At 46.8% G+C, this 57,671-nt stretch carries 50 protein-coding genes (2 of these 50 only partly in view); 28 read left to right on the top strand and 22 right to left on the bottom strand.

What is annotated here, in order from left to right; all coding sequences use genetic code 11:
- From MHB84_RS07445 to MHB84_RS07420, 6 genes are all read left to right on the top strand, one after another.
- Window positions 1–1,272 carry the 3' portion of a methyltransferase domain-containing protein gene (locus tag MHB84_RS07445; RefSeq protein WP_076290234.1) on the top strand. The gene continues 186 nt to the left of window position 1, outside the view, so 1,272 of the gene's 1,458 nt are visible here — the last part of the coding sequence; its start codon lies off the left edge, out of view; its stop codon occupies window positions 1,270–1,272.
- Window positions 1,269–3,947: a polynucleotide kinase-phosphatase gene (locus tag MHB84_RS07440; RefSeq protein WP_179087185.1), complete on the top strand. Its 2,679-nt coding sequence runs from the start codon at window positions 1,269–1,271 to the stop codon at window positions 3,945–3,947. Before MHB84_RS07445 ends, MHB84_RS07440 begins: the two co-directional genes overlap by 4 nt.
- A gap of 247 nt (window positions 3,948–4,194) precedes the next feature.
- Window positions 4,195–4,446, top strand: coding sequence for a hypothetical protein (locus MHB84_RS07435; protein ID WP_063567677.1), 252 nt, complete (start codon window positions 4,195–4,197; stop codon window positions 4,444–4,446).
- Between the two features lie 264 nt (window positions 4,447–4,710).
- Window positions 4,711–6,573 (top strand): S-layer homology domain-containing protein, encoded by a 1,863-nt coding sequence (locus MHB84_RS07430; protein ID WP_076290233.1) that lies wholly within the window; start codon window positions 4,711–4,713, stop codon window positions 6,571–6,573.
- Between the two features lie 19 nt (window positions 6,574–6,592).
- The gene (locus MHB84_RS07425; protein WP_076290232.1) at window positions 6,593–7,114 is read left to right on the top strand and encodes a hypothetical protein; all 522 of its coding nucleotides are present in this window, start codon (window positions 6,593–6,595) and stop codon (window positions 7,112–7,114) included.
- A gap of 86 nt (window positions 7,115–7,200) precedes the next feature.
- Window positions 7,201–7,722, top strand: coding sequence for a hypothetical protein (locus MHB84_RS07420; RefSeq protein WP_076290231.1), 522 nt, complete (start codon window positions 7,201–7,203; stop codon window positions 7,720–7,722).
- Window positions 7,723–7,818: 96 nt separating this feature from the next.
- Here MHB84_RS07420 and MHB84_RS07415 read toward each other — a convergent pair whose 3' ends face one another.
- Entirely contained in the window at window positions 7,819–8,739 is a 921-nt protein-coding gene (locus tag MHB84_RS07415) for an AEC family transporter (protein ID WP_063567676.1), read from the bottom strand.
- 121 nt (window positions 8,740–8,860) lie between these two features.
- On the opposite strand from MHB84_RS07415, the gene MHB84_RS07410 reads away from it, so the two are divergent.
- The 3 genes from MHB84_RS07410 to MHB84_RS07400 all read left to right on the top strand — a co-directional run bounded on the left by MHB84_RS07410 (window position 8,861) and on the right by MHB84_RS07400 (window position 11,724).
- On the top strand, window positions 8,861–9,376 hold the full coding sequence (locus MHB84_RS07410; RefSeq protein WP_072735185.1) for a mismatch-specific DNA-glycosylase: 516 nt from the start codon (window positions 8,861–8,863) through the stop codon (window positions 9,374–9,376).
- A 199-nt stretch (window positions 9,377–9,575) separates the two neighbouring features.
- Window positions 9,576–10,148, top strand: a complete 573-nt coding sequence (locus tag MHB84_RS07405) for an RNA polymerase sigma factor (RefSeq protein WP_076290230.1) — start codon at window positions 9,576–9,578, stop codon at window positions 10,146–10,148.
- Window positions 10,129–11,724: a DUF4179 domain-containing protein gene (locus tag MHB84_RS07400; protein ID WP_076290229.1), complete on the top strand. Its 1,596-nt coding sequence runs from the start codon at window positions 10,129–10,131 to the stop codon at window positions 11,722–11,724. Before MHB84_RS07405 ends, MHB84_RS07400 begins: the two co-directional genes overlap by 20 nt.
- Window positions 11,725–11,857: 133 nt before the next feature.
- On the opposite strand, the gene MHB84_RS07395 is transcribed toward MHB84_RS07400, so the two are convergent.
- Window positions 11,858–12,916: a LacI family DNA-binding transcriptional regulator gene (locus MHB84_RS07395; protein ID WP_076290228.1), complete on the bottom strand. Its 1,059-nt coding sequence runs from the start codon at window positions 12,914–12,916 to the stop codon at window positions 11,858–11,860.
- A gap of 247 nt (window positions 12,917–13,163) precedes the next feature.
- On the opposite strand from MHB84_RS07395, the gene MHB84_RS07390 reads away from it, so the two are divergent.
- Entirely contained in the window at window positions 13,164–14,483 is a 1,320-nt protein-coding gene (locus MHB84_RS07390; protein ID WP_076290227.1) for a glycoside hydrolase family 125 protein, read from the top strand.
- A 307-nt stretch (window positions 14,484–14,790) separates the two neighbouring features.
- On the opposite strand, the gene MHB84_RS07385 is transcribed toward MHB84_RS07390, so the two are convergent.
- Together MHB84_RS07385 and MHB84_RS07380 are read right to left on the bottom strand one after the other, a co-directional pair.
- A complete protein-coding gene (locus MHB84_RS07385) occupies window positions 14,791–15,846 on the bottom strand; it encodes a Gfo/Idh/MocA family protein (RefSeq protein WP_076290226.1) in 1,056 nt (351 codons plus the stop codon).
- A gap of 75 nt (window positions 15,847–15,921) precedes the next feature.
- Entirely contained in the window at window positions 15,922–16,809 is an 888-nt protein-coding gene (locus MHB84_RS07380; RefSeq protein WP_076290225.1) for a sugar phosphate isomerase/epimerase family protein, read from the bottom strand.
- Window positions 16,810–16,939: 130 nt separating this feature from the next.
- Between MHB84_RS07380 and MHB84_RS07375 the strand changes: the two genes are divergently transcribed.
- Window positions 16,940–17,827 carry a helix-turn-helix transcriptional regulator gene (locus MHB84_RS07375; protein WP_076290224.1) on the top strand — a complete coding sequence of 296 codons (888 nt, stop codon included), beginning with the start codon at window positions 16,940–16,942 and terminating at the stop codon, window positions 17,825–17,827.
- 125 nt (window positions 17,828–17,952) lie between these two features.
- On the opposite strand, the gene MHB84_RS07370 is transcribed toward MHB84_RS07375, so the two are convergent.
- Window positions 17,953–18,636: a serine/threonine protein kinase gene (locus MHB84_RS07370; protein ID WP_076290223.1), complete on the bottom strand. Its 684-nt coding sequence runs from the start codon at window positions 18,634–18,636 to the stop codon at window positions 17,953–17,955.
- A gap of 390 nt (window positions 18,637–19,026) precedes the next feature.
- Between MHB84_RS07370 and MHB84_RS07365 the strand changes: the two genes are divergently transcribed.
- On the top strand, window positions 19,027–19,944 hold the full coding sequence (locus MHB84_RS07365; protein WP_076290445.1) for a PD-(D/E)XK nuclease family protein: 918 nt from the start codon (window positions 19,027–19,029) through the stop codon (window positions 19,942–19,944).
- A 156-nt stretch (window positions 19,945–20,100) separates the two neighbouring features.
- On the opposite strand, the gene ald is transcribed toward MHB84_RS07365, so the two are convergent.
- Complete coding sequence (gene ald, locus MHB84_RS07360) at window positions 20,101–21,234, bottom strand: alanine dehydrogenase (protein WP_076290222.1); 1,134 nt, start codon at window positions 21,232–21,234, stop codon at window positions 20,101–20,103.
- A gap of 190 nt (window positions 21,235–21,424) precedes the next feature.
- Here ald and MHB84_RS07355 point away from each other — a divergent pair, with 190 nt between their 5' ends.
- Window positions 21,425–23,095 (top strand): PucR family transcriptional regulator, encoded by a 1,671-nt coding sequence (locus MHB84_RS07355; RefSeq protein WP_076290221.1) that lies wholly within the window; start codon window positions 21,425–21,427, stop codon window positions 23,093–23,095.
- Window positions 23,096–23,148: 53 nt separating this feature from the next.
- On the opposite strand, the gene MHB84_RS07350 is transcribed toward MHB84_RS07355, so the two are convergent.
- Complete coding sequence (locus tag MHB84_RS07350) at window positions 23,149–23,433, bottom strand: hypothetical protein (RefSeq protein WP_143764763.1); 285 nt, start codon at window positions 23,431–23,433, stop codon at window positions 23,149–23,151.
- Between the two features lie 308 nt (window positions 23,434–23,741).
- Between MHB84_RS07350 and MHB84_RS07345 the strand changes: the two genes are divergently transcribed.
- Entirely contained in the window at window positions 23,742–25,811 is a 2,070-nt protein-coding gene (locus MHB84_RS07345; RefSeq protein WP_076290220.1) for an nSTAND1 domain-containing NTPase, read from the top strand.
- Between the two features lie 197 nt (window positions 25,812–26,008).
- Here MHB84_RS07345 and MHB84_RS07340 read toward each other — a convergent pair whose 3' ends face one another.
- Window positions 26,009–27,955 carry an AraC family transcriptional regulator gene (locus tag MHB84_RS07340; RefSeq protein ID WP_341143020.1) on the bottom strand — a complete coding sequence of 649 codons (1,947 nt, stop codon included), beginning with the start codon at window positions 27,953–27,955 and terminating at the stop codon, window positions 26,009–26,011.
- A gap of 96 nt (window positions 27,956–28,051) precedes the next feature.
- The gene (locus MHB84_RS07335) at window positions 28,052–29,746 is read right to left on the bottom strand and encodes a sigma-54 interaction domain-containing protein (RefSeq protein WP_076290218.1); all 1,695 of its coding nucleotides are present in this window, start codon (window positions 29,744–29,746) and stop codon (window positions 28,052–28,054) included.
- 454 nt (window positions 29,747–30,200) lie between these two features.
- Between MHB84_RS07335 and MHB84_RS07330 the strand changes: the two genes are divergently transcribed.
- Window positions 30,201–31,442, top strand: a complete 1,242-nt coding sequence (locus tag MHB84_RS07330; RefSeq protein WP_179087184.1) for a BclA C-terminal domain-containing protein — start codon at window positions 30,201–30,203, stop codon at window positions 31,440–31,442.
- 166 nt (window positions 31,443–31,608) lie between these two features.
- Here the strand turns inward: MHB84_RS07330 and MHB84_RS07325 are convergent, their stop codons facing one another.
- Window positions 31,609–32,532, bottom strand: coding sequence for a proline dehydrogenase family protein (locus MHB84_RS07325; RefSeq protein WP_076290216.1), 924 nt, complete (start codon window positions 32,530–32,532; stop codon window positions 31,609–31,611).
- 244 nt (window positions 32,533–32,776) lie between these two features.
- On the opposite strand from MHB84_RS07325, the gene pruA reads away from it, so the two are divergent.
- Entirely contained in the window at window positions 32,777–34,324 is a 1,548-nt protein-coding gene (gene pruA / locus MHB84_RS07320) for an L-glutamate gamma-semialdehyde dehydrogenase (RefSeq protein ID WP_076290215.1), read from the top strand.
- A 122-nt stretch (window positions 34,325–34,446) separates the two neighbouring features.
- The gene (gene rpoN / locus MHB84_RS07315) at window positions 34,447–35,751 is read left to right on the top strand and encodes an RNA polymerase factor sigma-54 (protein WP_076290214.1); all 1,305 of its coding nucleotides are present in this window, start codon (window positions 34,447–34,449) and stop codon (window positions 35,749–35,751) included.
- 158 nt (window positions 35,752–35,909) lie between these two features.
- On the opposite strand, the gene MHB84_RS07310 is transcribed toward rpoN, so the two are convergent.
- Window positions 35,910–37,340 carry an aspartate ammonia-lyase gene (locus MHB84_RS07310; RefSeq protein WP_076290213.1) on the bottom strand — a complete coding sequence of 477 codons (1,431 nt, stop codon included), beginning with the start codon at window positions 37,338–37,340 and terminating at the stop codon, window positions 35,910–35,912.
- A gap of 324 nt (window positions 37,341–37,664) precedes the next feature.
- On the opposite strand from MHB84_RS07310, the gene MHB84_RS07305 reads away from it, so the two are divergent.
- From MHB84_RS07305 to MHB84_RS07295, 3 genes are all read left to right on the top strand, one after another.
- Window positions 37,665–38,942, top strand: a complete 1,278-nt coding sequence (locus tag MHB84_RS07305; protein WP_076290212.1) for a methyl-accepting chemotaxis protein — start codon at window positions 37,665–37,667, stop codon at window positions 38,940–38,942.
- A gap of 169 nt (window positions 38,943–39,111) precedes the next feature.
- A complete protein-coding gene (locus MHB84_RS07300) occupies window positions 39,112–39,957 on the top strand; it encodes a hypothetical protein (RefSeq protein WP_076290211.1) in 846 nt (281 codons plus the stop codon).
- A gap of 248 nt (window positions 39,958–40,205) precedes the next feature.
- A complete protein-coding gene (locus tag MHB84_RS07295; RefSeq protein ID WP_076290210.1) occupies window positions 40,206–40,919 on the top strand; it encodes a stalk domain-containing protein in 714 nt (237 codons plus the stop codon).
- 102 nt (window positions 40,920–41,021) lie between these two features.
- Here MHB84_RS07295 and MHB84_RS07290 read toward each other — a convergent pair whose 3' ends face one another.
- Window positions 41,022–41,996: a ring-cleaving dioxygenase gene (locus MHB84_RS07290; RefSeq protein WP_076290209.1), complete on the bottom strand. Its 975-nt coding sequence runs from the start codon at window positions 41,994–41,996 to the stop codon at window positions 41,022–41,024.
- 226 nt (window positions 41,997–42,222) lie between these two features.
- Between MHB84_RS07290 and MHB84_RS07285 the strand changes: the two genes are divergently transcribed.
- Window positions 42,223–42,984: a YwaF family protein gene (locus MHB84_RS07285; RefSeq protein WP_076290208.1), complete on the top strand. Its 762-nt coding sequence runs from the start codon at window positions 42,223–42,225 to the stop codon at window positions 42,982–42,984.
- Window positions 42,985–43,140: 156 nt separating this feature from the next.
- Here the strand turns inward: MHB84_RS07285 and MHB84_RS07280 are convergent, their stop codons facing one another.
- Both MHB84_RS07280 and MHB84_RS07275 read right to left on the bottom strand, forming a co-directional pair.
- Window positions 43,141–43,935 (bottom strand): SDR family oxidoreductase, encoded by a 795-nt coding sequence (locus tag MHB84_RS07280; RefSeq protein ID WP_076290207.1) that lies wholly within the window; start codon window positions 43,933–43,935, stop codon window positions 43,141–43,143.
- A 159-nt stretch (window positions 43,936–44,094) separates the two neighbouring features.
- Window positions 44,095–44,352, bottom strand: coding sequence for a YqkE family protein (locus tag MHB84_RS07275; protein WP_076290206.1), 258 nt, complete (start codon window positions 44,350–44,352; stop codon window positions 44,095–44,097).
- A 128-nt stretch (window positions 44,353–44,480) separates the two neighbouring features.
- Between MHB84_RS07275 and MHB84_RS07270 the strand changes: the two genes are divergently transcribed.
- Window positions 44,481–44,663, top strand: coding sequence for a hypothetical protein (locus tag MHB84_RS07270; protein WP_024632483.1), 183 nt, complete (start codon window positions 44,481–44,483; stop codon window positions 44,661–44,663).
- Between the two features lie 145 nt (window positions 44,664–44,808).
- Here the strand turns inward: MHB84_RS07270 and MHB84_RS07265 are convergent, their stop codons facing one another.
- A complete protein-coding gene (locus tag MHB84_RS07265; protein WP_076290205.1) occupies window positions 44,809–45,456 on the bottom strand; it encodes a peptidylprolyl isomerase in 648 nt (215 codons plus the stop codon).
- A 257-nt stretch (window positions 45,457–45,713) separates the two neighbouring features.
- Between MHB84_RS07265 and MHB84_RS07260 the strand changes: the two genes are divergently transcribed.
- Window positions 45,714–46,925, top strand: coding sequence for an MFS transporter (locus MHB84_RS07260; RefSeq protein WP_076290204.1), 1,212 nt, complete (start codon window positions 45,714–45,716; stop codon window positions 46,923–46,925).
- 182 nt (window positions 46,926–47,107) lie between these two features.
- Here the strand turns inward: MHB84_RS07260 and MHB84_RS07255 are convergent, their stop codons facing one another.
- From MHB84_RS07255 to MHB84_RS07245, 3 genes are all read right to left on the bottom strand, one after another.
- Window positions 47,108–47,317, bottom strand: coding sequence for a hypothetical protein (locus MHB84_RS07255; protein WP_076290203.1), 210 nt, complete (start codon window positions 47,315–47,317; stop codon window positions 47,108–47,110).
- Window positions 47,318–47,355: 38 nt separating this feature from the next.
- Window positions 47,356–47,724, bottom strand: coding sequence for a hypothetical protein (locus tag MHB84_RS07250; protein ID WP_076290202.1), 369 nt, complete (start codon window positions 47,722–47,724; stop codon window positions 47,356–47,358).
- 200 nt (window positions 47,725–47,924) lie between these two features.
- Window positions 47,925–48,086, bottom strand: a complete 162-nt coding sequence (locus tag MHB84_RS07245) for a hypothetical protein (RefSeq protein WP_017690239.1) — start codon at window positions 48,084–48,086, stop codon at window positions 47,925–47,927.
- A 144-nt stretch (window positions 48,087–48,230) separates the two neighbouring features.
- On the opposite strand from MHB84_RS07245, the gene MHB84_RS07240 reads away from it, so the two are divergent.
- Together MHB84_RS07240 and MHB84_RS07235 are read left to right on the top strand one after the other, a co-directional pair.
- The gene (locus MHB84_RS07240) at window positions 48,231–48,512 is read left to right on the top strand and encodes a hypothetical protein (protein WP_076290201.1); all 282 of its coding nucleotides are present in this window, start codon (window positions 48,231–48,233) and stop codon (window positions 48,510–48,512) included.
- Between the two features lie 164 nt (window positions 48,513–48,676).
- The gene (locus MHB84_RS07235) at window positions 48,677–50,578 is read left to right on the top strand and encodes a sensor histidine kinase (RefSeq protein WP_076290200.1); all 1,902 of its coding nucleotides are present in this window, start codon (window positions 48,677–48,679) and stop codon (window positions 50,576–50,578) included.
- Between the two features lie 77 nt (window positions 50,579–50,655).
- On the opposite strand, the gene MHB84_RS07230 is transcribed toward MHB84_RS07235, so the two are convergent.
- Both MHB84_RS07230 and MHB84_RS07225 read right to left on the bottom strand, forming a co-directional pair.
- Entirely contained in the window at window positions 50,656–50,916 is a 261-nt protein-coding gene (locus MHB84_RS07230) for an NHLP leader peptide family RiPP precursor (protein WP_240343015.1), read from the bottom strand.
- Between the two features lie 36 nt (window positions 50,917–50,952).
- Window positions 50,953–51,900: a hypothetical protein gene (locus MHB84_RS07225; protein ID WP_076290199.1), complete on the bottom strand. Its 948-nt coding sequence runs from the start codon at window positions 51,898–51,900 to the stop codon at window positions 50,953–50,955.
- 220 nt (window positions 51,901–52,120) lie between these two features.
- On the opposite strand from MHB84_RS07225, the gene MHB84_RS07220 reads away from it, so the two are divergent.
- Entirely contained in the window at window positions 52,121–52,852 is a 732-nt protein-coding gene (locus tag MHB84_RS07220) for a hypothetical protein (RefSeq protein ID WP_076290198.1), read from the top strand.
- Between the two features lie 51 nt (window positions 52,853–52,903).
- Here MHB84_RS07220 and MHB84_RS07215 read toward each other — a convergent pair whose 3' ends face one another.
- Complete coding sequence (locus tag MHB84_RS07215; RefSeq protein WP_076290197.1) at window positions 52,904–54,154, bottom strand: acyltransferase; 1,251 nt, start codon at window positions 54,152–54,154, stop codon at window positions 52,904–52,906.
- Window positions 54,155–54,315: 161 nt separating this feature from the next.
- Window positions 54,316–55,305, bottom strand: a complete 990-nt coding sequence (locus MHB84_RS07210; RefSeq protein WP_076290196.1) for an LCP family protein — start codon at window positions 55,303–55,305, stop codon at window positions 54,316–54,318.
- 184 nt (window positions 55,306–55,489) lie between these two features.
- Here MHB84_RS07210 and MHB84_RS07205 point away from each other — a divergent pair, with 184 nt between their 5' ends.
- Window positions 55,490–56,041, top strand: coding sequence for an undecaprenyl-diphosphatase (locus MHB84_RS07205; RefSeq protein WP_076290195.1), 552 nt, complete (start codon window positions 55,490–55,492; stop codon window positions 56,039–56,041).
- Between the two features lie 202 nt (window positions 56,042–56,243).
- Window positions 56,244–57,671 carry the 5' portion of a methyl-accepting chemotaxis protein gene (locus tag MHB84_RS07200; RefSeq protein ID WP_256716857.1) on the top strand. 309 nt of this gene lie beyond the right edge of the window, so only the first 1,428 of its 1,737 coding nucleotides appear in the window; its start codon is at window positions 56,244–56,246; its stop codon lies beyond the right edge, outside the window.

The following is a 57,671-nucleotide window of genomic DNA, read 5'->3' as shown; positions in this document are numbered from 1 at the left end:
AGAGGCACTCCGAACGGTTACGACATCACACAATATATTAATGACCGGGAATTTGTGACGAGCAGTCTGTTCTGCTCCTACATACGTCCTGCACTGGGGACGGCGCTGAATGGTAAACCGAAGGAAGACTATGTGCAATGGGTGGAGCATCCGTTCGATATGGAACTGTCATTTGGACCTGTTGCATCGGACCTCCCTGATCGGGTTGTGGAGGAACTATTCTCATCACTCGGCTACGCGGTTACCCTTGAGCGAGATGAGTTGTCTTATACGTTTGATCTGAAAAAGAAAAGCTCAATCCGTCGTATTAGGCTGCATGGACAGGTCACGGTGCAAAATGCACTGCGTCAGTTATTTCTGCTGATCCCAGTGTTGGACAACTACAAACATTATTTCATCAGTGAAGACGAGATTGATAAGATCAAACGTTATGGCGAAGGATGGCTGGAAAACCATCCGTTGAAAGAGCTTATTGTCCGACGTACACTGCGATTTTCTGAACTGATTCGGAAGTATGAGCTTCAGGAAGGGGCTTTGTCTGTTTCGGTTGAGCAGGCAGGTGAGTTGAATCAGATTTCGGATAAGGATATCAATGAGAGTGATGAGGGGATTCAAGATGGCTCCCCAGGTGAGGTTGAGCGATCTGAGTCACCAGTGAGATTAAATGAACTGCGTTATCGTGCAATCACGGAAGTGGTCACAGGTCTTCCAGTCAAACGACGTATTGTCGATATGGGAGCCGGGGAAGGCAAGCTTTCTGCCCGCTTAGCCTACATTTCGGGCGTGGAATCCATTCTGGCCGTTGAACCATCAGGTCAGTCACGGCTTCGGGCTATGGAGCGCTTTGCGAAGCTGGAAGATCGCAGTGGGGTCATTGCTATGCCAGAGCCTGTGATCGGTTCGCTCTTTTATTTTGATGAACAGATGCAAAATCAGGATGTCATGATCCTGTGTGAAGTGATAGAGCATATCGAAGCGTATCGCTTGAACGGAATTATGGATACCATTATGAATGATTATCGACCTGATGTGTTGCTGGTGACGACTCCGAACAAAGAGTTCAACGAAGTGTACGCGATGGAACAGGAGGACTTCCGTCACCATGATCATCGTTTCGAGTGGACTCGGGCGGAATTGGCTGAACGATGTGAGGAATGGGCACTTCAAGGGAATTATACTTTTGAAATACGGGGTATTGGTGATTACGCAGAGGAATACGGACAACCTACACAACTGGTCATTTTTGAGCGGAGAAAGGAGAATGGATCATGAAGAACAACAGGAAGCCTAATGAGATAGAAGATACAATCAGGTGCCAGGGCGATGAGGCGAATGCCTTGGATCGAATACAGCGTGAAATTCGCTTGCCGCATTCAGGCATCGTTGTTCTGGTGGGGCCTTCGAACAGTGGTAAAAGCACGTTGTTGGATCGTCTCATTTTAGAAGGTGTCATCCGAAGAACCGAAGCAGTCTCATCTGACCAATTCCGAATGTTAATTGGAGATGACGAGTATATAGATTGGAAACATCGGCCTCGTAGCGAAGCAGACGTAATCTATGCCGAGTATCACCAGGTATCTGCCAGGGCGTTTGAAGCGATGGAGGCGATACTCGCAACCCGCTGCCGTCTGAACAAGCTGACCTGGGTTGATGCCACCCATCTGTATCCAGAGGATCGTCAGCGTTTGATTCAAATCGCCAGAAAAGCTCATGTACCCGTGATTGCTGTCGTACTGGATATCCCTGAAAAAGAACTGCTCGAACGTGATGTTCAGCGAGAGTATCCGCGCGGACGTCAGAGGGTGAAACAACAGGTGCAGCAGTTTAAACGAACACTACGCTCCATCCGTGAAGATGGCTTCGACGCTAATTATGTTCTGAAACAGCCTGGTGAATTCTCGTTTATCCGTACATCCAACCCCCTTGTGATTGATATAGATACAGGTATCGACATCATTGGAGACATTCACGGCTGTTATGATGAAATGATGGAATTAATTCTGAAACTCGGATATGAGGATAAAGATGGAAGTGGTCTTTACTATCATCCGGAAGGACGGAAATTGGTTTCAGTTGGAGACGTAACCAGTCGGGGACCAGAATCGTTAAAATGTCTATTGTTCTGGCAGCGGCATTGTGCATCCGGACTGGCCTACATGATCGACAGCAATCATGGCTGGAAGATAGGACGTTATCTGGATGGTCGTGACGTGACGTTAAGTCATGGCGATGAACATGTGGAGGCTGAGCTTATTCAGTTGGAGCAGGAGCAGGGCCAAGAGACGGCACTGCAAGTACGAGAAGAACTAAGGACATTTCTACTTGATGCGCCATCGCATCTTATTTTTTCAAGAAATGGCGTGCGTCAGGTGGTTGTAGCACATGCAGGGATTCGGGATCACTTTATCGGGAAACAGTCCAAACGCATTCAGGATTATTGCCGCTATGGTGATGTGGAGGGAACGGATGAACACGGCAGACCGATTCGCAAGGATTGGTACGTAGATCACACTTCGGGTGAATGCATTGTCTGGGGACACGATCCGCATCCATATCCCATGATAGTGAATGATACGGTCAATATTGATCAAGGCGTTGTCTTTGGTGGTATGCTCACAGCGTGGCGGATGCCTGAACGCGAAGCAATTAGTGTTCCGGCAAAGCAGGATTACGCTGAAGATTTGGACAGTCCACTTAAACGTTGGGAACGGCGGAGATTTGCACCTCCGAACTTACGTAAATTCAAGGAAGGATTCACAGTGCAAACCGGGTCCCGGCTGGATGTATCCATTCATGCTGAGGTCGCGAAGGCGGCGATTGATACGTTTTCCCATTTTACCGTACCTTTGGAGGAACTAGTTTATATCCCACCTACGATGAGCCCACCACCAACAGCTTCTTCGGTAGAAGGGTATTTGGAACATCCACGGGATGCGTTCCAGTACTACCGATCTCAGGGTGTTACTCGGATGATAGCGGAGAAGAAACATATGGGAAGCCGTGCCATTATGCTCCTGTTCCGAGACGAACAAGTAGCGGAGAAGCGGGTGGGAAGATCAATGCTGGGGAACATTGTGACCCGGACAGGACGTTCCTTTTTTGACCGGACGATTGAGCAGAAGGTGTTATCAAGATTACATGCGGATTTGATCGCAGCGGATTATTTTGACCGTCATCAGACGGAGTTCGTATTACTCGATGCAGAGATTGTACCTTGGAATCTGAAAGCGCGGGAGCTGATCTCATCGCAGTATGCACATGTAGCGGAGGTCTCATTGATGGATCGGGAATTGGTGGTAACCAAATTGCGTGAAGCCGAGATGGCAGGCCGAGATGTGGGGGAGTGGTTGCAGGACAAAGAACGTAAGCTTGCCAATGCTAGAACATTCCGCGACGTATTTCAGAAATATTGCTGGGATGTAGAGGACATCGGAGATATTCGTATTGCGCCGTTTCATACCTTGGCACATAGCACCGGAGCGTTCTGGGATCAGACACATGAATGGCATATGGAGCAAAATCGTGAGTTCTCTCGGATGTCTACGATGATGATGGAAACAGAATATCGCGTAATTGCAGGTAGGGCAGATGAAGATGAGGTCATTCGTTGGTGGGATGAAATCACGGCAGAAGGACATGAAGGTATTGTCATCAAGCCGGAAACATTCCGTGCCTGGAACGGCAACAAAATGATCCAACCTGCGATTAAAGTACGAGGTCGTGCGTATTTGCACATCATTTATGGCATGGATTACCTTGCACCGGATAATTTGTCCCGGCTCAGCAAACGCAAAACGTCCAAAAAAGAGCGCCACGCTCTGATGGAAAGTGCCTTGGGCATGGAGGGGATCGAGCGTTTTGTGCGCATGGAGCCCGTGGAAAGGGTGCATGAATGTGTTCTCGGGACATTGGCTTTGGAGTCTGAACCGGTGGACCCACGTTTGTAACAGGATCGATGAAGCATGAGACTTCTGATTCCTTTAGATGCAAGGTAATTGGGCAGGTTTGGTATATCCAAGCCTGTTTTTGTTTATTTTTCGTCAAAATATTTCATTCAAGATAATTAAAATTAGGAGTTTTAACGTTAATATAAATAACTAAAGCCCTATATGTTTCCAATCCATTCTGGGTAATAATTAATAGTAAGCAAGTAGTCATTGGAATCTCACAACGTAACGATAGGGGGTAACCTGTATGGCGTCAATGATTCTGCTGGTGAAACAGACGGAAGACGATGAAAAGGTTATTTATCGATTCGGACCGAATGAGCGGAAGATGGGACTCATTGAAATGAATAAGGTCAAGGAAAGTGTGAAGGAACTGGAGCCTGTTCAGGTGGAGGGTGTCAGTCCGAGTTTTTATTTTAATCGGGCCGCGCAGCGACTGGTTCGATGTTTGTTCAGAGAAGGTGGCAAGTTCCCTGAACGGACGACATGTGAATCTTAGTAGTCAATTCAAATGAGTCATGGAGACTTAGCTCAAATTTTCTATCATATATTCATTAATAAAGAAGTCCAGGCACATCCGTTGAAGGGTGTATCTGGACTTCTTTTTGTATTCCATATCGAGATTAACTTGTTCAGAATCCGTTCAGAACGACCTGATATATTGATAAAACATGGATGGAAAATGTCTTGGTTCAACTTTCATTGTATATAGCACAACATTTCTAGGTCTCTAATTTACTATCGAAAAAGGAGAGAAAAATCTTTGAATAAATGGCTTTTACGCACAACGCTTGGTGTTTTCTTGTTAAGTCAATTTCATGCGACTGCTGTATCCGCGCAAGTTACCGAAAAACTTTTCTCGGATATAGATCAAGCCTCCAATTGGTCTCTGGCCTCAATCGCTTATCTGAACGAACTGGGCATTACCCAGGGCTATGATAACGGGACGTATCAACCGCGCAAAAAAATTACTCGTCAAGAGGTGGCTGAATTGCTTGTACGGGCTCTCCAGTTACCGGCCAATGAATCTACATCCGTGCTGCCTCCGGATGTTCGTGCAAGCAGTTGGTCTGCAAACAGCATCCAACGAGTTCAGAGCCAAGGACTGATGGGCAATCCAAATGAGCCGTTTCGGCCAACAGATCTGGTAACTCGGGAAGAGTTGTTGTCCATCTTTGTCCAAGCCACTGGAGCCCAAGGAAAAGGGACTGCCGTACTGTCGGATCGTGAAGTAAGTGATCCTGTCAGCAAGCAAAGCATTGAAACATCCATGGAAATCGGTTTGTTGCAGGGGGATGGTCAAAAGTTGGCTTTGGATAGACCAACGGAACGACAGGAAATCGCTGTCTTTTTGACTCGTTTGATTCAGGCACTTGAAGAACCGAAAACGAAGGAGATGGAACTCACCATTATTAATGAGAGTACTGTCCGTATAGGTGCTTTCAAATATCCGGTGACAGACGAGATTCAAAAACTGCTGACCACTGCCAACAAGCAGTTCCTCGAAGGGGCGACCTTGAAGGTCACGCTGACACCGGATTACAAGATTCAGAACATTGTGGATTTAACGGTGCCTGCTTCCAAAAAGAATCTTGTATTTGATGGTGGAGATCTGCATATTACGGGGAATTTGATCATTTTGGGTGATGAACTAACCATCAAAAACCTTTCAGTGGATGGACAGGTATTGACTAATGGGAATACCAAAACCTCGCTGGTTTTTGAGAATGCCAAGATCAAAGGAATGGAATTGAATGTGGCTACCAAGTTAACTTTGACAGGCACGACTTCCGTTGACTCATTAACTGTGGCACAAAAAGCGGTTAAGGATTCTGAGATTGTTCTCCAGCAAACTAGCGTAATCAACGATATTATTGTTCCGGACAAGCAGCTCGTCCCGAATTTGGTCAAGGATTACAGTGGGAATCAGGGCAAGATTCAGCTCATTAATGGGAAACCTCGAGACGTACAACCTACGGTTTCTACGGGTGGAACAACTACTGGCGGCAGTTCTGGGGGAAGTGTAAGTCCAACAGGACCAGTGGTTTCAACAATCGCCAAAATTCAGGAGGTTGCTGAGGCCTATCAGCTTCCGACGCAAGTGTCTGTCCGGATGCCTGATGGCAGTACCGTTATGAAAACAGTAATTTGGACTGCACCCAAAGACGTGCATATCACGAATAATGAAGTACTCATTAATGAACCAGGGATATATCTGTTCACAGGTCAGGTTGAAGGTATCTCCGAAAAATCTCAGTTGAAATTGGATGTTAGACTGCCATTGAAACTGCAGGTAGGGTCAGAAAATTCGGGGATTGTCGTAACCACGCCTGGTGTGAGCAAAACGGTATCCTTCACATCTCAGCCTGTTCCTGAAATAGCAACGACCGTTAATCACGCCAGTTACTTGCTTGAATGGACTGATGAAAACGGCTCTTCATCTGATGTAGAGCTGATCAGTACGCCAGGATATACATCATACGATGTCGGCAATGGCTGGCTTATTACGAAGTCCGATGATGCTGCCATTGTCAACAAGGAAACAATCTTGTTTGAGGTGAAATTCAATGCTCCGGGGACATACTCCGTGCAGATAAGTGCTGTGAAACATAAACATTTTGATTAAGAAAAAGGAGTGTTCTCTCATGTTGAAAATGAATAAATTAACAAAAGCTCTGTTATTATCCTCTGCCTTGCTCTTAGCGGCCAGCCCTACGTATGCAGCTTCCGGAAGACCGGTGTCCAATACGATTACGGCCAGTTTCAAGGTAAATCCTGTTGCTCCATCCTTTGTGCTAAAGTGGGTGGATAATGCGAACGCGGAATTGGAAACGCTGCCGTTGCAAACTGTGACTAGCGGAGAAAACAAGGATGTTAAGGTTCGTGCAACGACATCCAAGACCTATACAGATATCCAATTGTTGTTTACCATCACCCGTACAGACGGAACTGCAATTACTGCAAATGATGTGGAATTGAACGAATACGTAAACAATTCGCTTGGATCGCCAAGAACCGGAGAAGTTGGCGGTGATGGTAAACTGACTATTTATACAAGGTATTATCAAACAGTCACTTCACCAGTGCATGACTTCTTGTACAATCTGAAATTCAACAACACGGGTGAGTACGAGATCAGTGTAGTTGCTCTAAATTCACCAGCTTAAGTCAAGATTGTGAAAAGTCTGCAATAGCGGGAGAGAGCCGGGAGAATCCGGTTTTCCCCTTGGAGATAAAAAGGAGATCAATACCTATGAGAATCCCGAAATTTGTTAAGGCAGTACTTCTATCTACCGCATTGTTTACTATGGCGGCCCCAGCGTATGCCGACTATTCTTACACGCCTTTATCCAATAAAATTACAGCGACTTTCAAGGTGAATGCCCCGGCAGAACCTACCTATGTATTGAAATGGTTGGATTCAAGCAACCATGAATTGGAGACACTTCCGCTTCAAACCGTAAATAGCGGGGACAGCAAGGATCTCAAGCTTCGCGCAACCGTTAGCCAGGACTTTAAGAATATCCAATATTATTTTAAGATTACCAGAACAGACGGAACTTCCATCACCAAAAGTGATTTGGATTTGTCCCAGTATAGAGATAGTGGTGGTCTAACCGCATTAAGTAGTAGTGTGGATGGGGAGCTACTTTTAATTTATTCCAAAAACTTTAGTACTATAACGAGTCCAAGCATGGATTCGACATTCAAAATTACATTCAACTCGGCTGGGCAATATCAGATTAGTGTTGTTGCTGTTTCATCACCAATCTAATGAACCAAACAAGTCCATAACCCATATCATGGGTTATGGACTTGTTTTTTTGGGAAACGGAACATGAAGTGGAGAAGCGGGTTTGATTTGCCAGTATCAGAACGTCTTCGCAAACGAAATCAGTGCGGTAATCGTAATGATGTTAAGCAACGTCGAAATCAGAACCGTCTGGGCGGCAAAGTCTGGCTCGTTATCGTATTCCTCAGCCAGAATGGACGCATTGACTCCGGTAGGCATACCGGATGCGATAATAAGGGCTTGAGCGGCGATACCTTGCAAACCGAGCAGCAGTACAATCGAAATCCCGATGGCCGGGCCAATCAGCAAACGCAGAAATGTGCTAATATACACATCAAGACGATACAGGCGAATTGGATATTTTACAATTTGGGCACCGAGTGTCAAGAGTGCTACAGCGACCATACTTTGCTGCGCATAAGTCAGCGGCATGGACAGGAAAGTGGGCAATGGAATATTCCCCATATGAAACAAAATGCCGAGCAACAGTGCATAAGGAACGGGCATTTTTAGAAATCCAATGATCACCGCACGGTAATTGCCTTTGAGCTTGGCACCCTGAATGGACAGCACACCATAGGTAAACGTCAGTAATGCCTGTAAAGACATGACCAGTGCCTGGATGGAAGAGGCCAGCGGATCACCACGAAATACCAGGGAGTTAATGGGCAGACCATAATTGCCTGCATTGTCCAGCATGATGCTGTTGTTGAAGGCAGCCTTCATGCCTTTGTTCATGCGAAGCGAGCGTGCGAACACAGACCCCACAATATAGAGAATAAGTACATATAAGGCGTAAAAAAGCGTGACAGTTCCGAGCAATTCCCCCGACATATCGGAGTGGTACATGCTCATAAAGACGGCTGCGGGGGTAATACAATAGAAATTGATTTTGGCGAGGGTGTACAAGTCCAACTTGAACACCTTTTGCATCCAGGACCCGACGGCAATCAGGAGAAAGACGGGCAGGACGACTTCAAGCATGATGTCTGCAATCATCAGTTCAGCTTCCTTTTTCATGAAAATTTCAGTCCGATTTCGAAAATACTTCAACCATTATATCATTTTATACACAGATGAAAGATGTAAATGACTAAAAAAGATAAGGGGGCTTTTCATTATGATTCCAGATCATCTGGATTATGGTTTATCGATATTATTTATTGGATTCAATCCCAGCATCACGTCTGGAGAGACGGGTCATCATTATGCTTATAAAGGAAACCGTTTCTGGCGCATTCTTGAACGTTCCGGATTGACTCCTCGTTTATATGATGCACAAGAGGATGGAGAGTTGCTGAAGCTGGGGTACGGATTTACGAATATTGTTGCCCGGCCAACAAGAGGTATGGACGATATTACAAAGGAAGAATATGCAGAGGGACGGCAGATTTTACGGCAAAAGCTGGAGGAATACCGACCAGACATCGCCTGTTTTGTGGGGAAAGGGGTATACACCCAGTACAGTCAGCGTGCCAAAGCGGAATGGGGATTTCAGGACGACCCGGTCGTCAAGGAAATTCATGAATTTGTAGCCCCTTCATCCAGTGGGTTAGTGCGTATGTCGATGGACGAGATCGTAGCGATCTATTCCCAGCTTAGTGATTTTGTCTCAGAAAAAAGCAGAGAGGACTGAAAAACGAAGCAAAACTGAAACTCCACATGGCAGCAAGTGAAGCAGTAACAATGAACCTTCAATGGTTGCAGAGTTCGGCTATCCGGTTTACACCGGGTGGCGCGAATTCTTTTTTTTGGATAAAGTGAGAGGTTTCAGGAAGTGATTCCGTCTATATAGTACAGAACCATGCAAGGAAGCTGTAGAGAAGGGGGATTACATGACTCAACAGATACCAGAGGAGGAGCTCATTCAGCGTATTATGGCAGGGGACAAACAGCTATTTGCTGTGCTCGTGGATCGATATAAAAATAAAGTCTTCGGCATTTTACGCGGAATGGGTGCGAGTCATCAGGATGCACAGGATCTCGCTCAGGATACGTTTCTTCGGATGTACCGCTATCTTCCGACACGAAGGGAAGGAAGCAGTTTCTCATCTTGGGTATACACCATCGCTGTGAATCGGATGCGGGATTTTATGCGGCAACAGAAACCGGTCATGACCGCTGTTCATACAGTCTTGGAACAAACCAATGGTGAGACGCCAGAGAAACATGTGCTGCATAAGGAGATGCAGCGTGAAATATATCGCCAGATGGACCAACTGCCAGAGTCGTATCGGCTTGTGCTGCTGCTTAAATATACGAATGAGCTGAGCTACGAAGAGATTGCAGATATCACAGACATGAGCCCCGCACAAGTGCGTAATGCACTTTATCGAGGGAAGAAAACGTTGAAGAAACAAATGGAGCGCAAAGGAGGTTTATCGACGTATGAAGCCTATTCCAAATGATGAGGATCGATTGTGGGAACAGCATTTCTTTCGTGAGGAGCCGGATGCGGACCTTACACTTGAGGTGATGCGAAAACTGGAAGGCGTGTCCATGGAAAGCGCAGAGCACGGGGATCCATTTACGAAAAAGGCTTCCAAATCCCATTGGATGCGCCGTACTGGGATTGCAGCGGCGGCAGTTGTGATCCTTGTGGGAGGGGCATGGTTTGCTTTTGATCACACAGCAAAATCGACTCAATCCACGGTAAATGCCGTAAATAACCCGCCACTACCTAACATACCTGTTCCAGAAGAACTCAAGTATTCCTATTTTGCCGATGATTACAAACGCTTGAAGCCACTCGGTCTAGTGGTTAATCCGAATATCAACATTGAGGATCAGGGCTACACGCTTAAGATCAAAGATGTGTTGGTAGATCGCTCTCAAATCGTGATCACACTGAAACAAACAACACCTGATGGGCTAGGGCTTTTTGCAATATCTCCAGAGGCGGGGAGAATTCATATTACGGACGATCAGGGGCGACAGGTTGCAACTCTCGCGCGGGATACCAGAACAAGCGGTTCGGCAGCTGAACGATTGGTATACCAGTTGCATGATGATATCCCGGATCAGGTGATCGTGCGTGGAGAACTTGGGCATCTAAAAGTAGGAAGCTATTATAATTTTGAGACAAAATCATACGAAGATAAAAATGCTGTGATAGATTGGAGCTTTCAATTCAACATCGATATGACCAAAGCCAAATCACTGGCTGTTGAGGCTCCTATGAACAATACCTACACCACTCCTGAGGGTTTGAAACTGGACATGACACAGCTAGTACGTACGCCAAACGGGACCCGCCTTGACATGAACATCAGTCTGGATGATCAACTTCGTGCCAAAGTCGGAGAAGATTGGGCAGATGATATGGACCTGATGTATCACATCGAAATTCCTGAAACGAATGAGTATCGAATATTCAACGGGAGCAGACCAGATGCCCGTCAAGCCAAGTTCCGGTTCCGAGATTTGAGTGGATTAATGGATGGTGGTCCATTGAAGTTATCGGAGACATGGGACCCTGCTTTTGTTACGGTGGATGCGAAGAAGATTCGCTTTGTCCTGGAAGGATACACCATACCAGTGTGGGGAGAGAAGTCGGTGGAAGTGGATCTGGAAAAGATGCGTAAGGATGCTGAAATTTACACCTACGTACTGCAATTTGAACAATATGGAGATGAAATTTTATTTTCTGAATTCAATTTCAAACCGGTGTGGGAATCCTATGACAAAAACTACTCATTAGTCCTGGAGGGAAGAGGGACGTTCCGAAATGCTTTTAATGGCGATCGCTGGGTGGCTGTAGATCCGGAAGGAAAAGAGTATCCTGTTCAAGTAATCGGTTATCCAGACCAGCCTAATAATGACGGAGAATACGTTGCAGACAATCTGAAATTGGTCATCCGTGGTTTTTACAAAGAAGATGGAACAAAATTAACCTTAAAACGAACCGTAGTTAATCGTGAGTATCGAGACGTGAATTGGGAAGTAGATCTTCCATCGTATACCAGTCTGCCTTGGCAGAAATAAAGAAACGGAACGGAATAAGCTTGGAAGAATAACAAGATAGAGATAGAAGGGCCCAGCATAATAAAATGCTGAGCCTTTTTGATATTCAATAAAGTTAAGTCCTGCTGATGCTAAAGAAGTTGTGCACATTGAGTTACGCCGATTCCCGTGGAATAAGGGATGTGGATAACATGACCGTTTCCTTTGGTGTTCCCGGGCGTTCAATTCTGCGCTGTAACGCTTCGATCGCACGCTGACCGAGTTCCTCTTTGCACAGGTTGACTGTGGTCAGGGGCGGTGACGATGTGGCGGCGGCATGCACATTGTCGATACCGATGACAAGACAATCCCCAGGTGTGGAGAAACCCATTTCCTGCAACTTATTCATCCACTGCAAGGCGATATCATCATTTACGCCAATCCAGGCATCAGGCCGTTCGTCGGCGGGCATGTTTTTGATTGTGGCAGCCAATTGGTCAATCCATTCGCCGTTCTCATAAGGAATATTCCATTCTCTGAACGTGGTCAACCGACTGCTGTCTGCGTGGAAATGGTTCAAAGCCAGTTCGATGCCGATCTTCCGCTGTGCAAAGCTGGCAGCTCGGCCATCATCCGTAATCAGACCGATGCGGCGGCACTGCATCGACATTAAATATCTAGCCACAGTAATGCCTGCTTCCAGGTTATCATGGCTGATCGTATCGCAGTTCAATAGTGGCTCCTGATGATCCACGAGCACAATGGGGCGGCCTGTCTGGGTCAGTCGTTGCAGGACTGCATGGGGGAAAGCGCCCATGGCGATGACTCCTGCACAACGTTCCCAATCCAAGTGAGGAGCGATTGCCCGTTCTGGCGGCGTGTGTTCATCAGCGACTCCCAGAGAGGGAGATACAATGGCATGATGCCATCCTCTCTCATTACAGGCAGAGATCATGCCTGAGAGGACGCGCTGCCAGTAGTGGGGCTCACCCCGGTTGAGCTGATTCATGCAGATGAGAGCAAATGGGGGTTCGGATTGTTCTGTCTGGGTTGCAGTTGGAACAGTGCTGCTTCCTGGGGTGCTTTGGCGATATCCCAAGGCACGGGCTAATTCCAGCACACGGGCGCGAGTCGCTTCGCTGACACCTGTCTTGCCACTGAGTGCACGGGAGACGGCATATTTGGATAATCCAAGCTGGTCGGCCAGCGACTGGATAGATACTTTACGTGACATTTCATTACTCCTTCATATGTAAACAATTTGCATAAAACTAACGAGCCATTTCAATCTACAAGATATGATCCAATTTATTTTTTAATATACCATCCGTTATGAATTGACGATCATCTTCCGGCACAGTACACTTACAAATAATAATGTTATTATAATTTATCATAACGAAAATAACAATGCGACACAGATCATTGAATGAATCGATGCAAACAAATATGGAAACTTCAATTCAAAGGAGACGACATCCATGGAACAGTTCAGATTACCGAAAATCCCCATGCCGCATCTGGAATTACCGCAAGCTGTGCAGAACATTCTCACCGAGGCCGAGGAACGGCTGCAACATAGACCCAGATTGCTGGCACAGTTCCGTAACTGTTTTCCCAACACGTTGGAAACGACGACAAAGCTATTGGATGATGGGACAACCTTTGTTATTACAGGGGATATCCCGGCAATGTGGCTGCGTGATTCAGTGGAGCAGGTGATGCACTACGTTCCGCTGGCAAAGGAAGACGAACAGCTGCAGCGGATCATTGGCGGGCTGATCAAACGGCATACATTCTATGCGGACATCGATATCTATGCCAATGCGTTCAACGAAACGGCTAATGGATGGCATTGGGATGCGAATGATGAGACAGAGATGTCGCCTTGGGTGTGGGAACGCAAGTTTGAGCTGGATTCACTTTGTTTCTCTATGCGGCTCGCCTATGCGTATTGGCGTGAGACGGAATTGACGGATATATTTGACGAGCGTTTCAAGAGGGTGATGGAGAGCGTAGTACGTCTGTGGAAAACGGAGCAGCGTCATGGTGAACAGTCCCCATATCAATTCATGCGCCGGAATTGTCCAGCCCATGATACGCTCCGTAACGAAGGCTTGGGGATGCCGGTAAACTATACCGGGATGATCTGGTCCGGTTTCCGCCCCAGTGATGATGCATGTGATTTTCATTATAATATCCCGGCAAATATGTTTGCAGCGGTGACTTTGCGCCAAATGGGGGAGATTGCAAGGTGGGTATTTCGAGATGAGAAGCTTGTCAGTGAGATGGCTCATCTGGAAGAAGAAATACGACATGGTATTTCCTTATACGGTACTTACCGTCACCCCGAGTATGGGCAGATTTATGCCTATGAGACGGATGGTTACGGCAACTTTTGCCTAATGGATGATGCAGGTACCCCGGGACTTATGTCTATTCCTTATTTGGAGTATGCTTCCACCGAGGACATCGTGTACCAGAATACACGGAGCTTTATTTTGAGCAAGGAAAATCCGTTTTATTATGAAGGACAAGCAGCCAAAGGCATCGGCAGCCCTCATACTCCTCCCGGATACGTCTGGCATATGGCGCTGTCTATGCAGGGTTTGACCGCAGACAATGATAAGGAAATGCTGGACATGATAGATTTGCTGGAGAACACGGATGCAGGCACCGGCTACATGCATGAAGGGTTTCATTCGGATGATCCAAACACGTTCACAAGGCCCTGGTTTGCTTGGTCGAACAGCCTGTTCTCGCAGCTTGTGTACAAGGCAATGAAAAAAGGAATTCTATAAAATGATGTAAGTTCAAAAAAATAACTGCCTGCAAAGCAGTCGTTCCGGTTACGAATCGTTCTTTCTATCGCTGTTATCCCCGGATTTTTTGATTCCCTTTTTGTAAGGGGAAATCCGGTGATAAAGGCGAGCACTTCGTTTCTCCAGAATCGATTTCGTTCCCTGCACTGCGTTTGCTATTTGGCATGACATTTTTTCGGCTACATCATTTCTAGAATAGAAGAGTGAGTAGACAAAAAGCCCAAACTGCTAAAGATTCGCAGTTTGGGCTTGGTTTATGAGGAAGGATATGTGACTCACGGCTTCGCTATGTGGTTTTCAGCAGATCGGCGATGAACACCTTTTGACCTGTGCGGGCACTTTCGAGGGATGCAAGGACCATGGCCATACTGAACTGGTTATCACTGCAATCGGTCTCAGGCAGTCGCCCGGATTCCAGCGCTGCGAACATGTCTTCGAGGCAGCCGTGATGTCCTGTTTTCTCCATGACAGGCTGCTCTCCTTCGATCCGCTCACATGGTTGGAAAAAGGATGGTTTGCCTTCCGCATCCAGATGCTGTGCCGAGACAACTTCAGCATAAATGTCATCATGTCCATCCCAGATCGCGGTTCCTTTTTCGCCGGTTACACGCCAGGATGCTTCCCATGAAGTAGGCACACCTTCTGTGCACCAGGACCCGCGATAGTTAAACACGGAGCCATCGGACATTTCGAAGATGCATAGTGCCATCGCATTACCTTGATACCAGGAACCTGGAGGATTGAATTCGTGGCAGTACACCGAGACCGGATTGGCACCGAGAATATAACGTGCCTGGTCGAAGGTGTGGATCGCCATATCCAGCAGCAGTGGACTATCCATCAGGTCACGGAATCCTCCAAAATGAGGTCCCAGGAAGAAATCTGCCCCTGCAAAACCGACCTGGCCAATCGTTCCGTCGGAAATCAACTGCCGATAGGCGCGAATACGTGGATCGAAACGGCGATTTTGCATCACAGCCTGAATATTGCCTGTACGGCGTGCAGTCTGAACAATATCTTCACAATCAGAGAAGGATTCCGCCAGAGGTTTTTCGCCAAATACATGACATCCTTGCTGTAACGCCGTCATGGCAATGCCGTGATGGCTCGCTGGAATGGTGACATCAAATACGATATTGGCATCTGTTGCTCGAATGGCCTCACCGATATCCGTAAATGTGGGACAGGAGAGGCCGTGCCGTGCAGCGAGTGCAACGGCAGTCTGTTCATACAGATCAACAAGCCCCACAATTTCCGTGTCCGGCCTTTGCATGGCGTAATCAACCCAGGTGTTGGACATGGCCCCACAGCCTGCCACAACTACCCGATAAGGATGACTCATCCTATCATCTCCTTATACTTTTCATTTTCTATGTTTGTGCAATGGACATCATGCCACTCCATGTTAATCCCGTTTTTATACCGGATTGGGAATAAAATCTCCACCGCGACATTGTTTTAAATATTTTAGTGCGTGCACCTGTCCGGTCATTTCGAGTTCATCTTTGTAGACAGGATCATGCCAGCCTTCAATATCAATCGTTCCCTGATACCCGTTTTGGCGCAGAATTGTAATGATGTCGGACCAGTTGGTATCCCCGAAGCCGGGTGTACGGTGCCAGACGAATTCACGTGGGCCGTGCACGCCATATTCTTTGACGATGTCCCAGGCAATGGTGGCATCTTTGCCGTGCACATGGAACACTTTAGGCGCCCATTTGCGCAGCTGGGGAATTGGGTCAATCAGGCTGGACATTTGATGGCATGGCTCCCACTCCAATCCGATGTTTTCATCAGGAACTGCATCGAACATCATCTCCCAGGCCGTAGGATTATGCGCAATGTTCCAATCGCCTGTCTGCCATGTGCCGCCCATATCACAGTTTTCAAAAGCAATGCGTACACCCCGGTCTGCAGCCCGGCGTGCCAGTTCTCCAAACACTTCCTTGAACCGTGGGATGGATTGGTCAATCGGTTGATCGGTCAGTCGTCCGGTAAACCCGGAGACGATATCCGCTCCGAAGAGCTGGGCATGGTCAATCACCCGTTCCCAACTGGCCAGTGTATCGGCATTATCCCCGGCTCCGGTGAGCGGATTGCCAAAGACACTTACTGCAGAGATGACAATTCCTTGTTCGTCCACAATTTCACGGACACGTTTGGCTGTTTCGGCGAGGTCCAGATCACCAGTTGTTTGCCAGAAGGTCAGATTGAATGATTCGAAGCCATGTTTCATGATCTGTGGAATGACGCGGACTGCGTCGTGTCCACCCACAAGGGTGCCTATGCGTAACGGATTATTCATGGTTGAATTTCACTCCAATATTGGCTTATAGTACTTCGTGACACACTCATTATAGCCGGGCATCTGCTGCATGGCTCTATACAATCTTGTGCAATATTAGTCTGATCTTGTGGGGAAAGGAGGAGACAGCTTGCTGGACCTGAAAGCGCTTCACGAAAATACCCGCATTGACCATAAATCACATCCATTTCAGTTGTTCCAGAATCGTTGTTGGGGGATGAAAACGGAAGAATGTATTCTGTACTTGCACTGGCATGAACACTTTGAACTGATTTTTATGCGGAAGGGCAGTGCACTGTTTCATATCGACAGCAGGCCCTATGTAGCTCAAGCAGGTGAGGTCATTATCATTCCTGGAGGGGCGCTGCATGTCGGGTATGCTCTGGAGGAAGGGGATATCCACTATGATTCGGTTGTGCTCAACAGTGCGTTATTTCATGATTTTACCCATGACCCCGTTCACTTGAAATATGTTGCTCCCTATCTGGAAGGGAAGGTAAGGTTCCCGGTAAAACCGGCGGAGCACGACATAGCTTGCCAAGGCTATTACTCCCTGTTGGATGAAGCTATCGAGGAGATGGCCTCACAGCCGCTGGCCTATCAATTGGTTGTGAAATCCAAGTTGCATGCCCTTTTCACTCTGCTTGCCCGCACATTTATGCCACACCATCTCCCTGATAAAACAACGGGATCGTATTTTCCCAATCGGGAACGATTTAAGCTTTTGATTGAGCAGATTGAAGCGGAGCCAACAGGGAAAATGTCCGTGACCGAGGCTGCCGGGCAGGTAGGGCTGAACACATATCATTTTTGCAAAATGTTCAAAAAACTAACTGGACGCACCTTTGTGGAATATGTGAATGGGTGCCGAATGACGAGAGCTGAACAGTTGCTGCAGGAGAGCAGCCTTACCATTACCGAGATCGCTGCCCAGGTTGGCTGTGATAACGCCAACTATTTTACGAAGCTGTATAAACAATACAAAGGGATGACACCCTCGCAGGGGCGGTTAAAATAAGAAGGCCTTGCATCAACAGGGTACAAACAAAAATCCGGATCACCGCCAGAGATGCGCGAGTAATCCGGATTGTTTTATGAATATCAAATATCAGAACAAACATTTGATCTGTTTTATAAACATGCTTATTTCATGAATTTGGAGAATAATCGATTAGCTTTTTTGGAGAGGTCGTCCAATTTGATATTGGCCTGATCCAGTTGATTATATCCCCATTTGATCGTTTGCAGCATGCGTGGGGAGATGGGCGTACCTTTGATCCGTGGATAAATGTTGTGATAGGCCCAGACGAGATGCTCCCAGCGATTATCGTTACCGTCCTGAATATACTCCGAGACGTCGATGACTTTACCGCGTCCATTCTGGAGAATGACATTTTTCAGATGAATGTCCCGTGGATTCAGGCCACGGCTGCGTACTGCCTCACGCGCTTCGTCCACATCGAGCATGACCTGCTCAGGGACCGGGATTCCTTTTTCCAAACATTCGAGCAAGGTATCTCCCGCTTCAAAACTGATCACAAGAATATTTCGGCCGCTGCCGTAATAGGTAGGGAAATAGGGCAGGCCTTTGAGCTGCTCATATACCTGTTTTTCATTTTCAAGTTTGTCCAGGGCATGATCTGAGTACATCTTGAAGGCATACTGCGGCAATCCGTCATACGTAAATACCGCCGCATCCGTTCCTGTGCCAATACAATTCAGTCCTTCTACATGGCCAATGATGTTAACGAGCTCATTCCGGTCGCTTCCGATGACTTGGATTTGTTGTAATGCCTCTTCCGCCTGGAACCAATCCGGTCGATTCATGGGTGGTGCCTCCTTTTAGGATATGCCTGTACAATATTTTTTCATATAAGATCAACTCATGAGTTTTACACTCGGCAACTCCGCGTGCAGAATAATCTTTCAATCGCTGTTACCCCCAGATTTTTTCTGCCCTCTCCGTTTTAGTGTAATTCTAAGGTTCATCTTATATCAAAGCAAAATCCTGTACTCTATTTAGAATAGTATGCGTTCTGCTCTGTAATTTCATCTTTTGGTGATGTTACTATATAAACGTTACGCATTGAATCGGAAACGGTTGCGGATAGAAGAAAATTACGGAAGGGGTGCTTGCGACGTTTTTGCTCTTTCCTATATACTGTGAGCATTAAGGGATCTCATGCAGATCCGGCATACAGAAAGGCAGAATATCTTATGGCACAATACCCGCAGTGGTCTTATTCGCAGTCGCGGGCGAGTATGTTCGATGAGTGCCTGCGCAAATATTATTATCATTATTATGGAGCCCATAACGGCTGGAAGGCAGATTCGGCTGATGAGATGCAGGTACGTCTGTATCGATTGAAGCAGCTCAGTAATCTATACCTCGTATTCGGTGACCTCGCGCATCGGATGTGTGAATCGGCGGTTCGCAGCAGGGAAGAAGGCAAGGATAAACCTCGTGAGCACTTTCTGGAACTGACGATGCGCAAGCTGCTGAATCAGGCGTATGTGGAATCAATGGATCAAGATCAGTGGCGGCTCGATCCCAAGAACCGGGTGATGTTGTCTGAGATGTATTACGGGGATGACACGTTGAATGACCGGATTGCGACAATTAAAGAACGAGCCGCGGCCTGTGTCGGTAATTTGTACCAGACGCTCACGTGGAAGGACCTGTCCCGTGCAAGTACGGATATTTTGGAGATTGAGAAATGGGATACGATGATGCTGCACGATACGCGTGTGTATGTGAAGATGGACTTGTTATATCGTCGCAGCAACGGCAACATCGTCATTGTGGACTGGAAGACGGGCAAGGAGGATGACTTCTCGGATCAGCTGATGCTGTACGCATCCTATGTGAGGGAGCATTACCGGGTTCCACTGGAGCAGATTGAGCTGAGGGTGGAGTACCTGTTAACCGGAACACACCGAGAGTTTACGGCAACGGAAGAGGATATCCTAAAGGTGGAGGAGAACGTGGGGCGGTATATTGCGGAGATGCGCTCCTGTGTGGATGATGAGTATTACAACCGTCCCAAAGACGTTTCGTATTTCACGCCAATGCCTTCACGCCGTGCTTGCCGGGACTGTAATTTTCGTGAGGTGTGCAGCGAACGTGTAGTATAGAGCGCCACCCGAAGCATCTTCAGAACTCATTCCTATTTCATATGAAAATAAAATAAAACAAGAAGCGCCAGCCTGGACAGGATCTGCCCGGACTGACGCTTCTATTACGTTCCACAGGCCGGCGACAAGGCGCCAGGTGGAACGGTCATATCAAGATTACTGGACCGTGGCGGTATTCTCCAGCGCCTGTCCTGCGGGAACATAGGCATGCCCGAGATCCCGGGCAACCGCCTCATACGTGATATGTCCATTCAGCACGTTCACCGCGCTGCGAATGGACGAACTGCCGCGAATCGCGGCGGCTGCACCGTGGTTGGCCAGCTGCAGCGCATAAGGCATAGTGGCGTTGGTCAGCGCCACCGTAGACGTACGCGGCACCGCGCCTGGCATGTTCGCTACCGCGTAATGCACCACACCATGCTTCACATAGGTCGGTTCATCGTGGGTCGTGATATGATCAATGGTCTCCACAATTCCGCCCTGATCAATCGCCACATCCACAATGACCGAACCGGGTGCCATGGTGGTAACCATTTGCTCGCTGACTAGGGTTGGCGCTTTGGCGCCTGGAATCAGCACCGCACAGATCAGCAGGTCGGCAGCCGCAACAGCCGACGCAATATTGGATGGACTAGATACCAGCGTATGAATCTGATTACCAAAAATATCATCCAGCTGACGCAGACGATTCAGATTCAAATCGAGGATGGTCACATCCGCGCCCAGACCAATCGCGATTTTGGCGGCATTGGTGCCCACCGTGCCGCCACCAATAACAACGACCTTGCCACGGCTTACGCCGGGTACGCCGGATAACAGAATGCCTTTGCCACCTTCCGTTTTCTCCAGCAGCTGCGCTCCAATCTGAGCCGACATCCGTCCGGCAACTTCACTCATCGGGGTGAGCAGAGGCAGCGTCCCGTTAACTTCCAATGTCTCGTACGCAATGGCGGTCACCCGGCTTTCAATCAGTGCCTTTGCCAGTGCAGGTTCCGCTGCGAGGTGCAGGTAGGTGAAGAGAATCAAGCCAGGGCGAAAATAGGCGTATTCGCTGGCAAGGGGTTCTTTGACCTTGATGATCATTTCTGCCTCTGCCCACACAGTTGAAGCTGTATCCCGAAGCTCCGCTCCGGCCGATTGATATTCGTTGTCTGTGAATCCACTGCCCAATCCTGCGCCACGTTCGATCATGACTTGATGTCCGGCTCTGACAAAATCAGCAGCTCCTGCAGGGGTCATTGCTACACGATTTTCATTGTTTTTGATTTCTTTCGGAATTCCGATTCTCATCGCCATGCACCTCGTCCATTTAATGGTTGTTAGCTTATACTACAAGTTTATGACCTGGATCATCGTTTTGCACCTTACCTGATGTCTATGTTTTGAAGAATTGATTCAACATAATGTCGAGAAAAGACTATTCAGGACATTTGTCCATCGCTTATAATGTAAGAAAAAATGACACTATGAGGGATCGATATTGAGAAATGACCGCGTGTTTACGATAAAGGATATTCTGGCTCGCCCTGTCTTTGCCAAAGCCCGGCTTGCTGCGGGGAAAGAAGGAACATCACGTCAAGTTGGATGGGTTCATGTGCTGGAGATCACCAATGTTTCTCCCTTTGTAAGTCCCCATGATCTTATTTTATCCACTGGACTATGGCTTCAATCGGAAGAAGGGCGCGAAGAATATCTGCTCCAGTTAATCCGGAGCGAAGCGGCGGGGCTTTGCGTGGAGTTTGGTACGAGCATTCATGGCATTCCCGAAGAATTGATTGAACTGGCTGACAGGCATCAATTCCCACTTATCGTGTTTGAGCAACCGGTCCGTTTTGTTGAGATCACGCAAGATATTCACGCTTTGCTTATTAATCATCAGCACCAGCTGCTGAAGAGCCTGGAAACCTATTCCCGTCAGCTTCAGCAGCGAACATTACAGAGTACAGACATGTCGGCTGTGCTTAACCTTCTGCATGAATATGCGGCCAAGCCGGTTGTGTATATCTCGTCCATGGAACCGGGCAGTTTTGTGCCGGAGTTACCCTCCGAGACACAGCAAGCGATCTACACATGGTACGAACAGGAGGTTGAGCATCTGGATCTCAATGATTCAGACACGGAGTTATGGTTCCATCTGGATGAGGAACAGGTGTTACTGTGTCATCCGGTCGTATGTTTTGGGCAGGTTTTTTCTGCGGTAGGCATGGTTGTACATCCTTCAGCACCCGTTGAGTATCTTAAGTTGTTGCTCGATTATACAGCGAAGGCTGCGGCCGCACTGACTCTGCGCTCTCAGTTTCTGGAGGAGAAGATGGTACGCAACCAGAATGAGCTGATCCAGGATCTGATGAACGGTAACATTCTTCAAGAGGAGCAGGCGCAGACCCGAATGGGGCTCCGTCTGTTGGTGAAGGGACAGTACTGGTTTGCCGGCGGAGTTATTGAGATGGAGCACCGTCTGAAAGGCATCGGCCGTGAGCGAATGGAAACCAATCATCAGGATATTCTGGTGCTGCTGCGTTCCTTGCTCAAAAAGAACAATCTCGCCAGCCTCATCATGCTGAAAAATAATCAGGTATATGTATGCTGTGCCAAGGAAGAGAACAAGACATCTACACGAAATCAACTGGTAAAATCACTTGAAGGCATTATTGGTGATGTGAAGAGATTTGCGAGTCGCAACCTGAAGCAGGTTACGATCCATGCCGGATTTGGCAAGGTGCGTAACCGACTAACAGGATTGCCGGACAGTCTGCGGGAAGCGTACCAGGTCATCGAAGTTTCACGATCCGTGGATCGGCTGGAACATATTCATTTTTACGAACGTATGGGTATATATCAAATGCTTAAAGCATTGCCCCAATCGTTTTTGCAGCCTTTTGTAAATGATCATCTGGGCGTTCTGATTGACTATGATCGGACACATCATCTAAGGCTGGTGGAGACATTGGATGCCTTCCTGCAAAACTTCGGTTCCAAGCGGGATGCGGCTGCTCAATTGTTCATACATCGGCAAACCTTGTACAATAGATTGGAGAAGTTAGAAGAATTAATGGGACCTGATTTTATGGATCAGGAAAGAAGAATCTGCCTGGAGATGGCGTTGCTTGCTCATGCCATGATCGAGGAGGAACAGGGATTTCTGTCTTGATGAATCAGGCTGGTGACAGTCCAGACTGTGCATTATTGAAAAGCATGCACAGTCTAGCAATTTTTACTGATGCGACGAGCGTGTCGTAATGCTCTTGGTAATACAGAGTTGCCAGAAGCCGGACGGCGGCCACGGAACAGTTTGGGTTGGCCGGAGGAAGGTGCAAGGGATAACGAGGTGGGAGCGGCCAAGCGATATGGCGAAGAACTGCGCTCCGGAAGAGTCTCCGTCTCCATTTTTTTGGATGAAATAACGGTTTGACGCAACCATTCATCAAGTCGCTCACGGTTGATTCCTAGTTGTCCGCTCAGATTACAGATATCGAGGTTTTTTCTCACACAAATCCGCCTTTCCTGGAATATCGGGCTGTATAGGTTCTGAAAGGGAAGCATGAAGTTCGAAATGGGTGGATGCCCACTTGATTGGTGTGCTCGATTAGCGGAATGGCGAATTATGTTGAACATCCTCATGAAAGATGTATGTACCCTGTGTTAAACGTTTGCATACAGCTGTTTTGTATATTTACTATAATTTGGCTTTTATCTAGATTTTATCACTTCATATGTAACTGTGCGTCTCAATGTAGTCTCAATTTGTGAGAAAATACGGTTAAGGAAAGTACCAGTATCTAGTACGGAGGACACAGATGGAAAACAGTAGTGAGATTCAATACGATAGCCATTATGGTCATGGAAAACGTTTTGTGGGTCGAGCCAAGGAACTGATGGTATTGGACCGATGGCTCAACAATCCGGAAGCACCTTTAACCATTTTTTCGGTTACGGGCATGGGAGGAATCGGTAAATCATCCTTGCTGTCTGAGATGTTGTCCGTTGCTCGGAACCAGGGAGCGACCGCCATATGGATGGATGGCAGATCCTGCGGATCTACACCGTCGGTCTTTTTGGAGTATCTCTCCTCTACATTGGGACTAGAGAAAATGGGGAGTGATGGTAACACGCGGCCATTGAGCCTGCTGAGTGAGACTTCAGTAAAGAGGCGGCTGGTCCTTGCTGTGGATAACTATGAAGAGCTGGCTCTTCTGGAGAGTTGGTTTATGGAAGTCTTCGTATCCAAGCTTCCGTTATATGGAGTACTTATTATTCTGGCCTCACGACCGGAGCCTGCTTCAGCGTGGCGGACACATCCAAGGTTGCGGCAGCGCCTCGTGCAGATGCCTCTTCAACATTTTACGGGTGAAGAAGTGTCCGAATATATTGCAGTGGCAGGATCATTAAACAGGAGCATAGCGGGGACGATTGCGCGTATGACGGATGGACATCCGCTCGGGTTAGCGCTTGCTGTGGAGGCTGCGGATCAGCGCAGGAATATTCCCATCTCCGAGTGGACCGAATTATCACAAATGATTAGTGCCAGGCTGCTGCTTGAATTGACTCTTCCCCGTCTGCACCCAATGGTAGAGGTATTAACGCTGCTGGAAACGGCGAATCAGGAATTGTTGGCATCTGTACTGCAAACAGAGGTGACGCTTGAGGAATATAACGTCTTGAGACGTATGTCGTTCATCCGTTCCGGTCCTAATGGTCTGGCGCTGCATGATATGGCCAGATTACATCTGCTTCGGGATTTTCGCCAACGTGAACCACAGCGTCTGCAAGCTATGCGGGTACGAATAGCGGGGTTGCTAAAGCCGCTCCATGAACAAGCTGGTCCACATGAGAGACGCCAGATTACGAGGAAAATGCTCCTTTTGTGTCAGGAATCCATGCTCCAGCATCGGAAGTACGCTGATGTGTCGGCGGATTCACTGTTTTCTCCGCTGGAGGTGATGCGATCGGAGGACTTGCCAGCGTTGCACAAATTACTCCAACAATGGTGTGAGTATAGTGTGGAGCCTTGGCAGGCGCCGTCTTATCCTGCTTTTTTAGACGAACTTGCACAGCGTTATCCTGAGGGGATTGTACTGATGCGTGACAAGGAGGGCGATCCGATCGCGATGTTCATTACGGTACTCGTGCACCGGGAGAGCAGCGGGATGTTGTCCAAGTATTTTCCAGCCGAGATGCAGGAATGTTTCACACCGGAAGAGCTGGATTGTGATCCAGACCAGACGGATACTCACTTTGCGGTACTCGCTGCAGCAAGGGATGATGTACCAGGCTACAAACGTGAAGAACTTGTGGGTTATATGTCACTGGATCGGTTGTCCCTACTGGGAGAAGGGGCCAGGGTCATACTGGTCGCAACCAATCCGTACCTGAAGCTGTTTTTGCAGAGTATTGGTTTTCGGAGTAAGAGAGCACGTACTCGTTTATGTGACCTGTATGCAGATCAGGCAGATGTGCTAGATCTGGATTTGCGCAGTGGACAATTCGGTGATTGGGTGATGTCTCTTTTGATTCCTGATGCAAAGAACGGCGGGTTACAGCAGGGGACATCTGGCGTGAGTCAGGTACCCTGGTCCGAACAGGATTTACGCAAAATGCTGACTCATCTGCATTCTCCCGGAGAATTGCATGAGTCCGCAGGGCGAGTGAATGGCATGACGGATGGCATTCATCTACAGTCGCATATACTGGATTTGCTGGAGGGCCGGGTTCATGGTATCTCGCAGCAGGATCAGAAGCTGTTATACGCGGCCTATTGGACATATGCTGGCAATCCAACTGCCGCAGCACAGGCATGCTCAATGAGCCGGGCGACATTCTATCGGCATCTACGAGCGGCTTTGATCCGGCTGGCAAGAGTACTGTAGCGTGATTGAAAGAATAATATGGATTCATGGGAAATTAACATCAATCATAAATTAATATCATTGGAATAAACCAAAAAACACACAGTAACCGGCTTATCGAGCCAGTCCTGCGTGTTTTTTTTGATTGAAATAAATCTCAAGCAGATGACCATGAAATCCAGAGACCATGATGCTGATTGGTTAGTGAAATTGAAGCTTTAATTCTTTGTTTCCACTAACCAATCGGCCAGTTCTTCCGTTTGGGTGAGAATGGCAATGGGGTCCCAATACCAGGAGCGATCAGCACCCCAGATATATACATGATCATTTTTGACGGCGTCCAATCCTCCCCAGATGGGGTCAGCCTTTAAATCCTCCATCGTCTGGTTATCTGTTGTTAGAACGATATAATCCCCAGCATATTTAGGCAAAACTTCCGTGGAGAGGCTCGCCCAGCCTGGATCGGTTAACTCAGCGATTACCTCAGCTGGAGGTTTGAAGCCAAGCACATTGTATATTACGGGTCCGCCCTTGCCATAGTTGGCGCCAACGGTTGAAATATCTTTACCCATATATTCCAGAATGGAGAATGTGCTATCGGCAGGGATAACCTGGAGCACTCGTTCTTTCGCTGCGGCTGTACGGCGGTCATAATCAGCAAGCCAGGCATTTGCTTCCTCTTGCTTACCTAGTAGCTCACCGAAATAGCTAACTTCTTCATGCACGGTTTTGAATGAGGCATAGGGTATGATTACAGTCGGGGCAATTTTAGTTAGCTGCTCATTCATTTCAGCGTACATATCATCCATAATAATAAGATCCGGCTCCATGGCAGCAATCTTCTCCAAGTTGCCGTTGCCATCTCCCAGATCCTCCACGTCTTTCAGCGCATCATGCAGGTAGGGGTTCGCAATGTGGTGACTTGATGTTCCGACAGGAGTTACACCCAGAGCGATCAGACTGCCCAGATATTCACCCGCTACAATTCGTTTGGGTTGCAATGGGACTTCAATATCTCCTGTAACCGTGGATACGGTTTTGGTCTGTGGTTGCTCGGCAGTCGTAGTTCCAGCAGCTTGTCCTTGTTTGGTATTGGTCGGAGTTGTCGCATTCTCAGCTGCTCCCGAGGAACTATTACCTGTATCCTCCGTCCCGCAAGCACTGATCAACAACATAAAGCTAAGCAATAATACCGCCGTAATAGGTGTTCTTGATCCTCTGTACATGTACAATTCGTCCTCTCCATCCCCAACTCGTTGATAATAATTATCATCTACAACAGTATAGCTGAGGGGGTTTGGAGGGCCAATGGATAATCTCATGGTTGTAGAAGGACTATCTTCTCGTTGGGTGGCTCTATGCTCCGCTCTGAAATGTGAGGGAGAGACGCCTTTATACTTTTTGAACAGCCTGCCCAGATAGTAGGGGTCCTGATAACCAACGCTGGATGCAATCTCTTTTAAGGTGGCATCCGTCTCCAGCAGCAATGCTGCCGTCTTTTCGATCCGTACTTTAATGAGATAATCAATCGGGCTGAGTCCGGTCCGGCTTTTAAAATAGGAGGAGAGATGTGGAACGCTATAATTCAGGTTCTCTGATAGTAATTCCAGCGTAATGGCTTCGGCGAATCGAGACTGAATAATCGTGATGATTTGCGCAGCCAGATCGCGTTTCTGAGAACGTACACCTTGAGTCTGCATCTGATTCAGCACTTCAGTGATGAATTGAAAAAGCAGGCTCTTGGCACGCAAATGTCCAAGCGCTTCGGCTTTGCTCCATTCCTTATGCATGTCCGTCAAACAGCGATAGAGTATAAAGGGTTCCGCAGGGATTAGGCTGTAGGTAACGTGGAAAGGACGAAGACGTTCAGCTAGTGCTGCAAGTTCGCTATGGGCTGGCAGTGAAAGTTTTGCTTTATAATATACGCAATAATATTCGAACTCTTCTTGTCCGGCTTCTACGTTCAGAATGCTTCCTTTACCCGCATGGAATATCTGAAAACGTCGTGTATTGTGTGATGTCTCATCGAGTATAATCTGAGCACTTCCGCGGACAGACATGATAAAGACACTGGCTGGCAAGACATAGGGACGCAAAGTCTGACCTGCTTGGACTACCACGCGGCGGATATCAAATATGTTGAAGGAAGCGTGATTCCACAACATCATGTGATTCTGTATCTCCATGTGCTACAACCAACCTTCTTCATCGAGGCTTAACAATTCTATGTATCATTCATTATAACGACATGAAGAGGCTGGTCATAGACCGAGCCTCTTCATGCGGTTATAGAGCGTTGCTCTGGAGATGCCGAGCTGCCGGGCGAGCGTTCTTTTGTTGCCTCCAGCGGCTTTCAGATATTGCAGCAGGAGATCCGACTCGTAGGTGTCCAACTTCTCCTGATAGGATAGGGTCGAAGTATCCAGCGGCTCCTCTTTTTTTTCTTCATGTATCGGAACAGATGGGTCCGAGCTTTCAGGTGAACTAGAAGAGACTGATTCCAGACCAGGTTGTGGATGAAGCTGTACCGCCTCGTGCAAAATGGATTGTTCCTGATCCATGGATGCAATGAAGGTGTCAGGGAGATATTCGGGCTTGACCTCGCCATCCGTGGTGAGAATGGTGATCCGCTCAATCACATTTCTTAATTCCCGTACATTACCCGGCCAGTCATACTGGAATAACAGCTTGAACACCTCAGGAGGAACCAGTTCAATATGACGATTATAGAGCAAGGAAAACTCTTGCAGGAAAGTCTGTGTCAACTCGTAAATATCTTCCTTGCGCTTACGCAGGGGAGGGATGACGAGGTTAATGACATTCAGTCGATAGTAGAGATCCTCCCGGAACTGATTGCGGGCGATCATGCCCAGCAGATTCTGATTGGTTGCGGCGATAATCCGGCAGCTGGCCTGTTTCATGCGTGTTCCACCGACAGGGAAGTAACTTTTCTCCTGCAATACACGCAATAGCTTCACCTGAAGCTCCAGTGGCATCTCACCTATCTCATCCAAAAAGAGCGTGCCGCCTTCTGCCAGCTCAATCTTCCCTTTTTTTCCTTTGGGATCAGCCCCTGAAAATGCACCCTTCTCGTACCCGAATAATTCACTCTCAAATAATGAACCAGGAATAGCTCCGCAGTTAATGGCGATAAACGGCGCTGTCTGCGGTTCACGCAGGTCATGAATGGCTTTGGCGAATAACTCTTTGCCCGTTCCGCTTTCTCCAAGAATAAGCACGGTAGCTGAGGTGGTGCTTATCTTGCGAATAGTCTCCAGACACTGGTTGATTACTGGGCTGCTGCCCTTGATTCTGGAAAATGGATCGGAATCCGGGCGCAGACGGGCAACGGCTTTCTCCAGATGTTGGACTTTGGATGTCATATGTAATAACTCTTGATGCAGACGGATTTCGGTTGTTATATCCACTTCCGCAGCAACCGCGCCTACAATACGTCCATCGAGTTGCACTGGACGTGCATTAATCAGGGCGAATAGATCGGGCCTTGGCTGGTGCTGCTTTCGATACACGGTTTCCCCTGTGTATAACGTTTTGAGCGATTGAAGGCGATCAGGCGGAAAGAAATCCGCTGCCGGTTTCCCAATGATATCTTTTTTGTTGATGGAAAAAACATGCTCCGCACCCGATGTCCAGTAGGTCACCTTTGCTTCTTCATTAATCAAAGTCAGAGCTGAGCCTGCCGTTTCCAGAGTAGTCTCGAAATAAGCTTCCATAAGCCGATGGGCATGCATCATTTCTTGTAAAACATCAGATACAGCGATATAGCCCAATAGAGGTCCATCATCCTGAACTAACAGATAAGGACTGGTATTAAATAGGGGGATGGCTTCGGCCAGTCCAGTGGTTGAAGGGATAACGGGCATGGAAAGGCCCGAATCCAGGATACTCATATTTGTACGTAATAAGGTCATTAATTCTGGAAGTAAATGTTTCATCAATATCACCTCAGTTAGGGCATAACTTTCGGAAACTATACCTGTTGCACGAGCTGCTTACAAGCGGCCCCCAGATGAAATGATTGTGGGGATGATAGTTACCCATATTATAGCTTTCCAAATGAAGTGTGTATATATTTTTTGACATGAAGCGTACATGGTATCGGCGCAGAAGAGAGGGGTATCGATTTATTATTTTTGTTATGCGCTTACAATTTTATGGTTTAGGAATAATTGTTAATTACAATGGACGAGTTAAAATTTTAGGTGAGATGTGAGTTATTAAAACTAACATTAGAAACAGTGGACTACACTGTTATCTCTCACCCAGTACCGAGCTGTTTAAGTGATTATTCATATAGAACATAAATTGTCCACACCATTAAGAAACTTCTGAATAATGCTATAAGAAGGCTCAATGCGCATGAAGAAAAATAAAAAGGAGGCTGATGAAATGGCCATTCTATCAACCGGACCCATTGAAAATAATATTTCAGGTGTAACTGGTACCCGTCCCACTCAATTCGTCACCGTCAAAATCGATAATCGGGATTCAATAGATGTATATAGCGTTCTTCTTTTGGGTTACTATCTCGATGGAGTCAGAACGTTATATGTGGAAGAAATGTTTAATGTGCTTCCCAATCAGGTCATAACCAAAGACTATAATGCAAATTTTGATGCGTTCGAGTTTATATTTTCCACAGCAGACCTCGCTGCCCCGGAAGCGCAAATTTCCGTATGGGGCAAAGACGCTGAAGGCGAGTTAGTCACGGCTCACCGATTGGTATCCCAGGAATTGCTGGGTGAGGCCCTGAGCACAACAGGTGTAACCGGAGCCACAGGAGTAACAGGTGCGACAGGTGCCACAGGTGTAGGGGCAGGCTCAACCGGTGCAACAGGCAGCACTGGAGTGACGGGAGCAACAGGCAGCACTGGAGTAACAGGAACAACAGGCAGTACTGGAGTGACGGGAGCAACAGGCAGCACTGGAGTAACAGGAACAACAGGCAGTACTGGAGTGACAGGAGCAACAGGCAGCACTGGGGTGACGGGAGCAACAGGCAGCACTGGGGTGACAGGAGGAACAGGCAGCACTGGAGTGACGGGAGGAACAGGCAGCACTGGAGTGACGGGAGGAACAGGCAGCACTGGAGTGACGGGAGGAACAGGCAGCACTGGGGTGACGGGAGCGACAGGCAGCACTGGAGTTACAGGAGTTACAGGCGACACTGGGGTTACGGGATCAACGGGAGTTACCGGGGCAACCGGTACAACAGGCCAAGGTTTGGCATCGTATGGCTATATTTTTAACACCTCAGCTCAGTCTGTAGCTACCGAGACGGATATAACCTTCGATAGCAACGAAAACCTTACCAACATTACTCATACACCTGGCACGGCTGAAATTAATATTGGTAATGCTGGGGACTATGCGGTGTTCTTTATCATTACAGGTGTTCAGGCAAACCAATTTACCCTTTATCAAAACGGAGCCCCTGTCGGTGGCAGTGTCTATGGTTCAGGAGCTGGTACTCAACCGAATCCAGGAATGATTATTATTACCGCTGCTCCCGGCGATGTGATAACTTTACGAAATCATTCCAGTGCCTCGGCTGTTGATCTGCAAACACTAGCAGGCGGATCACAGATCAATGCAAATGCTTCTATTCTCATTCAACAATTGAGCAGGTAATCAGTTGGTGTCCAGAAAATTAGACATTTTAAATTGGGGATGTTCATTTTTTAGACATTGTCTGGAATGCTGTGTTGTACAGAAAAAACCATGTGCCCTGAAGAAAGTGGCAGCATGGTTTTTGTTTTTCTCGTTGTATTTTATATAACTGAATCCAGCCGGGAAATTATCTAAACATGTTTTTGACCACCATCCAGAGATTTGCGGGTTTCTCAGCCAGACGGCGGGTGTAGTACGGGTACCACATGGTTCCATAGGGCACGTAACAACGAATGCGGTATCCTTCTCTAGCCAGGCGTTCCTGTTCGCCCATACGCAAGCCGTACAACATTTGAAATTCAAATGCCTCCGGGGAAATTCCCCGATCCTTCGCATATTGCTTGGTCCAGGAAATAATGTGGTCATCATGTGAAGCAACCGCAGTGTATACCCCCTGATCGAGATGATTGCGAATCATCGTTTTGAATTGATCAATCACTTCTGAAGTGTTCTGATATGCTACGGATGCAGGTTCCTTGTAAGCACCTTTGACCAGACGCAGCCGGATGCCTTCCCGAATCATATCACGTGTATCTTCCACGGTACGATGCAAGTAGGCTTGTAGTACCGTACCTGTATTATCCAGTCCTTCCGAGTGCAAACGGCGCACAATATCCAAAGTCGCTTGGGTAAACGGGCTGTCCTCCATATCGATCCGCACAAACAGATTATGCAGCTTCGCTTGGGTGGCAACCGCACGTATATTTCGATAACCTTCCTCAGGGTCCAGCGCGAGTCCCATTTGGGTTGGTTTTAGCGAGACATTGGAGTCCGCACCCTGACGGGCAATGCCCTCCACCAGACGTATATACTCATCCCGATACAGCGCAGCTTCTCTTAAATGGGTAATGCCCTCACCCAGATGATCCAGTGTAGCCATAATGCCTTTGTTGTTGAGTACCCGAATCTCTTCGAGAGCTTCTTCCAGTGTGTTGCCTGCAATAAATTTGCCAGCCAGCTTTTTGCCGTATTTGATGGAGAGATTCTCCACAGCTTTATTACCTGCGACGGTCAGCAGCGTTTTACGGTACATTTCGGTTCCGATACTCATCGGGGTTCCTCCTTATGGATCATGTTTCTTTATAACAAAGTGATCAAGCAATAATCATGCCAAGGTTATTCTGCATAGAAGAAAACGGGCGGTAATTTTGAAGAAAAACATTTATTTATAAAAATATTCCTTCATCAACCGGAGTTGGCACGGATCTTGCTACATATATTGAGTGATGAGTAAAATGCATGGCAACTCAGGCAAACAGCCAGCGAACCCCCACATCTGAAGGAGGAAATCATTCATGAATATCCCTTTTGTTAACGAACCATTCACATCCTTTGCAGTCCCGGCCAACCGGGAAGCTTTTGAGAACGCACTTCGTAAGGTGGAGGCTGAACTTGGCCAGGAATACTCCATTATTATTGGTGGACAAAAAATAACAAGCGCCCGCACGTTATCCTCCGTGAATCCTGCGTACAAAAATCAGATCGTCGGAAAGATCTATCAGGCCGATCAAGAGCTTGCCGAACAGGCCATCCAAACAGCTGCGGAAACATTTCGCACCTGGAAACATACGGACCCGAATGAACGTGCCCGCTATTTGTACAAAGCGGCAGCGCTCATGCGGCGTCGTAAGCATGAATTCTCCGCTTGGATGGTGTACGAAGCAGGCAAAACATGGCCAGAAGCGGATGCGGACACAGCCGAAGCTATTGATTTTATGGAGTTTTATGCCCGTGAGATGCAGCGTCTGAGTGAACCACAGCCGCTCACACGAATTGCAGGCGAAGATAATGAATTGAGTTATATTCCGCTTGGTGTGGGGATTGTCATTCCACCATGGAACTTCCCACTCGCGATTATGGCAGGCATGACTTCTGCTGCATTGGTATCGGGCAACACGGTTGTATTGAAGCCAGCCAGTACAACCCCGGTTATTGCAGCTAAATTCATGGAGCTGCTTGCAGAAGTGGGTGTGCCGGATGGCGTAGTGAACTATTTGCCAGGACCGGGCAGTGAAGTTGGCGATTATCTGGTGGACCATGCGCTCACCCGCTTTATCAGCTTCACAGGCTCCAGAGATGTCGGTCTGCGGATCAATGAACGTGCAGCACGCACCGCGCCAGGGCAGAAATGGATTAAACGGGTGATTGCTGAGATGGGCGGCAAGGATTCCATTGTCGTAGATAGCGACAGTGATCTGGAATTGGCTGCGGAATCCATCACGGCTTCCGCGTTTGGTTTCTCGGGACAGAAGTGCTCCGCGTGTTCCCGCGCCATTATTCATAAAGATGTATATGACGAGGTATTGCAAAAAGTGATTGAACGAACCAAGCTGCTGAGCATGGGCAGTCCACTTGAAGTCGGAAATCAGGTAGGTCCGGTTATCGATGATAAGGCGTACGCCAAGATCACAGAATATATTGAAATAGGCAGGGGTGAAGGTCGCCTTGTGCTCGGGGGTAGTACAGGGAACGAGGCAGGTTATTTCATTGAACCGACCATTATTGCCGATGTGGACCCGCAAGCACGGATTTCACAGGAAGAGATTTTTGGACCGGTGTTGGCCTTTATCAAGGCAGAATCCTTCGGGGATGCACTGGATATTGCCAATAATACCGATTATGGACTGACAGGTGCGGTGATCTCTCGCAATCGCGAACATCTGGAACAAGCCAGACGGGAATTTTTTGCGGGTAATCTATACTTTAACCGCAAATGTACAGGTGCACTGGTGGGTACACATCCATTTGGCGGATTTAACATGTCAGGAACGGATTCCAAGGCAGGGGGAAGGGATTACTTGCTGCTGTTCACCCAAGCGAAGTTGGTATCGGAGAAATATTAAGTTGAGAAATTGGGTTTGGGCCCGCTGACAATCGTTTGGTTTGTATGCTATCATTTCCTGAAAATAGTCTTTGTTCGTCAGTATACTGTAGTAGCTTGAGCAGCGCTTAAGGGGGGAGACGGATGTTAGGATTTCAGTTGGTGCAGGAGGGGCGTATTCGATTATCTATTACGCCGGAGATGAAGCAATCCATTCATCTGCTGACCTTATCGGGTCAGGAATTGGCTCGTTATTTGCAGGAAGCCGCGGATGAAAATCCGGTGCTTGAGCTAGAAGAGCCCTTTACCCTGCGCCCCCGTCTTCCCCGACGATTGAATCAGGAGAGGTTCTCCTCTTATGATCCGCTGTTGCAGATGAAAGGGGCCGAACCTACACTTGAACAACTGTTGATATCTCAGCTTCGGTTGCAGAATCTTCCGCCTGCAATGGAGAAAACAGCTGTATATTTGGCTGGTTGTGTCAATGAAGATGGCTATCTGACGATGGAAATGACTGAGGTTGTATCAGCAAGGGGAATATCGATGCCTGAGGCTGAAGCAGCCATGGACATACTCCAGTCGCTGGACCCGGCAGGTGTAGGAGCGCGTAACTTGCGTGAATGCTTGTTGCTTCAGATTAGGCGTGATCCATTCGCTAACCATCATGCAGAGCACATGGTGGAGGAAGGTCTGGAAGAGTTGGTTCGTTTCCATCCAGGCAGAGCGGGAACAAGACTGGGGATTACGTCACAACAGGCTCAGGCAGCCTATGACTATATTGCTTGTCTTGACCCGAAACCTTGCCGATCCATCGGGTGTACGGAACGTGCACATTATATTATTCCGGATGCCGTTGTGCAGATAAGAAATGGTGAGCTTTCGCTAAGGTTAAATTCAACGGTTGTGCCGCGGGTATCCTTGAACGAAGCTTGTTGCCGCTGGATCAGGGAGATTGATGCAGATGAGGTCTGGTCAGGCCGGGCAGCAGAGGCGAGAGCGATCATTCGCAGCGTGCGTATGCGTCGTCGAACTCTGATGCGTGTTCTGGCGGCGATCATGACTGAACAGGAATCTTTTCTGCGTGAAGGACCTGCCGGTTTGAAGCCGCTCAATCTGGCGATTATTGCCGAGGTCATCGGCATGCATGAGTCTACGGTGAGCCGTGCAGTCAATGGCAAATATGTTCAGACACCGCATGGTGTCTTTGAACTCAAAGCTTTTTTTGCCTCAGGTCTGGAAACAATGAACGGAGAAATGGCCTCTGCGCCGGCGGTGAAGCTCAGATTAAAAGAGCTGATTCGTTCTGAACGGGCGGAACGTCCATACTCGGATAGCCAACTCACGGCATTGCTCGCGAATGAAGGCATCGTTATCTCCCGCAGAACGGTTGCGAAATACAGGGAAGAGCTTCAGATATTGCCTTCACTTGAACGGAAGCGCTGGGCATGAATGACGTATGACTTCATTATATATTCTAAACAAGTAACCCCCGCGAGCCGTGGTAACGGTCTGCGGGGGTTACTTGTTCCGATTTAACAGCGATCGGAAGGTTGTTCTATCATCGAAGTGTCAATGTAAACACTCATTAGTTGAATTTAAACAGCGTACTAACGTTCCATATTGTGCAGGAAGTGCTCACCTGCAATACCAGGAGTAGTCATCTGCTCCGGATGCAAAATTTCTTCCAGTTCTTCCGGTGTCAGTAGACCCCGTTCCAGAATAATCTCTTGCAAGGTGTTTCCAGTCTTCAATGCTTCCTTCACAATGGAGGCTGCCACATCATAGCCCAGATGTGGATTGAGCGCTGTAATTACACTAAAGCTCTGCTTCATGATCAATGCACAACGCTCACGGTTCGCTTCCATCTCTTCAACGGCATAACGAGTGAAGACGTCGATGCCGTTATTCATGATTTTAAGCGATTGCAGCAAGTTGAACGCAATAACGGGACCCATAACGTTCAATTCGAATTGACCTGCTTCACAGGCCATGCAGATCGTATGGTCGTTCCCCATAACCTGGAAGGACACCTGATTGATCACTTCGGCCATAACCGGATTCACTTTGCCTGGCATAATGGACGAACCTGGCTGACGCGGTGGAAGACGCAGCTCATTGAATCCTGCACGTGGGCCAGAAGCCATCATGCGAATATCGTTACAGATTTTGGACAGACTGACAGCACATACTTTCAGTGCAGCCGACAATTCCAAATAGGCATCCGTATTCTGTGTGGCATCCACAAGATCCTCGGCTGTTTGCAAATTCAATCCTGTCACATCGGACAGATGCTCCGTGACTTTTACGATGTATTCCGGTTTCGCATTGAGGCCTGTACCTACAGCCGTTGCACCCAAGTTAATGGTGAGCAGGCGACGATTTGCGAACTCAAGACGCTCAATATCACGGCCGATAACGCGCGCATATGCACCGAACTCTTGTCCAAGGCGAATAGGCACAGCATCCTGAAGATGTGTCCGACCTACCTTAACTACATCGTTGAATTCCTGTTCTTTTTTGCGGAACGCATCCTGCAGACGTTTCATCGTATCCAGCAGCGTTTCGGACAACCGATACGCAGCAATACGCAGTGCAGTTGGGATTACGTCATTGGTGGATTGGGACATGTTCACATGGTTATTCGGGTTACAGTGGAAATAGTCACCCTTGTTCTGCAATAACAGTTCCAGTCCGCGATTGGCCAGAATTTCATTCATATTCATATTCATGGAGGTGCCTGCACCGCCCTGAATGGAGTCAACAATAAAATGATCTAGATGATGGCCTTTCATCATTTCTTCAGCAGCCATGACGATGACATCGCCAATTTTGCGTGGCAGCATCTTCAGCTCCATATTCGTGATTGCTGCAGCCTTTTTCACCGCAGCCAGAGCTGTAATCAGCTCCCGGTGTACAGGAACGCCGGTAATCGGGAAGTTCTCTACAGCCCGAACCGTCTGTATTCCGTAATAAGCATAAGCAGGAATTTCTTTTTCTCCAATAAAATCTTTCTCCGTCCTTGTGGACAATGTAGACATTTCGTTCGCCTCCAGTGGCATCCAAAAATAGGTCAGCCCCGGCAATGCCGAAGCGCACTCAGTATATCATTTAAGCAAAATGGATGCCAAGCTAAATCATTTCACCCTACTTGCCGATAAATAATTTAAATTAAGGATATCACCTTGGCAGACTACAAAGGAACCAGTCAGTCAAAACTCGTCTTATCAATTATGCTCCACTTAGAGGAGAAGTCATGCATGAAGAATAAGATGGGGGTTAATTTGTCGTTTTCAGTGATCTATATCACATGTTATTTGGTTATCTACTGGTAAAATAGGAAAAAAGGACTATGAGGTGTGAATATGAAATGGACTTTAGGCGCAAAAACCGTCGCAGGTTTGGTACTGATTTCACTGATTACGTACGGAACTAGCGGCTTTTTTATATTTTTCCTTCAGGACTGGCTCTCGTTCTCCATGCCAAGCTGGTTATATATCTCTATCGTACTTGTCATGGGCGTATGCTGGAACGCAATCCTGGGCTGGTTTGCCTCTCGGTGGTTGACTCGTCCAATTGTGCATTTGTCCCGTGCGGCTCAACAAGTCTCATCGGGGGATTTGACGGCCGAGATTCCAGAGCGGCGAACACAGGATGAAATTACTGTATTATATGATGCTTTTCGCGTAATGGTTTTCAATTTGAGAAGTATTGTAAACGATATTACAGATAGTACACGTACAACCTCTCAGAATGCCCAGTCACTAAGCGAAGCAATTGCCCAGGCAGCGGAGCAGATCGAGATGATGTCTGATGCGGTGGATCATATTGCTGTGGGTGTGGAGGAGCAGAAGACGACTTCACATCAATCGTTGATTACAGCAGATGAGATGTTGAACGATTTTCAGCGTATGCACAGTCAGTCGATTGGGATGACAGAGATGTCCGGCCAGATGGAACGTTCGGTAGATCATACGAAGCAGACCTTCTCTTCTTTGATGAAAGGAATGGACGAGCTGACGGAGTCACACAACCGGTCCCGGGACATCATGGTGCTGCTTGAGAAGGAAGCCTCGGATATTGAAGCCATTACTCAGTCTGTCAAAAACATTGCAGAGGAAACAGGGCTGCTTGCCCTGAATGCTTCCATTGAGGCTGCACGTGCGGGAGAAGAGGGATCGGGCTTTGCTGTCGTTGCTCAGCAGATTCGTAAGCTGGCAGATGAGAGTAAACAATCGGTGCATCGGATTAATGAGCTGATCAGCCGCGTACAGCAGCGGATTAAAGATACAGCTCAACTGATTCATGAACAGCATGGCCTCGTCGTGAATGAATCCGAGCGCACGATCTCTGTTGATCAGACGTTGCAGGAACTTACAGGTACGGTAGAAGTGTTTATGAAGGGCGCTTATGAAATCGGATCCAAAATTGGGGAACAGACCAGCCGCGTAGAACAAACGCACGGTCATGTGAAAAAGATTCAAGGGAAAGCCGGATCATTCTCGGATGAGGCGAGACGGATTATGGATGCGGCACATGAAGAGACGGCAATCATGCAGGAGATTTCATCCTCGGCAGAAGAGCTGAGACAGTTAACAGATCGATTAATGGACAAAACGAAAGCATTTCGGATGCAGCCTTGAGCTGTTTCCGGGGTGTTTTTTTGCTTATTATGGTTAAAGCCGAACATTCTTTCGTAGAAACTGAAATATGTAAAGATTTTTTTATGAAACATTAACAAATTCGCAACGCTTGGGCGATAAATGAAGATATAATGGTAGTATTCCACTACAGATTAAGGAGCCCAGCATATTGAAAACTTGGACAGGTATCCTGCTGATGATTATTTTGGCGGTAGCGACGATTAGTACAACTTCGTCTGCCAGAACCATGAATGAATCGCAAAAACAGCTTAACATAGATGATCAATCCAGCCAGACCTCAGCGGTCGTGGCTTCCAATATAGAAACAATGAATGAAGCAGCGTTTACAACGAAGGAATCAATTCCTGTTAAGGGAGAGTACGTCTCGGTTGCTCCGGAAAATGAGAATGTAAGACTATACCCCATGAAAGTTGAAGGTTCAGGATATATATATAACGGAATGGTGCTAGAAGTGAACGGCAAGAAACGTGAATTCAGTAAATGGCAAGGAGAAGGCGGATCCTACAAACCCGAAGTGCACGAACTGGATCTGAATGGAGATGGCAAGAAGGAGATTGTTGTGTTGTTTACAGCCGGTCATGGAACAGGCATCTATCTGGGTGAAGCGCATATTATCGATCCAGAAACCCTGGAAGAGATGAAGATGCAATCACTGGATGAGATTGTGAAGCAGCATGTAAATTCGAAAGTCAGTATTAAACCAGGTCAGGTGACGGTCAACGTTACCGTTGATGGTGTTCATTCAGAACCTTCCCTGATGGAGGAAGACACGAGCGAGGGAGTGTATAACGAGCAGCTCAAGTTCGGCGGTGTTGTTTATTACAGTGTGGAGAATAGCAAGTTGGTTGCGTCGGCATCTGGTGCATACGGTATGGGCTTGTATGACGGTGATCTGAACTTTGCCTATGACTATAAAGATGGCGAGTGGCAGGCCGTGGACTTGGAATACAGCACGGAAGAGTATGAAGATGAGTATTATGAATCTTTTGATTGAATCGAGTGTTTAGAGAAGAGCGGGATTGCTGAGAACAATGATAAAAAAATATGTCCCCACGATCTGAAATGACAGAGGGAAACGGGTGAGGCTGAAAAAAATGATGTACTTTTAGCCTCACTTTGTGCTATCCAAAATCGAATTTCATTCCAAGAATTTACCATGAAATGGTTGACACAAGCACTTTAGTCGTTTAAATGTATAAAGGATGGAACTCATCTATTTCATACTTTTAGGAGGGATCATTCATGAAGAAGAAGGTCGTATTGGGTTTAATGGTGGGTACACTAACACTCGGCATCGGCACTGGGGCACTTGCAGCAACGGGTCTGGAACCGATCAAAGCGTATTTGAACAGCAAGATATCTTTGAAATTAAATGGGACAACGGTAACAGCCAAAGATGCCAATGGCAAAACGGTATTGCCAATTACTTATAACGGAACGACCTATTTGCCAGTGCGTGCAGTCGGCACGCTACTGGGTACAGAAATTACGTATGATAGCGCAACCTCATCCGTTAACATTGGCAGCAATAATGGATCTGTACCACCATCCGAAACCGGCAAGCTGACATTAAGTTCGCTCGGAACTGCAGCCTTGGGCACCTCGGATTGGCATACCAAGGATCCGGCCGAAACGGCGTATAAAGGCAAAGATTACAAAGATGTATACCTGCATACCGACACAGCCAAGCAAGGCAAGAGCTTCCAAGTCATGACCCAGAAAAAGTATGCCAAGCTGCATCTCGATTTGGCTGTTCTTGGCGGTTCACAGAAGCTTGAGATTATGGACGAAAACAATACAACGCTCAAGACAGTATCGCTTGCCCCTGAAGACGGTTTGATTGGGGTAGACGTGGATGTTGCAGGCACGGATTTCATCTTTGTTGAAATCGTTGATGAGGCTCCGGGCTCCTCTCTGTTTGTTCCATTGACGACCTCATATTTAACCAAAAAATAAACGAGATATTAAAAACGATTATCGCCTATGCACCAGCCGGACGGTTATTCCGGACTGTCATAACGATAATCGTTTTTTGTTCTTTTGGGACGTATGATCAGGTTAGCGAATTATGGTATCGAGCGGTTTGAGATTCGCTTCAATCTCTGCACGACGACCTTCAAGGAATGGAGGCAATGCCAGGGACTCTCCAAGATAAGCCAGTTCTTCATCTGTGTCGAAGCCGGGACCATCGGTTGCCAGCTCGAACAGAATGCCATTGGCTTCACGGAAGTACAGGGAGCGGAAGTAGAAACGGTCTACGAAACCGGAATTCGGGAATCGGAAATTATGAACCCGTTCTACCCATTGTTTCAGTTCTTCTTCATTATCGACGCGGAAGGCAACATGGTGCACACTGCCTCGTCCAGGGCGTTCTTGGGTAAGGTCATTTCGTTCTTCGACATGCACCTCGGAGCCGCTACCACCTTCACCGGATTCGAAGACGAGTACATCGGGTTGGCCTTCGACAAAAGCAGGATAGGTTCCTTTTTGACGGAAGCCGAGCAGTTCGGTAAGAACTGGAGCGGTAAGGGACGTATCTCTAACGGTAAGATGGACTGGGCCTAAGCCGACAATGCCATACTCTACAGGCACAGGGCTTTGATCCCAAGGTTTGCCCCCGGCAACACCTGTATTGTGTTCATCAGAAACAAGGATCAGACGTTGTCCTTCAAAGTCCGTGAACGAGAGAGTGGCGCGCCCCCCACGTTCAGTGATTTCTCCATGAGGAACCTCGAATTCGTCAAAACGCTGTTGCCAGTACGTAAGGGCTGCATCGTTAGGAACACGAAGTGACGTTGCTGAGATACTGTTCACGCCTTCACGTGTCTGTCCGGCCATTGGAATTTCAAAGAAAGTAAGCTCGGTACCGGGATTCCCTTTTTCATCTCCATAGAAGAGGTGATAGACCGAAACATCATCCTGATTGACTGTTTTTTTGATCAATCGCAAACCCATGACGTTGGTGTAAAACCGATAATTCTCAGCGGCGTGTGCGGTCAGTGCAGATACATGGTGAAGTCCTTTGATTTGCATTATAAATTCCTCCTGGTGGTTAATTTATTTTTTATAATATTCCGTTAAGAAAGTTACTAACTTTTAGTTTGTTTTGTTGTTGAATTTATCTTAACATAAAGATATTTAAAATACAATCCTAATTTAGAATTCCATCTGGACAGTACACTCATTCAATGACAAAATGAAAAAGTTAACATTAAAGAGATATATTGTGTTTGTGTAACATAAAGGAGTGAAGAGGAGCGTGGCTTATCCACCGTGGCTGGACCCTTATGACGCAGAACCGTTTATACTGTTTTCCACTTCGCACCTATGGGCGATTAGCCTTATTGCTGCATTAATTATATTGATGTTCCTGTTTCGGAATTGGCTGCGGTCCTGGGCACCGAACACACGCCGTAGCTTTCGGATTGCTCTGGCATGTGTCATGTTCGGCTGTGAGATTGTGCTTCAGATATGGTACATATATGGGGATGTGTGGAGTCTAAAGACTTCATTGCCGCTGGAGTTATGCAGTTTGTCACTATTGTTATCTGCGCTGCTATTATTGACACGCAGCAGACTGCTGCATTCTGCATTGCTGTTCGCAGGAATAGCTGGTGCCTTGATGGCGATCGTAACGCCTAATCTTGGCTATGCTTATGAACATTTTCGTTTCATTCAATTTTTTACGGCTCACGCTTGTATTATTCTGGCGTTGCTCTATATGACTTGGGTGGAACAGCTTCGTCCAAGCTGGAGAACTGTTGTGGGGTCGATGATATTTGTGAATGTGGCTGCGTTAGTTGTATACGGTGTGGACGTCCTGCTTGACGCTAATTATATGTTCCTGAGACACAAACCGGATACACCTTCAGTTCTCGACATGCTGGGACCTTATCCTTTGTACATTCTTGGGGAAGAGGTACTGGCGTTAGTCATGTTCTCCCTAATGTACGTCCTGCTCTTTGCGATTCCGGAGCGGCTGAATAATCGAGTGAAGAGAGGAAAGAGTTCTGCGCTCTAGTTAAAAGTCATCCCATACCAATGGTAGGCAGAGGGAGCTGTTCTTCGCTCTTCTACAAAGATATATTTAAAACTAAACATCCCGCAGCGGTCTGGATATCCAGATCGTTTGCGGGATGTTTGGCTATTAACTCCACATGGGACATGTTTCTAATTTTTATCCACGGAGCAAAGATTCCGCTCCATCCACGTAGATCCGGGTACCGGTCACATGGGAAGATTCATCGGAAGCGAGGAAGAGCACCAGATTGGCGACTTGCTTCGACGTTCCAGGTTCACCTTTGAGTGGATGTTCATGACCTTCCGGAAACTCAACTGGAATCTGTACTTCTTTCAGATCGTCCGAAGGATAGGTGTTGTCACCGATGTTGGTATCAATGGCCCCCGGACAGACCGCGTTGACACGGATTTTGTAACGGGCCAGTTCCAATGCAGCCATCTTCGTAAACGCGGTCTGACCTGCTTTACTGGAAGCGTATGCAGAGAAGCCGATGCCAGAGAATACGCGGTTACCGTTAATGGAACTCGTAATAATAATGCTACCTCCGCGGTCTTTCAAATGGGGGATGGCGTACTTCACAGTTGCGAACGTGCCGCGCATATTGATGCCCATCGTCTGATCCCAGTCCTCAGGTTCCATCGTTTCAATAGGAGCCATCGTGCCGTTAATGCCCGCATTAGCAAATACAATATCGAGCTGACCGGCTTGCTCTGCTACCTGATTGATTGCCTTTTGTACGTTGTCCGGTTTGGATATATCACATTCAATGACGTGGGCTTCTCCGCCTGCGTTTTCAATCGTCTGTTTGGTTTTCTCTGCATTCTCAGGGGTACGATCCAGCATGAACACTTTGGCCCCATGCTCAGCAAAACGAATAGCTGTTGCCTGACCAATTCCTGAGCCACCTCCGGTTACAATCGCGACTTTCCCTTGCAAACGTTGTTCAGTCATCCTGATCCCTCCGTATCGTATGAATTATCAGTAACTCTCTCTACTTCTACATACCCGACATATGAGTGATGAATCAAATGTACGATACCAAAAAAACAGGACCGTTAAACGGCCCTGTTTCTATCATTTAGATATCATGATGATCTGATTGCTACAAAATTACTTATGTTTCTTCCAGTCCATCGAACTGTTATTCAACAGGTACTCAAAATCATTATCTTTTCGCTTCTGTTCAGCTTTACGCGCTTCTTCCGCCTGCAAGCGTTCCTGCTCTTTCCGGTCTGCCTCCGCAGCCTTGGCTTCATCGGCCTGAGCTTTCAGTTTCTCTAACACATCACTGCTCAGCAGATCCTTTAGGGTGGTCGGTTTATCCTGTGCTGCTTTGGGAGCAGGGGGGTGTTTTTTGGATTTTGCCATAGAATAATCTCCTCTCAAAAACATGAATCAGCTTCCATTATCGTTCAGTAAACTTATTATATCAGGTTCACCAAACCCATTCCATGAAACTGCGGGACAAAAGCAGGAAATAGGAGGTTACGTGACGAATGAAAACGGGTATAAATTCATATATTATTACCGATACTGCGACTATTCCCTGGAGAAAGGAGTCGTTGTTCGTGGAAGTAAACCGTAGTTTACTGAAAGGGCTTGCATGGGGTGTTGCTTTCAGCTGTCCGTTATGGATTGCGATCATCGGTTGGTTGCGTTTGATGGGATGGATGTATTGAGACCTGCGGGTTGCAGAGCTGCTGCATATAGAGTTGTGCCAGAAGAGGGCATTTTTTATAAAGTCATTTATGTAAACGCTAACATTGAATAAAGCTCTGCCTTGCGTGAATACGCAGGACAGAGCTTTTGTTTGTCTTACAGAGGTTAAGGCATTTTTACCGGTTCTGGATATTCCAGACCGTGGGTGTCGACAGTGACTTTTTTCATCACCTGATCGGTAACCGGTTTGTCTTGTGCGCCTATTTCCTGAGCAGCGATTCCATCAACGACTTCCATACCTTCTGTAACTTTACCGAATGTGGCATATGCATTATCCAGATAATCGGCATCAGCTAACATGATGAAAAACTGGGAGCCTGCGGAGTCCAAATCATTTGTCCGCGCCATGGAGATAACCCCACGCGTGTGATTAAGGTGGTTTTTATGACCATTGGATGTAAATTCTCCTTTGATGGCATAACCAGGACCTCCTGAACCGTCGCCATCGGGATCACCACCCTGAATCATGAACCCTGGAATGACGCGGTGAAAGATCAGACCGTCATAGAAACCTTTATTGGCGAGTGAGATGAAATTGTTCACCGTATTTGGTGCAATCTCCGGATAGAGCTCAATGACAATTTTCTGCCCATCTGACATTTCAATTGTGGCTACAGGATTAGGACCAGTAGGCTCTACTGGAGCAGGTGTTTCCGTCGCGCTGCTTGCAGGGCGCCCACAACCACTAATGACGATAAGCAGCATCGCTAGAACCAGCGACACAGCTGTTGTTTTTTTCCACCGAAAAGACATGAGAACGTTCCCCCTTGCATCTCTGCATAATATATTTAGTCAGAATTATTTTCGGATAATCCCTCAACTATCATACCGTTTTTGCGGACAAGATGGCAATGCAAGGCAGGATATTATGGGAGATAAGGGATGGTGTAAATGCTTACAGAGGTGTAAAATAAGGAAAATGCTTCCGCAGTCAGGGACGTACGGGTCTGTTCCGTCCGCTCCAATACACGGCAGTCCCGACGTCATTAACGGAAAGGGCGTGCGGGTATATGGACTTCTCGTGGAAGCGTAATCTGGTGATTTTGTGGATTGGTGTGTTTTTTTGTAGCACCGCTTATTCAATCTCCATCCCATTTCTGCCTTTGTTTCTGAGTGGCGATCTGGGCGTTCGTGATCACCTGGAGTTCTGGTCAGGGCTTGCCTTTGGCATCACGTTTCTGGCAAGTGCGCTGGTGTCTCCCTTCTGGGGATCACTGGCTGACAAATACGGGCGCAAGCCAATGCTGATCCGGTCGGGGTACAGCCTTGCGGTTTTGTATTTGATCAATTATTTTGTGCAGGACCCCTATTCACTAATCGTGGTTCGTTTGTTTCAGGGGTTGCTCGCGGGGTTTGTTCCGGCGGCGATTGCACTGGTCGGTACCAATACACCGGAAGAGAAGACTGGGTATGCACTTGGTATCATGTCAACAGCCGGGGCAACAGGAGGCATAATCGGTCCATTGATTGGTGGGGTCGTAAGCCACTATTATGGCAACCGGAATGCGTTTTTATTTTCCAGCATCGTAGTGTTGGTCTCGGCGTTGATCGCAACCTTCTGGGTCAAAGAAGAGAACTTCAACAGGAACAAGGCACGTTCTCATGTGATGGATGACATCCGTGAAGCCAGGGCCAATCGATTGTTTATTACGGTGCTTGGCATGATGGGTATCTGTACCTTCTCCGTGATGATTCTGGAGCCATTATTGACCGTATACGTGATGGAAATGGGCATTCAGCCCGATCGTGCTTCACTTAGCTCGGGAATTATTTTCTCTGCGGTTGGTGTAGCTACGGTTATTATGGCGCCGCGCTGGGGTAAGATCGGTTCACGAATCGGATATGGCAAAGTTCTGATCATTGGCCTCGTTGGTGGGGCGATTGGTAACCTGCTGCAGTTTTTCACTACAGGTTATATTGGATTCGGCATCTTGCGTTTTGTGTATGGATTATTCTTTGCTGCGGTGTTCCCGGCGATTAATGCAATGATTGTGCAAGTGACTGAACCTGGCTTCCGGGGAAGAGCATTCAGCCTGAATCAGTCGGCTTCCCAGATCGGTACGATGGCGGGGCCGATAATCGGTGGTGTTCTGGGTGGCTGGTTGCCGATTCGTTGGATTTTTATCATCAATGGAGTGGCGCTGCTGATTACCGCCATTGTAGCGAAATGGTCCCGACTGGAGGAGAAGTTGCCGGGATCGGGCAAACCTTTGGCGAAGTAATCAAAAACGTAAAACGTAAAACGTTAAACGGTTTATCAGATAGAAGAGAGAGGGATGGCACCGTACGGATACGGTAGCCATCTCTTTTTCAGGATACAGCCTTTGTTATTACGAAATTAAAGCAAAAAGAAACCTCTTGAGCAAGAGGTTTCCTATATTCTTAATGAATCTGTAATGCGTTCCTATTCATCCCAGGATGAATCTTTTCGTGGACCTTCAACGCCTTCACTGTTTTCCTTTGGAATGGCATGTTCAACAGCATCAAGTTGATCCTCATCTGCTAGGGCTTCCGGAAAGGAATCTTCCGTGAATAATCCAAAATTCGGATCAATATCTCGTTCGGTTACCAGATTATCGGGCTCATGTACTTGTCGCTTATGATTATCCTTCATCGTGACTGCACCTCCTAATTCAGGCTGTGACAAGAGGATTAACGCCGTGGTGGAATATCGCTCTCCGGTTTGGCATCTGCCCCAGCGCCGTTTAACAGGTCCGTCCCGTGAAGCGCATTGGGATCGGGTGCGGCAGGATCAACTGGACTATTCGGTTGGATAAGATCAGCATCAGGGACGGATTCGAGTGCAGGCTCCGCTGTTCGTGACTCCAATTCCGGTTCTTCCGTAGCCGCTACAAGTGGCGGATTCACTGTATTTTCGGTATCGATACGTTTCCCCGTAACTTCATCAAAAGTGTCTATGTCGCCTTCAGGAACTTCGGTTTCCAGTGGAATATCACGTGACCTCTGATAACGGTCGTAGTAACGTTCGCTCTCTTCATTACTAATCGGTCTGTCTGACATAAGTAGCACTCCTTTTTAGTGGATTATATTTAATGGTTGTTTGTTTAATTGGGCAGTTATCTAGTAAAGGTTCTTATTCGGTAGTTACCCAAAGGGCTAACATTGTAATCTCGCACAACTTATGATTCCCTTGTGTTCCCAAAATATGAATATAAGATGAAAGTGAACAATGTACGGATTACAGATTCAACGTATAGGCTTTAAAATTTTGGAAATACATATTTGACCAAAAAGTACAGAAATCCAAAGAAAATAATGATATAAGCCGCATACTTGATAAACGTGGAAGCGACCATACTTGAATCCGATTTGTGTTGGACATCCTTATGTTCTACCTCTACCGTTCTGTGTGGCTCATTCATTTGAATCACTCCTCAATGGTAAGTGTTTGCTTTGAGGAACATTACACCCGGAAGGGACGATTGAATCGCAGAGATCAGTTTTACAGCTTTTCATCTTTGGCCTATGATATGATGAAACATGGATATATGAGGGAGGGATTCCAATTGGATTGGTATACGCTGGGCAATATGATCACTCAAATCCGAATCGGGCAAAAAGCGTCTACGCCCGGGTTTTCCCGTACCGTTATACGCCGTCCGGACGGGCTGTTCTGGGTAGGCGGGATATGGTCAGGACAGATTGTCCAGTTGCGGGATTATCTTTTCTCGGATATATGGACGATCTATGACGATGAGGAGACGGAGCAGTGGTTGGAATATCGTACGAAGATTGAACAGAAAGAGCGCGAAATGATTGAGAACCAGTTCGAAGATCTGCGCGGATAATGGAGAAAACACTCGAAATCTATCAATAAAATGGAAATAAAACTATAAATCTACTAAAATGTGAATTTTCATTTCCCTACAAGAAGGTGACACGTCAAACTGTGGCGAATGATAAATGAGAGAACTTGAGGGATAGAGAAAATAAGAACTTTGAGGTGCTGTGAATGAAAAATGTGCCCAAAGCTATCATCATCTTATGGATAAGTATGTTGAATATTCTTTGCTTGCCGCATGATTTCGTCTCAGCGACTGCAGGAGAAGTTGACAAACCTGTATCCATTACGGGATGGGAAGTAAAATGGGGGAACGTACACGATCAGGGATTCATCAGTGAGGTTCAAGGTTCAGAGGAGATCTGGGAGAAGCAAGGTTCAGAAAAGCTGGAATATAGCAGCGAAGAGGCTCCTTCGGGTTCCATGTGGACTCGTTTGACCATTCCAAAAATAAACGAAGATAGCTCGGCAATCCGTTTTGAAAATATTAAAGGGAACCACATTGTAATCTATCTGGATGATCGTAGGGTGTATGAGAATTATCATTACAATTATGATAACAACGCTGTGTTGTTACCCCTTTCGAGTGAGAATTCAGGTGGCAAACTGTATGTATGGTCCGAGAATGAAAAAGGAAGACTTGGCATCTACGGAACAGTTCAGGTTGGGCCTTATGCTACATTACAGGAAAAATACATTCACAATGGACTGCTTGATGTAATATTGGGAGCGACCTTTGTGTTCACGGCTCTAACGATGCTGAGTTGCACTTTTTTCCTGGGCAAATTCCATACAGGGTTGTGGATTTCGCTATGTATCGTGATGGGTTCAATCGGAACGATGATTATCACCTATTCACAGTTTTTATATACGTTCTATCAGGTTTACGGTAATCTGTATTCCGTATTGTTTGACCTGGCTATGCTGATGGGCATGCCTGCACTCTGTTATTTTTTTGAACAAATTATCGGACCAGGTCGTTATGGCATCTTTACCAAACTAAGAAAATTCCAATTCATCTATTCTATAGTAGCTGTGGTTGCCCTGATGATTGATTTTATTTCAGGCGGTCAATGGGACATGCTCTATAGTTTGTTGGTTCAGAATGTAATTGGATTTGTTCTTGTAATCCTGTTGAGCATCTTAATGATCGGCACCATCTCCAAAGCACTTCAACGTAGCCGGGAAGCTCTTTTGCTGGCTACGGGATTTGGCACATTTGCCTTAATCAGTGTTGCTGAACTACTCTGGTATTACCAGCGTAATGGAACATATCATCTGATATGGTGGAAATGGTCCATGGTTGCTTTTATTATCTCACTTATTGCCATACTGGGAAGCCGATTTGCTGAAAAACATACCAAAGTGCTTGAATACTCGAAAGAGTTGGAATTGTTCAATAATGAATTGCAGCGATCCGAGAAAATGGAGATCATTAGCGAACTGGCGGCGTCGGTTGCTCATGAGGTTCGTAATCCACTGCAGGTGACACGAGGATTCCTTCAGCTTATGACAGAGCAGGAAGACAACAAAAACAAAGGGTATGTGCGGATAGCTCTGGAGGAGCTTGATCGGGCATCCGGCATTATTACCGACTTCCTAACCTTTGCCAAACCGGAGTTCGATCATATTGTCTCTCTAAATATCGCGGATGAATTTGATCATATTGAAGGCATTCTTGTACCGATGGCTAATCTGGAAGGTGGCAAAATAACAACTGATATTCCACCAAATCTATGGATTAGAGGGAACTCCTCCAAGTTCAAGCAGGCTTTTATTAATATTATTAAGAATAGTATAGAAGCTCTGCAAGGAGAGGGTCAGATTGATATTTGGGCTTATGCCCAGGACGGGATCATCAAGGTACATGTTAGAGATAATGGAGAGGGTATGGATGAGGAAGCGCTGGTCCGCCTTGGGGAGCCTTATTTCTCGAATAAAATTAAGGGGACAGGCCTTGGCATGATGGTGACTTTCCGAATCGTTGAAGCCATGCATGGGCAGATCAGCTTTACAAGCACAAAAGGGGTAGGAACAGAAGCCGTTGTATCTTTTGCTGCGTTCGTCGAATGACGAGCGGCAGAAGTGTACGATGGCTTTTTGGTTCGCTACCCCTGATGTCGATCAATCACATATTCAATCTAATCCGTTTAGCTTCTCCACGGTCCGCAATTTACGTCATAATCCACTTTGGATGGATTGGGAGGAATCACGAGAACATAATCGTTCTGTTGTTCTTCAACGGTACGGACTTGAATGTGTTCAGGAATATCAATGCCAAATGCTTCGCGAAGCGCTTGCTTCGGGTTGGAGTGCAGTTGTTGTCTGAAGTGCTCATCAGTCCAGGCCTTTTCAATAATATCCTCGTGCAACGTTTTCTCTGATACCATCATCGTCAACATTCCCTTCATATTTAAAATTCAACTGTATCAGCTCTTCTTTGGTGATTAGGACAAATGTTGTTTATCGCTGATCCAGTAATGAAACCCGCCTTGAAAAAGCATTTTTTTGTGTTGTTCAATGTCGTGAACAGTTTGTCCCAGAATGCCGCATAAGTAGGAATTAAATGCTTCGAGATGCGAAATTCCCGAGTTAGAAGATGTTAGTCTGATGTTATATTGCTGAGCAATGTCTACATAGGAGTTCATCAATTGGGTATTGTATACATTATCATGTACACGTTCGCTTACAGGATGAGCCGGGTAGTTATGTTCCAGTGCTGCGGATATGTGGGAGAGGAAGCTGTTGTAATTTCCATGCACAGCATCTTGTTTCGTGTCTGTGAAGTCATCTGTCATCTGGAGAGTCATCAGTGCAATGTTGACGGCAGAACATACCGGAGTAATGCGACGCTCCTGTTCCAAAAGAAGGAGTGAGCCAGCAGCTCCAAGTTGAAGTGGGGCGGCTTTTTGGGCGATTAATAGCGGGCTTCTCTTGAAATAATCGATGGAATTCTCACCGGTGACGCTCATGGCCCAATCCTCCACATACTGTCTGAAATACGTCCAGAACGGGGAAGAAAGGCTGAATAGCTCTGAATAGGCACAGATCGCATCCACGTAGTAAAGATTACCCAGTGATAATTTCAGTGTTACATCTTCTGGCTGTTCGTCCATAACTTCATCCTGATTCAGAAAATATAGCATATGCAGGAGACAAGCAGTACTTAGTTTGTGTGCCTTCTCTGGAGGTAGACCATCTGAGAGCTGCATCCACAATGGAATAATGTAGCCGATGTAGCTGTGACCCGAATCTCGTAACAACGGATTGACCAAATGAAGTTGTTCTAGTGCATGTTCTGACATTGGTTCAGGATATTTCTGTACCAGCTGCTCTGCTGCAGCGAACACCACCTCCACATCGGATCTAAACGGATCAAACCATTCTCTCCGCATCGTTTGGTTACGCCCTTCCCATAATAAAGTAATTAAGGACTTTTCGACTAGATCATGAAGTTACTTTCAGTATACCGGAAATGAATTGAAAAAAATAGGAGGTTTTGTGATGAATTGTGAAAAAAACAATGACATTTTGTATTTTTATGGCATAAAAAAGCGGAAGTTAGGCTCAAACTAAGAGAGCACAGGATTTTGACATATGAAAGGAAGAAGAGAAATGAAATACAGATGGAAAAAATGGATGGCAGCCGGACTGGCAGCCGTATTTATAACAGCATCAACCGGCTATACGGCATCCGCTGATCCAAATGGATCTGTTGAAGATGGGGCTACACCATCCTCTTCCACAAACCAGAAGAAGCCATGCATGCAAGCAGGTCATGGCCTGTTTATGATTGGAGAAACCGCAGACCTGCTCGGTATTGGGCTCCGTGATTTAAAGGAACAGATGGAGCTTGGCAAAACGTTGACTCAGATTGCTAAGGAACGCAAGGGACTTAGTGAAAATCAATTGTTGGAGAAGCTGAAGCCTTCGCTCTCTCAGCGATTGGATAAAGCAGCCGAAGAAGGCTGTCTCACGAAAGAGCAGGCAGCAGCAGCCAAAGCAGGTATGGATACGAAGCTGAAGAAGGTAATCAACACACCACTGCGGGAGTTAAGACGTGAGTTCGCTCACCATGGCAACAGACATCCAATGATGGACAAGGGCGCTATTGCACGTTTTCTCGGCATCACCCCGGAGCAGCTCCATCAGCAGCTTCAAAGCGGGAAATCACTAGCTGAGATTGCTCAGGCAAAAGGCATCAGTGAAACGCAGTTGGTAGACAAGCTGAAGGAGCAGTTGACGGGTGACCTGAAAAGGTTCGTTAATCAGAAGGGCAATGCACATCAAGCTCCTGGTCCTCACGAACCTGTACCCGGTCGATCCGCTTCCACAGAAGTGAAGTAAGAAAAAAGCGTCTTCCACGAAGGGAGACGCTTCTTCTATATTCAACCAGGATTATCTGGTTTCCAGACTGCGATTTGCGCTAGTTGACGGATTACGCTCGGATGAACTTGTTCTGATTGCAGAAACAGTATCATGCAAACGGGGACTTGGGCGTTTCTTCCGTTGTAATCCTATGGTGAAGCGAGAGCCAGGAAGTTGGGAAAGTCCCCAGCTGATTGCAAGAGACGTTGCCACGGTGACAAGAAACGAAAGCAATGTAATCGGTAGATGCCATCCGCTTAGCGTAAGTGGTCGGGTAATATACGCAATGCAGTAGATAACCAGTGCATGAACCAGATAGCCACCAAAGGAATATCGGCCAATCCACGTCAGGAGACGCTGAAATGGTGTATCTTTGCCACGCAGCAGTACAAGGAACCCATAGAACATGAACATCTGGGCCATGATGATGATGAATGTTGTTGGTTTCAGATAGGTTGATATATTCAGGTTAACGACATCACCCGATCCCCGCAGCACATCATACCCAAGCCACATGTACATGCCGATAAACAGACAGACCATCCAGGGCAATACTTTTGCGGTCCAACTTCTCCAACTATCCACTGACCAGGCACAGACTGCGCCCAACAAAAAGTAAAACCAGTACATAACCCATGAATAAGAGCGATACTGCAGCAAACCCGACCAAGGTTGGGGTAAGGAAGCTGTCCATCCGCCCATATCGTAGTAGGACCATTTCATAAGTAAAGTGTATAATGCCATCCCAATGAGAATCAGCGTGATGACGGATTGCATTGGGGTGAAGCGTGTAACTTTTTCAATACGTTTCTGAATGAACTTGGCTCCCGCAAGAAACAGGGGAAACAGAATATAGAACTGAAACACCATAATTACAAACCACAGATGATATCCCGTCTGGGGGAGGAACAGTTCACGAACAAGACTGCGGAAATCTGGCATACCCGAAAGCCAGAACTCGGGCGTGAATACCCGGACAAACAACCAATAGATGAACGTCCATACCACAAAGGGCACATAGATATCTCCAAACCGCTTACGGATAAACTTGGGGTAATCCGGTTTGGTATGACTATGATGATAGAACAGCATTACACCGGACAGAAAGACGAATGTCGGTGTACCAAAACGAGTCAGATGATAAATCATGGTCAGCATGATGGAATCAGGTTGTTCAATATCAGCGCGATATATATATTCTGCAATGTTATGCTGCATCACAATAGCGAGAAATGCAAGGGCGCGCAGTTGAGTCCATTCCACGATTCGCGGTTTATTCACGTGTAACCCTCCTTCGTGTAACCGGAATTCATCATTTAAGGGTACCTGTTAAACATTAAGACTGCATTAAATGGGGGAAATAGGTACAAAAAAAGATGGCAGCAGCCATCTTTTAGTCGAAGTATCTTTGCGATACCTGCCTCATTTTGTTTCCATTCCATTTAGTTTAAGTCTTGTAATTTTGTTGATTCATCCTCTGGAGATTTCGCATCTTCCTCAAACAAATTCTGAATGTATGCTTGGAGTTTCGGTTTATTAACACCGAGTACCTGGGCAGAACCTGCAAGCTCATTGGTAAGCAGCTTGTTAGGAGGGATCTGCTGTTTATCGATTTCATTCACGTTAATATCGAATCCGAGCGAAGCTAATTTTAACATCTGTGTTGGACTGAGGTCTGTCTCGATATATGGAGCGACAGCTTCCAATATTTCAGGAATCTTGAAGAGTGAAGTCGTGCTTTGCATCTTCTTGGCCAGCTCAGTCATGAAAATCCGTTGCCGTTCGGTACGCGTAAAGTCTGATGTGGCATCATGCCGGAATCGGACATATTGGAGGGCGGTCTTACCGTCCATATGCTGAAGCCCTTTTTTGAGATCAATATCGTACATATGTTTATCTGCTTTGCTGGTATAATACATGTCTTTCTCTACATCGATATCGATCCCGTCTACAGCATCAACCAGCGCCATAAATCCGATAAAATCGGTATACACGTAGTGCTGGATAGGGATGCCGAGCAAGTCACCGACCGTTTGTTTGGTTAATTCCGCTCCGCCGTAGGAGAAGGCCGCGTTGAGTCTGCTCTTTCCGTGTCCCGGAATATCAACATATGTATCACGCAGAACAGAGAAGAGATGGGCTTTCTTGGATACCGGATCGATGGAAGCGACCATGACCGAATCTGAACGGCCGGCATCATCCCCTCTGGTATCACCTCCAAGCAGCAAAATGTTAACTCGTTCCTTCCCTTCCCATTTAGGAACAGGGGTGGTTGGAGTGTCCGTATTTTGGTTTGTGTCAGAAGTGGAAGTCTCGGAAGCAGTTGAGATGCTATTGGCAAAATGAACGATCGAGTATCCGTAATATACAATGACACCGGCTATGGCAAGTGCCAGGGTTAGGGATGTTCCCCATAACCATTTCTTAAGCATAATCTTCACCTTTCTATGAATGAACTATTATGTAACCCAAACTAGTTTAACAAAAAGTAAGAGAAATGTCCTCTTTGATTTCGAAAGTTCGGTTACTAGGCGACATGTTTGACAAATAGTTAGTGTATATTTATTATGTAAAAAATAATCGTGATTTGTGTAATGGAGGTATTAAACGACTGTTATGAATCAATCTGTATTTAATTGGATCAACCAGTTTGCTGATCGTATTCCGTTTCTGGACTGGTTTATGATTACATCCGCTGAATATGCCGTTTGGGTTATGATAGGGCTTCTTGTGATTGTGTGGTTTCTTGGCAACCCGTCGAAGCAACGAATTGTGTTTTATGCGTGTGTAGCTTCGATCGTAGCACTTGTTCTGGCAAAATGGGGAATTTCACCTGTGGTAGGTCATCCAAGGCCGTTCATGGAAGGCACGGTGAATCAACTGGTTCCGCATGTGCCAGATCCATCTTTTCCAAGTAAACATGCTTCCTTTGTATTTGCGCTAGCTGCAGCTTCGTTTTTTATTGGACGCCGCTTCGGTATGTGGATGCTGTTGCTTGCTGTGCTGACAGGAGTGTCGCGGGTTTATGTAGGTGTACATTATCCTGGGGATATCCTCGGTGGATTTATTCTGGGTAGCCTGGTCAGTGTAATCTTGATTGCTACGCGTAATTACACCAAGTCGATTCCTGATTTCTTCATTAACATTCATCGGCGGATTTTCCGTTAGAAATGGTTGAATATAGTAGGGATTGGAAGAGAAGTTTCGGATATGAAAGCCTTAAGTCTTTGGTGAGCCAAAGACTTAAGGCTTTTTTTGTGTTTATTTCGAAGTTAACTGAAATTTACAAAAAATCGAATTCTCATATATACAATTCATGACGATACGTGTCGATATACTATAAATATGTACTAGTTGAGGAGTGGGGAACATGAAAGACTCGCGGGGAAACGTGACAAAGAAATTGAGATTAACAATTCGAATGAAATTACTGACTGGATTTCTAATGGTAGTGGCTTTACTGGCTTTTGTAAGCATTTATGCGTTAACCCAAATTCATGATATGTCCAAAAAGGCCGATGAGATCGACAAGATGTGGATGCCCAGTGTGAGCCTGCTCGGGATGATGAATGGTGATGTTTCCGACGTCGAACGGCTTGCTCTTGCCATAATTGTCGAAACGAATCCAACTGAAATCACCAAGATGAATGAAGTGTTGGAACAGCTCCAAGCCAAGATTGCGATTGAGCGCAAGGAACTGGTTTCACTTATCTCAGGCAATACCGAAGCAGTGGGAATGTACAATACATTTAGCACGAACTATGAGGCGTATTTGGCGAAAATGCCGGAATTTATGAAATTGGGCATGGCTAACAATTACGAAGAAGCCAGCAGATTGCATTCAGAGGCATATCCATTATGGTATACAGCGAATGATACCATTGCTCAATTAATCACGATGGGGAACTCACTGTCGGATGCAGCAACGAATGCATCGGTTGAGTCTGCTGAACAAGCATTTAATATTATTTTGGGAGTCACTATTGTTGCTTTCCTGGTCGCCATGTTTATTGCCTTCTTCATTGCAAGCATCATCTCACGTCCAATACAGAAGATGAATGCAGCAGCGATGTTGATTGCAGATGGGGATCTGACCAGTGAGAAGATTGTTCTCAAGAACAAGGATGAGCTGGGAACGCTGGCCGACTCCTTCAATGTGATGACTGGCAACCTGCGGGAGATGATTCAATCCGTATCGATGACATCCGAACAGGTAGCCGCTTCCTCGGAAGAACTTCTCGCGAGTGCTGAGCAGAATACAAGGGCGTCGGAACAGATTTCCGAGACGGTTGAGGAATTGGCTGTAGGTACATCGGATCAAGTAGATATGGTGAAACGTTCTTCACAGGCGATGAGTGAGATGGCTCTTGGTTCGGAACAAATTGCTGAGCTTGCTCAAAGTGTATCCGTATCTGCTGTTGATGCAGCGAATCAGTCAGCCGAAGGAAATATGATTATTCAGCAGGCTGTTGAACAGATGGGATCTGTTCGCAACTCCATTGAATCACTGACAGAACTGGTTACAGGGTTGGGAGAACGCTCCGCAGAGATTGGTACCATTACCGAGGTTATCAACAATATTGCCCGTCAGACCAATCTGCTTGCATTGAATGCAGCAATTGAAGCGGCACGTGCAGGTGAGCACGGACGTGGCTTCGCAGTTGTAGCCGGAGAAGTACGGAAGCTCGCAGAGGAGTCTTCTACATCCGCGCAGCGGATTACGGATCTTGTCCAATTGATTCAGAAGGATACAGATCATGCCGTGCAGGCTGTGAAAGTGAACAGCAATGAAACGGAA

Origin of the sequence: Paenibacillus sp. FSL F4-0087 (assembly GCF_038020215.1) — a bacterium.
GTDB classification, from domain to species: Bacteria; Bacillota; Bacilli; order Paenibacillales; family Paenibacillaceae; genus Paenibacillus; species Paenibacillus taichungensis.
The sequence above is the reverse complement of the archived record's forward strand: the minus strand, read 5'-3'. Positions and strand labels throughout refer to the sequence as shown.

Excerpts from the sequence above, each read along its gene's own strand:
- MHB84_RS07440 (WP_179087185.1), top strand. The coding sequence starts at position 1,269 with ATGAAGAACAACAGGAAGCCTAATGAGATAGAAGATACAATCAGGTGC.
- MHB84_RS07435 (WP_063567677.1), top strand. The coding sequence starts at position 4,195 with ATGGCGTCAATGATTCTGCTGGTGAAACAGACGGAAGACGATGAAAAG.
- MHB84_RS07425 (WP_076290232.1), top strand. The coding sequence starts at position 6,593 with ATGTTGAAAATGAATAAATTAACAAAAGCTCTGTTATTATCCTCTGCC.
- MHB84_RS07420 (WP_076290231.1), top strand. The coding sequence starts at position 7,201 with ATGAGAATCCCGAAATTTGTTAAGGCAGTACTTCTATCTACCGCATTG.
- MHB84_RS07415 (WP_063567676.1), bottom strand. The coding sequence starts at position 8,739 with ATGATTGCAGACATCATGCTTGAAGTCGTCCTGCCCGTCTTTCTCCTG.
- MHB84_RS07410 (WP_072735185.1), top strand. The coding sequence starts at position 8,861 with ATGATTCCAGATCATCTGGATTATGGTTTATCGATATTATTTATTGGA.
- MHB84_RS07405 (WP_076290230.1), top strand. The coding sequence starts at position 9,576 with ATGACTCAACAGATACCAGAGGAGGAGCTCATTCAGCGTATTATGGCA.
- MHB84_RS07400 (WP_076290229.1), top strand. The coding sequence starts at position 10,129 with ATGAAGCCTATTCCAAATGATGAGGATCGATTGTGGGAACAGCATTTC.
- MHB84_RS07395 (WP_076290228.1), bottom strand. The coding sequence starts at position 12,916 with ATGTCACGTAAAGTATCTATCCAGTCGCTGGCCGACCAGCTTGGATTA.
- MHB84_RS07390 (WP_076290227.1), top strand. The coding sequence starts at position 13,164 with ATGGAACAGTTCAGATTACCGAAAATCCCCATGCCGCATCTGGAATTA.
- MHB84_RS07385 (WP_076290226.1), bottom strand. The coding sequence starts at position 15,846 with ATGAGTCATCCTTATCGGGTAGTTGTGGCAGGCTGTGGGGCCATGTCC.
- MHB84_RS07380 (WP_076290225.1), bottom strand. The coding sequence starts at position 16,809 with ATGAATAATCCGTTACGCATAGGCACCCTTGTGGGTGGACACGACGCA.
- MHB84_RS07370 (WP_076290223.1), bottom strand. The coding sequence starts at position 18,636 with ATGAATCGACCGGATTGGTTCCAGGCGGAAGAGGCATTACAACAAATC.
- MHB84_RS07365 (WP_076290445.1), top strand. The coding sequence starts at position 19,027 with ATGGCACAATACCCGCAGTGGTCTTATTCGCAGTCGCGGGCGAGTATG.
- ald (WP_076290222.1), bottom strand. The coding sequence starts at position 21,234 with ATGAGAATCGGAATTCCGAAAGAAATCAAAAACAATGAAAATCGTGTA.
- MHB84_RS07345 (WP_076290220.1), top strand. The coding sequence starts at position 23,742 with ATGGAAAACAGTAGTGAGATTCAATACGATAGCCATTATGGTCATGGA.
- MHB84_RS07340 (WP_341143020.1), bottom strand. The coding sequence starts at position 27,955 with ATGTTGTGGAATCACGCTTCCTTCAACATATTTGATATCCGCCGCGTG.
- MHB84_RS07335 (WP_076290218.1), bottom strand. The coding sequence starts at position 29,746 with ATGAAACATTTACTTCCAGAATTAATGACCTTATTACGTACAAATATG.
- MHB84_RS07330 (WP_179087184.1), top strand. The coding sequence starts at position 30,201 with ATGGCCATTCTATCAACCGGACCCATTGAAAATAATATTTCAGGTGTA.
- MHB84_RS07325 (WP_076290216.1), bottom strand. The coding sequence starts at position 32,532 with ATGAGTATCGGAACCGAAATGTACCGTAAAACGCTGCTGACCGTCGCA.
- pruA (WP_076290215.1), top strand. The coding sequence starts at position 32,777 with ATGAATATCCCTTTTGTTAACGAACCATTCACATCCTTTGCAGTCCCG.
- rpoN (WP_076290214.1), top strand. The coding sequence starts at position 34,447 with ATGTTAGGATTTCAGTTGGTGCAGGAGGGGCGTATTCGATTATCTATT.
- MHB84_RS07310 (WP_076290213.1), bottom strand. The coding sequence starts at position 37,340 with ATGTCTACATTGTCCACAAGGACGGAGAAAGATTTTATTGGAGAAAAA.
- MHB84_RS07305 (WP_076290212.1), top strand. The coding sequence starts at position 37,665 with ATGAAATGGACTTTAGGCGCAAAAACCGTCGCAGGTTTGGTACTGATT.
- MHB84_RS07295 (WP_076290210.1), top strand. The coding sequence starts at position 40,206 with ATGAAGAAGAAGGTCGTATTGGGTTTAATGGTGGGTACACTAACACTC.
- MHB84_RS07290 (WP_076290209.1), bottom strand. The coding sequence starts at position 41,996 with ATGCAAATCAAAGGACTTCACCATGTATCTGCACTGACCGCACACGCC.
- MHB84_RS07280 (WP_076290207.1), bottom strand. The coding sequence starts at position 43,935 with ATGACTGAACAACGTTTGCAAGGGAAAGTCGCGATTGTAACCGGAGGT.
- MHB84_RS07275 (WP_076290206.1), bottom strand. The coding sequence starts at position 44,352 with ATGGCAAAATCCAAAAAACACCCCCCTGCTCCCAAAGCAGCACAGGAT.
- MHB84_RS07270 (WP_024632483.1), top strand. The coding sequence starts at position 44,481 with ATGAAAACGGGTATAAATTCATATATTATTACCGATACTGCGACTATT.
- MHB84_RS07265 (WP_076290205.1), bottom strand. The coding sequence starts at position 45,456 with ATGTCTTTTCGGTGGAAAAAAACAACAGCTGTGTCGCTGGTTCTAGCG.
- MHB84_RS07260 (WP_076290204.1), top strand. The coding sequence starts at position 45,714 with ATGGACTTCTCGTGGAAGCGTAATCTGGTGATTTTGTGGATTGGTGTG.
- MHB84_RS07255 (WP_076290203.1), bottom strand. The coding sequence starts at position 47,317 with ATGAAGGATAATCATAAGCGACAAGTACATGAGCCCGATAATCTGGTA.
- MHB84_RS07250 (WP_076290202.1), bottom strand. The coding sequence starts at position 47,724 with ATGTCAGACAGACCGATTAGTAATGAAGAGAGCGAACGTTACTACGAC.
- MHB84_RS07245 (WP_017690239.1), bottom strand. The coding sequence starts at position 48,086 with ATGAATGAGCCACACAGAACGGTAGAGGTAGAACATAAGGATGTCCAA.
- MHB84_RS07235 (WP_076290200.1), top strand. The coding sequence starts at position 48,677 with ATGAAAAATGTGCCCAAAGCTATCATCATCTTATGGATAAGTATGTTG.
- MHB84_RS07230 (WP_240343015.1), bottom strand. The coding sequence starts at position 50,916 with ATGAAGGGAATGTTGACGATGATGGTATCAGAGAAAACGTTGCACGAG.
- MHB84_RS07225 (WP_076290199.1), bottom strand. The coding sequence starts at position 51,900 with ATGCGGAGAGAATGGTTTGATCCGTTTAGATCCGATGTGGAGGTGGTG.
- MHB84_RS07220 (WP_076290198.1), top strand. The coding sequence starts at position 52,121 with ATGAAATACAGATGGAAAAAATGGATGGCAGCCGGACTGGCAGCCGTA.
- MHB84_RS07210 (WP_076290196.1), bottom strand. The coding sequence starts at position 55,305 with ATGCTTAAGAAATGGTTATGGGGAACATCCCTAACCCTGGCACTTGCC.
- MHB84_RS07205 (WP_076290195.1), top strand. The coding sequence starts at position 55,490 with ATGAATCAATCTGTATTTAATTGGATCAACCAGTTTGCTGATCGTATT.